This window comes from Ruegeria sp. CF5, assembly GCF_056537325.1.
The window spans coordinates 224,588-282,258 of sequence record NZ_JBQFRI010000005.1 but is presented as its reverse complement, the minus strand read 5'-3'; the positions used below and the strand labels follow the sequence as shown (position 1 = coordinate 282,258).

Genomic DNA, 57,671 nt, shown 5'->3' with positions numbered 1-57,671 from the left:
GATGGTGACCGCTTTTGGGATCGGGATCGATTTCACGGGTGCCTTGCTGCTGATACCTGCCATCGAAAACGCGTTCGATGCGGACATCACCAGTACTCAGTGGGTCCTGAACATCTATGCGCTGTTCTTTGCGATGACGATGGTCGCTGGCGGGCGGCTTGGCGACATGTACGGCCACCGCAGGGTTCTGATGATCGGGCTTTTGATCTTTCTGACAGCCTCGGTGATCTGTCTTGTTTCGCCCAGTCTGGACGTACTGATTGCCGCGCGTGCCTTGCAAGGGATCGGGGCGGGGTGCGTCTGGCCCTGTACTTTGGCTTTCGGAGCCACCAAAGTGGCAAAGCCGGAACATCGCGCATTGGTGATGGGGTTGATCCTGGCCGGTGTCACCAGCGGCAATGTCTTTGGCCCGATGATCAGCGGCGCGGTCGTCAATCTTGGCGACTGGCGGCTGTTTTTTGTGGCCAACGTCATTTTCTCGGTCGTGTCGATGGTGACCGTGCGGCTGCTGATGGCTCGGGAAAAAGACCACAAAAAAGGCGAACATATCGACTTTGCGGGTATGGCCGTTCTGTCACTGGCCGTTCTGTGCCTGCTATACGGGTTGGATGTCGGTGCCGACTGGGGTTGGACGTCACTGCCGCTGATGGCGCTGTTCGGCGTTAGCGCAGCGTTGTTTGTCCTGTTTCCAAAGGTCGAGAAACGCGTGGCCGAGCCGCTGATACTGCCGCAGATGATGCAGAATCGTGAGTTCAGGATCACTCTGGCGCTGAACGCCGTGAACGTGCCGGCCGCCTACATCGCGCTATTGTATTTCCCGCAATACATGCAGAAATCTCTGGGCTGGTCGACCTTTGAGTCGGCCCTTGGGCTGGCGCCCCTGACCTTGCTGCTGGCGGTCGGGTCCATTCTTTCCGGCACGCTTTATAACGACTTCGGTCCAAAACGGTTGTTGTTCTGGGGGTATATCATAGCGACCGTCGGTTCTCTGAGCGTGGTTCTGATGCCCAGTTCGCTGGGGTATTTCCAGATCCTGCCCGGCATGGCTTTGATCGGGCTTGGTGCAACGCTGACAGTCGGGCCTTCGGGGACCGCCGCGGTCTGTGCGGTCAAGCCTGAACGCGCCGGACTAGTGGGCGGGCTGAGCTTTATGGTTCACCTTGTTTACGGCGCGATCGCGGTCGCTGTGGCAACGGCAATCATGTATATGGTCAGCCTGATAAGCCTGCGCGATGAACTTGCAGCCGAAAACATCAATCTGTCTGATGCCGAACAACGGGCGATCAATGGCGGAACCCTAGCGACAAAATCGGCGCAGGCGGTTCTGGAAAAGCTTGGACCGCAGGAAACCGAAAAAATCCGCAGCGCCATCAACGCCGCCTTCGACAGCGGCATGAACATGGCCTTTGTGTTTGCAACGATTTCAGTTGGAATCGGAGTGATCTTTTCGTTGATGCTTGACGAAGAAAAGCTTCACAAAGTCGAGGCGTAGAAGGGGCCGCCAGATAGACGGCCCCACTTCATTTTATTGCGAGCGTGCCGGGGCCGCAGGGTTGAAGGCCGACAATCCCTTGAGGATATCAATCGCATAGGCCAACTGATAATCCTGCTCACGCAGTTCTGCAGTGGCTTCGGCTTTGGCGCGATCTTCCTCGATCTGGCGAATTTCATCTTCGCTCAGGCTGTCGTTGTTCAGACGGCCACGCAGGTCCGCCTCGGAACGGCTGCGGGCGTTTGATTCTTCCTCTTCCTCGGTTTCAGGCTGACGGCGCGGTTGTTCGACAACGATGTCGGGGCTGACGCCAAGCGCCTGAATCGAGCGCCCCGACGGCGTGTAATACCGCGACGTGGTCAGTCGCATGGCGCCGTCTCCGCGCAGGGGCATAACCGTCTGAACGGACCCTTTGCCAAAGCTCTTGGTGCCGACAACGATGGCCCGATGATGGTCCTGCAACGCACCAGCAACAATTTCCGAAGCCGAGGCAGACCCGCCATTGATCAAGACGACAATTGGTTTGCCGTTGGCCAGATCACCGTCGGTTGCGTTGAACCGCTCGCCGTCTTCGGGGTTGCGGCCACGGGTCGACACGATCTCACCCTCGTCAAGAAACGCATCCGAGACCTTGATCGCCTGAGTCAGCAAGCCGCCCGGATTGTTGCGCAGGTCCAGAACGACGCCGTTTACCTTGTCGATGCCACCGGCCTCTTCGATCTGCTTTTCCAGACCTTCCTTGAGGTTCGGGTAGGTCTGATCGTTGAAGGTTGTCACGCGCAGCACCACGCTGGTGCCTTCCGTACGCGCCCGGACGGCCGTCAGTTTGATCGTGTCACGGATGATGGTGACGTCGAACGGGTCCTGTTCGCCTTCACGAACCACGGTGATGATGATTTCCGACCCAACCGGCCCGCGCATCAGGTCAACCGCCTTGTCTAGTGTGAGACCCAGAATGCTCTCGCCATCCACGTGGGTAATGAAATCTCCGGCTTCGATACCCGCCTCGTCCGCAGGAGTGTCGTCAATGGGTGAGACGACCTTTACAAAGCCGTCTTCCTGAGTGACCTCGATGCCCAGTCCTCCGAACTCGCCGCGTGTCTGCACACGCATCTGTTCCGCGTCATCCGGCGACAGATAGCTTGAGTGCGGATCAAGTGATGTCAGCATGCCGTCAATCGCAGCTTCGATCAGTTCATCCGACTCGACCTCTTCCACGTATTGCGCGCGGATGCGTTCGAAGATGTCGCCGAACAGATCCAGCTGCTCATACACGGTAGCCTTGCTTTCCGCCTCTTGCGCCAGCAAAGGACCGGCAATCTGAGTGGTGGCGATTATGCCCGCCACGGTTCCGGCCAGACCGGCCATCACAAATTTCTTCATGCTCGTCTATCCATCCTTGTCCGTTCGGAACCAAGTTTCCGGGTCCGCAGGGCTGTTGCCCTCTCTCACCTCTATATAGAGCGTTTCTGACCGGTTTGTTCCAGTGCCATCACCGCTTGTTGACAGAATTGCGCCGATTTCCGGAGTCTCACCCGCCATCAGGCCCACAGGGCTGCCTTTTGGGATAACCTGTCCCGGCTCGCCAAAGACTTCGCTCAGCCCGGAAAAAATGAACAGCAGATCGGGCTGTGGTTCAAGAATGACGACATTGCCAAGATCAAGCAGCGGACCGCGATAGCGTATGGTTGCGGCGGTTGGCGATACCACCAGCGAACGGGGCCGGACACCCAGCACCAGCCCAGGGCGGGTCACGCCGGCCGCGTCGGTGCCGCCAAAGCGATGCAGCAGAACGCCCTGAACAGGCAGGTCGATCTGCCCTCGCAAACTGGAGATATCGGCGTTGGTTTCGGCGATGTCAGTGCCGGAAATTTCGGACAGACCGCTGGCAAAGCCGTCCAGAGTTTCGGTGGACGAGATCAGAATAGCCGTGCGAACCGGGTCTTCCACGAACCGCTGCGGCAAATCCGTCCGGTCGGCGATGGCCTTGCTCAGTTCGGATCGTGCCGTTTGTACACCAGTCAGCCCTTCGGTCAGTGTATTCGCCGCACTTTGCTGAAGCTGCCGCAGCGTCTGGACCTCTTGCAGATCATCGGCAAGCGCCTGCGTCCGCGCATTGAGACCCGGCGTGACCTCGGCCAGCATCATGCCGGTACGCGCCGCGCCCAGTGGGCCCGACGGATGCAGCATCAGAACCGGCGGCGCGGTGGTTTCGATGGTTTGCAGAACGCCCAACAACTGTGAGATGTCTGTTTCCCGGGCCCTCAATTCCGCGGTCAGCTCGGCTTCGCGCGTTGCCGCCTTGCGCAACCCTTCGCGCATCGCGGCCAATCCGGCCTCATAGGCCTGAACGGTTGCAGTCAGGGCGCGTACCCGGTCCCGAGCGCCTTCGGCCTCGGTCAGGGAAACCGAGGCCTCCTCGAGCATTTGTGCCGCATCCAGTGCGGCCTGCGTGACATCGGCCTTGGCGGCGGCAGGCGCCAACCACAAAAGCGCAGCAGCAAAAGTCGCGCGCAGCTTCATCCCAACAGGCTCTGACCGGTCATTTCCGGTGGCTGAGGCAGGTCCATGAGGTCCAGAATGGTAGGCGCCAGATCTGACAACCGCCCATCCCGCAGGCTTGCACCCTGAGGGCCGCCAACCAATGCGACCGGTACCGGATTCAGCGTATGCGCGGTATGCGGGCCACCGGTTTCGGGGTCGATCATCATCTCGCAATTGCCGTGATCGGCGGTGACTATCATGGCCCCGCCCGCTGCCTTCAATGCAGAAACCACCTGTGTCAGACCCTGATCAACGGCTTCACAGGCCTTGATCGCCGCATCCAGATCACCCGTATGGCCAACCATATCGGGATTGGCATAGTTGGTTACGATCAGGTCATATCCGTCCTCAATCGCTTTGACGAATTTGTCGGTTACCTGCGCCGCCGACATTTCCGGTTGCAGGTCATAGGTCGCAACCTTGGGCGATTTCGGCATATATCGGTCTTCGCCTTCTTCGGGCTCTTCCTTGCCGCCGTTCAGAAAGAACGTCACATGCGGGTATTTTTCGGTCTCGGCAAGCCGGAACTGGTGTCGACCCTGTTTCGCGACCCAGGCACCCAGCGTGTTGACGATCTCGCGCTTCGGAAAGACGGTTGTCATATAGGCATTGTGTCCGGCTGAATATTCCACCATCCCAAGCAGCGCTGCCAGCCTTGGGCGCGGACCGGTGTCAAATTCCGAAAAATCCGGCTCGCCTATGGCGCGCAGAATCTCGCGGGCACGGTCGGCGCGAAAGTTCAGGCAGAACAGGCCATCACCGTCCTTCATACCGTCGTAACCGGCCAGAACGGTCGGGGCGATGAATTCATCGGTTTCCGACTGGTTATAGGCGTGGTCCACGGCCGAATGCGCTGTGCTGACCTTGCGGCCCTCACCCTTGACCATCGCTTCATAGGCTTCGCCCACACGTTCCCATCGGTTGTCCCGATCCATGGCGAAATACCGTCCGATGACGGAAACGACACGGGCACCTTCCGGCAAGCGTTCCTCAAGCTCGGCAAAATAGCTGTAGGCAGATTTCGGCGCCACGTCCCGCCCATCTGTGATTGCATGTAGCGCAACGGGTATTCCGGCCTGCGTGATGGCCTTTGCTGCAGCGACGATGTGATCGATATGGCCGTGTACACCGCCGTCAGAAACCAGCCCCATCAGATGAGCTGTGCCGCCCGATTCTTTGACCCTGTCGATAAAGTCCACAAGCGTGTTGTTGTCGAAAAACGATCCGTCCTCGATCGCCAGATCGATCTGACCCAGATCCATCGCAACCACGCGACCCGCGCCGATATTGGTGTGGCCGACCTCGGAATTTCCCATTTGCCCGGTCGGCAGGCCCACATCCGGCCCATGCGTGATCAGCCGTGCATGTGGGCCGTTTGCCATGATGGCGTCAAAGGTCGGTGTATTTGCCAATAATGGTGCATTGGCTTTGGTCGCATCCGACAATCCCCAGCCATCGAGAATGCACAGGACAACGGGCTTGGGGGCGGTCATATTCTTACTCCGGAAACTGCTCTGAGCAGACTTCTACCCCTTGCCCGCCCGGGGGTGAACCGCCTTTAGCGCAACCACTTGCCAAAATTGCCAGAACGTCTGGAATCGGTTTGGTATTCGGACTTATCGCGACCTGAAGCTCAAATCTGCTGTTATGCGGCATCCGGCGTCAGCAGATGCCTGAGCAATGCCACCGGATGCGCCTTGAGGCTGAGGCGCGTGGCAACATAATCCTCGACGACCTGCTCGCCCAGAGACATCTGCGGCAGGTAGGCCGCAGGCTCGTCCAGCGCTTCGCCTTCCAGATCCTGCGCAAAAAGTGGCAGGGGTCTGGCTGTGGCAATCGCCTTGGCCTGCCACAATGCCTCGCGCCGGGTCAGGCCGCAGGTGGCAAAGGCATCCGCCTCGGCCAAACGCTCAATCACTGCCGGACCAAGACCGGCGCGGCGCCAGATATCGTCGACCTGCATATATCCATTGCCCCGTGCGGCGGTCAGCCATTCGGCATCCTCTGCGCGCAGGCCCTTGATCTGCCGGAACCCCAGACGCAGGGCCAGACCACCGCGCCCGTCAGGCTCCATCACGTTGTCCCAATAGCTGGCGTTGATGCAGACCGGGCGGATCTGCACCCCATGTTCGCGCGCATCGCGCACGATCTGGGCCGGGGCATAGAACCCCATCGGCTGTGAATTCAGCAGCGCGCAGGCGAAGATGCCCGGATGGTGGCATTTGATCCAGGCCGAGGCATAGACCAGCAGCGCAAAGCTGGCGGCGTGACTTTCGGGGAAGCCATAAGACCCGAAGCCTTCGATCTGCGAAAAACAGCGTTCGGCAAAGTCGTTGTCATAGCCGTTGCGCTTCATGCCGCGCAGGAACAGGGCGCGGAACTCGCTGACATTGCCGTGCTTCTTGAAGGTTGCCAGCGAGCGACGCAGCCGGTCGGCCTGTTCGGCGGTAAAGCCCGCGCCGACAATGGCGATCTGCATCGCCTGTTCCTGAAACAGCGGCACACCCATGGTTTTGCCCAGCACCTCGCCCAATGCGTCCGAGGGGAAAACAACCGGTTCTTCGCCATTCCGTCGCCGGATATAAGGGTGCACCATGTCCCCCTGAATGGGGCCGGGGCGGATGATGGCGACCTCGATCACCAGATCGTAGAATTTGCGCGGCCTCATGCGGGGCAGGAAATTCATTTGCGCCCGTGATTCCACCTGAAACACGCCAATACTGTCGGCCTTGCACAGCATGTCATAAACCTGCGGGTCCTCGGGCGGCAGGGTGGCCAACGTATATTGGGTCTGGTGGTGCTGGCCGATCAGATCGAACGCCTTGCGGATACAGGTCAGCATCCCGAGGCTGAGGACATCGACCTTGAGGATGCCAAGCGAGTCGATGTCGTCCTTGTCCCAGCAAATGACTGTGCGGCCCTCCATGGTGGCGTTTTCGATGGGGACCAGCTCGTCCAACCGCCCTTCGGTGATGATGAAACCGCCCACATGCTGAGACAGGTGGCGGGGGAAGCCGTCGATCTCATAGACCAGTGTCAGAGTCTGTTTCAGGCGGCGATCTTCGGGATCGAGGCCAATTTCGCGCATCCGTTCGGCCTCAAGCCCGGCAGCCGAGAAAAAGCCCCAGAGTTGGGAGGACAGCGCCGAGATGGTATCTTCGGTCAGGCCCATGGCGCGGCCGACCTCGCGGATGGCACGCTTGCCGCGGTAATGCACGACCGTCGCGCAGAGGCCCGCGCGTTCCCGCCCATAGCGGTCGTAGATGTGCTGGATCACCTCTTCGCGGCGTTCATGTTCGAAGTCGACATCGATATCGGGTGGCTCATCGCGCGCCTCGGAGACAAAGCGTTCAAAGACCATGGTGCCCATCTCGGGGCTGACTTCGGTGATGCCGAGGCAGAAGCAGACCACCGAATTGGCCGCCGACCCGCGCCCCTGACACAGGATGCCGCGCGAGCGGGCGAAATGAACGATGTCGCGGACGGTCAGAAAATAGGGTTCATATTTCAGCTTGCCGATCAGGGCGAGCTCATGCGCCAGCATCTTTTTTGCCTTTTCCGACGCGCCCGCCGGATAACGCCATTTCAACCCTTCATGGGCCAGGCGCTGCAGGCGCTGGGTCGGGGTTTCCTGCTCATTGCCCTCGCTGGGGTATTCATAACGCAACTCGTCGAGCGAGAATGTAAGCTGTTCGCTGAGCGCGTGGGCGCGGGCAACGGCGCCTTCGTGACCTTTGAAGATACGTAGCATTTCACCCTCGGACCGCAGGCGCTGTTCACCATTGGCCAGCGCCTCGCGGCCCAGTTCATCCACCTTGCGGCGCAGGCGGATGGCGGTCAGCACATCACCCAGCTTGCGGCGGGCACCGTGATGCATCAGCGGCGTCGCGCTGGCGAGGGTGGGGATGTTCAGCTGTTTTGATTCCGTCTCTAACAAAGGGAAATATGTGGTATCGGCGCCATCATACCGGGGGTGCATCAACAGATGCATCCGCCCGGCAAAGCGGCGCGTCAGTTGTTGCGCCTGTGTCCGCCATGCGACCGCGCCGCCCGGAGACCGGGCCGCCTGTGGCCAGAGCAGCAGGTGGAGACCGTCGGAAAACTCCATCAGGTCCGACAGGTGCAGGATGCAATCGCCTTTCTCGGCGCGCAGGCGACCCGTGGACAGGATGCGGCACAGGTTGGCCCAGCCCTGCCGGTTCAGGGGCAGGGCGGTGACGGTGGGCGCGTCGGTGAAAATCAGCCGCGCCGCCGGGATCAGGCGGGGCACCGCGTGGACCGGGTACGAGAGTGGTTTCGGGATGTGATCGGGGCAGGGTGGGCCGATGGTGGTATTCTGCGCCTCCCACTCCAGCCGCTCGCGGACCTTGCGGGCAATCTCGCGCCCTTGGGTATGGGCGCGGACGATTCCGGCGACCGAGTTGTCATCGGCAATCGCAATAGCGGGGAGGCCCAGGGTAACGGCACGCTCCATATACTCCTCGGGGTGCGAGGCCCCGGTGAGGAAGGTGAAATTCGACGTGATCGACAGTTCGGCATACATGGCGATTCCATATTATATTCACGTTTTGTTCTTTTTCGAGTCCTTTACGCCATTGCGCATGAAACGGGTCGCCTGAATGTGGGGTGGCGGGCATGTTCAGGGCAAAACAGGAGACCCGAGATGTTCAAGATCACTGCCTTATCCACCGAAGATGTACGTGCCCTTCAGGCCGGTGGCCCGGACGCCTATGGCGCAACGCCGGAACGTGCTGTCTCAAAAGGGGCAGGTAACCCTTGCCGCCACTGTCTGCAGAACATTCCCGAGGGTGACGAGATGCTGATATTGGCACATCGGCCCTTTTTAGAGACACATCCGTACGCCGAAACCGGTCCGATCTTTCTGTGTGCCGCGCCGTGTGAGCGGTATGAGGGCGAAGCATTGCCCGAGATTCTGACCTCATCCCCGGATTATCTGATTAAGGGATACGGACCGGATGATCGGATCGTCTATGGCACTGGTGCGATCACGCCCACTGATCGGATTGAAGCAAAGGTCAGCGACATCTTTGCTCGTGCTGACGTGAGCTATATCCACGTCCGTTCATCCCGGAACAATTGCTACCAGGCGAGAATCGACCGGGCCTAAAGCCTGACCCTGTGCATGCCCCGGCGCGGCTGATCCTGATCGTCTGCCGGGGTGTCCGCCTGTGTCGAGGTGAGGGCCAGAAAAATGTCCTCCAGATCCGCTTCTTCGGTGCGGACGTCGCGGATGCGGATGCCCGCCTGACGGACAGATTCCAGAACCTGCTCGGCGCTGGTCTGTGCGCTGCGATACCGCAGGATCAGATTGCCATCTTCGTTCAGCGTGGCCTCGACACCCTCAGCCACGGGCAGATCCGATACGGGGCTGTCCGGGATTATCACCATGGTCCGGCTATCCATGCGGCTCAGCAGGTTGGCGGTGCTGTCCTGCGCGATCTTTTCACCCTGATTGATGATGGCGATCTCGTCGCACATCTCTTGCGCTTCTTCCAGATAATGGGTGGTCAGGATGATGGTCATTCCCTGTTCGTTCAGCTTGCGGACGTTGGTCCAGAGCATCTGGCGCAGTTCGATATCGACGCCAGCTGTGGGTTCGTCCAGAACCAGAACTTTCGGATGATGTACCAGTGCCTTGGCCAGCAGCAATCGCCGCCGCATTCCGCCGGACAGGGTGCGGGCATAGGCATCGGCCTTGTCGCTGAGGCCCACCAGTTCAAGTATTTCATCACTGCGCCGCGCGGATTTCGGAACGCCGTAAAGCCCGGCCTGAACCTCCAACGCGCCGCGGGGTGTGAAGAACGGATCAAGGTTCAGCTCCTGCGGCATCACACCAATAGCTGCCCGCGACCGGCGTGGGTTCCGATCCTGATCAAATCCCCAGATCGCCACATTGCCCGATGTTTTGACAACCAGCCCCGCCAGAATGTTGATGAGTGTCGATTTACCTGCGCCGTTCGGCCCCAACAGTCCAAAAACAGAACCGCGCGGTACGGTCAGATCGATCCCTTTGAGCGCATGTTTTTCAGGTTGACCCTTGCTACCGCGATAGGTCTTGTTCAGCCCTTTGATCCTGATCGCCGCATCGGTCATTTGTTGCCCTTGCCCCCGGTTTGCTCATCGCTCATAAACGCATCTAATACACGCCCGCCGGGCCGACAACTCAGGAAGGATCGCCAGCGATGACTATCGAAGCGCCGGAAACCAGGATCGTCGAAAACAGCCGCATTGCCTGTGACGGCGGAGAAGGTGCATTGGGTCATCCGCGTGTCTGGTTGCAGATCCCCGAGGACGAAGGCTGGGTCGAGTGCCCGTATTGTGACTGCAAATACGTTCTGGCCGGGCGTCAGGCGGACGCCTAGCATAGTTGCCGGAAGGCTCCGCAAGGCAGGTGCCGTCGGAATTTCCGTATTTTGAATGAGAAGAAGAAACCGGTTGCTGATAAATGGCGGCTGGCAGGCGCGGGCGCGTCATGGCACAACTGTGCAGGCGCAAACGGAGTGAGGTTTTCATGTCGCAGAATTTCGGAAAAGGATGCCATCTGCATCTGATCGACGGTTCGGCCTTTATCTTTCGCGCCTATCACGCCTTGCCGCCTTTGACGCGAAAGTCGGACGGGTTGCCGATCGGGGCCGTGTCTGGCTTTTGCAACATGCTGCAGAAATACGTCGAGGACAATTCCGGGCCGGACGCGCCGACGCATGTGGCGGTGATCTTTGACAAGGGTTCGCACACGTTCCGCAACGATCTTTACGATCAGTACAAGGCCAATCGCGAGGCGATGCCTGAAGACTTGCGCCCGCAGATGCCGCTGACCCGCGAGGCGACCAAAGCCTTTAACATCGCCTGCAAAGAGCTGGAAGGGTATGAGGCCGATGACATCATCGCAACGCTGGCGGTTCAGGCGCGGGATGCAGGCGGCCGTGTGACCATCGTCAGCTCTGACAAGGACCTGATGCAGCTGGTCGGTGACGGCGTGGAAATGCTGGACGCGATGAAGAACAAGCGTATCGACCGGGATGGCGTGTTCGAAAAGTTCGGTGTGGGTCCGGAACGTGTTGTCGACGTGCAGGCGCTGGCCGGGGACAGCGTCGATAACGTGCCGGGTGCGCCGGGGATCGGGATCAAGACGGCGGCCTTGCTGATCAACGAATATGGCGATCTGGAAACCCTGCTGGACCGGGCTGAGGAAATCAAACAGCCCAAACGCCGCCAGACCCTGATCGAAAAGCGCGACCAGATCGAGCTGTCGAAAAAGCTGGTGCAATTGGATGAGCAAACGCCGCTGGACTTCACACTGGATGATCTTGAGGTGAAAGACCCCGAGCCAGACACCTTGATGAGTTTTTTGGCCGAGATGGAGTTCCGCACCCTGACCAAGCGGATGGCTGATAAACTCGGCGTTGAGTCGCCAGTTATCCCTGAAGCGCCCGCCGCTGTTGTCGAGCCCGAGGCTGATGCGATCCCGTTCGACGCGTCCAAATATGAATGCGTGCGGGATGCGGCTGCGCTGCAGAAATGGATCGATCAGGCTTATGAGCGTGGCTGGGTCGCAGTGGACACCGAAACCACCGGTTTGAACGAAATGATCGCCGAGTTGGTTGGTATTTCACTATGTGTCGAGCCGGGTGAGGCCTGCTATATACCGCTGATTCATCGTCAGAGTGCAACTGAGGACCTGTTCGGTTCGGATGCGCTGGCCGAGGGGCAGATGCCTCTGGATGAGGCTTTGACACTGCTGAAACCAATGTTCGAAGACCCGTCGATCCTGAAGATCGGGCAGAACATGAAGTACGATGCCAAGATTTTTGCGCGGTACGGGGTGAATGTCGCGCCCATCGATGACACGATGCTGATGTCTTATGCGATGCACGGGGGTGAGCACGGGCATGGCATGGATACCCTGTCCGAGCGCTATCTGAGCCATACACCTATCCCGATCAAACCGCTGCTGGGATCCGGCAAATCTGCTATCACCTTTGACAAGGTGCCGATTGATGAGGCGACCGCCTATGCTGCCGAGGACGCGGATATCACCCTACGGCTGTGGAAGCTGTTCAAACCGCAGCTGCATAAGGTTCAGGTGACGACTGTTTATGAGACGCTCGAACGTCCGCTGGTACCGGTGCTGGCCGAGATGGAGATGCACGGCATCAAGGTCGACCGCGATGTGCTAAGCCGCATGTCCAACGCATTCGCGCAAAAAATGGCCGGGTTAGAGGCTGATATTCACGAACTGGCCGGTGAGAACTTCAATGTTGGCTCGCCCGCGCAGCTGGGTGAGATCCTTTTCGACAAGATGGGTCTGGAAGGCGGCAAGAAGGGCAAGACCGGCAAGTATTCGACCGGGGCGGATATTCTTGAGGACCTGGCGACCGAGCATGAACTGCCACGTCGGGTGCTGGACTGGCGGCAGTTGTCCAAGCTGAAATCGACTTATACGGATGCGCTTCAGACGCATATCAATCCGGATACGGGCCGGGTGCATACGTCTTATTCGATCACCGGCGCCAACACGGGGCGTCTGGCCTCGACCGACCCGAACCTGCAAAATATTCCGGTCCGCACCGAGGAAGGGCGGCGCATCCGCGAGGCGTTTATTGCCGAGCCGGGAAATGTGATGCTCAGCCTCGATTACAGCCAGATCGAGCTGCGGATTCTGGCCCATATTGCCGATATTCCGGCTCTGAAGCAGGCGTTTTCCGATGGGTTGGACATTCACGCGATGACCGCGTCCGAGATGTTTGATGTGCCGCTGGACGAAATGACGCCGGATATTCGCCGTCAGGCCAAGGCGATCAATTTTGGTGTGATCTACGGAATTTCGGGTTTTGGTCTGGCACGCAACCTGCGTATTCCGCGGGCCGAGGCCCAGGGGTTCATCGACCGCTATTTCGAACGGTTCCCGGGTATTCGGCGTTACATGGACGACACCATCGCCTTTGCGAAAGAGCACGGTTATGTGCAGACCCTGTTCGGGCGGAAAATCCACACGCCTGAGATCAATGCCAAGGGGCCCCATGCCGGGTTTGCGCGCAGGGCCGCAATCAACGCGCCGATTCAGGGCACTGCGGCGGATGTGATCCGGCGCGCAATGGTGCGGATGCCGGATGCGATCAACGGCCAACCTGCCAAGATGCTGCTGCAGGTGCATGACGAACTGTTGTTCGAGGTTGCCGAAGGGGCTGTGAATCAGACCATAGAAATTGCGCGGGATGTCATGGAAGGCGCTGCTGATCCGGCTGTAAAACTGGATGTGAAGCTTGTTGTTGATGCAGGGCGGGGTGCCAACTGGGCCGAGGCCCATTGACGGGCGCGCCGCTCATCAGGCCCGGTGGGCCATCTTTGCGGCAGGTCAGGCCTCGGGCCTGACCAGTCGCGCAACCAGACGGCGGACCACCGGGCTTGCGATAAGGATGACGGTAAAGGCGATGGGCCAGCAGAACGCCCACGACGCCATCCAGTCGCCAAGTGTGCTTGGCCCGAACCCGATGGCCTTGAGCGTTGCGATACCGGTCACAATGCAGGACATCATCCCGGACATGATGAATCCGAACAGGGCAGGAGCAAAGCGGGCGGGGATCATTCAGGTCTTCCTTAGCATGTTGGATGTCATATGCGATATTCGAGATGTGAAATCCAGTGCCAATCGGTCACCATCGCATCCATTCCAGCGACTCGGCTGTTTGGGGTGTCGATGGGGAGTATTCCGCGCTGATCCATCCGGAATAGCCGCTGGCGTCGATGGCTTCAAAGAGGGCGGGAAAGTCTGTCGGGTCTTGTCCGGGTTCGGATCGGTGAGGTGCTGAACCAATCTGGACATGAAAGACCCGGGCGCAAAAGCGTTCCCAGATGGCATGGGCGTCTCCGTGGATCATCCGGGCATGAAAACTGTCGTATTGCAGGCCAACATTCGGGCGGTTCACCTGATCCAGAACCTCTGCCGCCAGATCATAATCGTTTAGGAAGTAGTCGGGCTGAGATATCGGGTTAAGCGGTTCGATGGTGAACCGTTGCTGCGGAGCCGTATCCGCAGCCCATTGCAGGTTTTGCACAAAAGTGTCCCGCGCATCCTGCCCGGTTTGATAACCTGACATCAGGTGAATCAGATCCGGGCGCAGAACCTCGGCATAGCGCAACACCCGCCGGATATCGGATTGAAATCGCTCCTCGCCACCCGGAACCGCCGCATAGCCCGGTGTGCCACCTGCATAGTTCGGAGGTGGCGCGTTGATCAGTACCAGGTCCAGCCCGCTGGCTATCAGGGCGCGGTGCGTTTCCTTGGCGACAACGTCATACGGAAACAGAATCTCTACCGCTTCAAAACCCGCATCTGCCGACGCCTGAAATCGGTCCTGATATGGCAACTCCTGAAACAGCAGGGAAATATTGGCGGCAAAGCGGGGCATCTGCGAACTTTCTGTGACTGCGCGAACAATAAACAGCCGGGGATTGCTGCGAAAGGGACTGAAAACGACAGGTTGTCGAAAACCGGCCAGATCAACACCCGGAAACACGCGACGCTGGCAACATGTGGCGAATCATTTCCGTGTCGCTGCAACTACTTGAGGAAAAGCACCTATGGCCATGAGCCCGGAACCCGTCGGCGGGGGCGCTATTTCTGCGCCTTACGGGCGGCCCGCTGTCAGATCCGGCAACGCGTTGGCGGTTGCTTCGATGCTGACTTGGGCCGTGGGGTTTCCGGCGGTCGAAGTTCTGTTGCAAAGCTGGCCACCCTTGGCGCTGAACGTGGCACGGCTTGCCCTGGCTGCCTGTGTCATGTTTCCGATCTGGTTCCTGATTGACGGCCCGGCCCGCATACTGAACGCCCGGTGGCGGCACGCGGTTTTGGTTGGTGGCGTCGGAATGGGTGTAGGCACCGTTCTGCTGCTGCTGGCGCAGAAACTGACCGATCCGGTTACCGTGGCGATCATACTCTCATGCGCCCCACTGATAGCAACCATTCTTGAGCAGGTATCGGGCACCCGCCGGATGACACGGAATTTTGCCTTTGGATTACTGGCTTCGGTCGTTGGCGGTTTGATCGCGACCAACGCCATTGCCCCTGCCCAGCTGGGTCTGGGGGCGGTTTGCGCGGTATTGTCGACCTGTTGCTTTTGCTGGTCCAGCCTCGCCACAGCCCGGGATTTCCCCGACCTCAGCCAGATGGGCCGGACGACGATCACGATGCTTGGTGGTTTGGTGGTTGCAGGGCTGTTGCTGTTTGGTGCGGGGAAAATAGGAATGACCATTCGCCCGGCCAAGTCCTTTGACCTGCATCAGGCAGGGATGCTGGCGATCTATGCGCTGGTTGCTGTGGGCCTCAGTCAGATGCTGTTCATCTCGTCCATCGGGAAACTCGGCGTGGCGGTCGCATCCTTTCATATGAACATCGCGCCATTTTATGTGATGGTGATCATGGTCATGCTGGGGGATGAGTGGAGCTGGACCCGCGCGCTGGGCGCGGGAATTGTCGCCTTGGGTGTTGTGCTGGCGCAGGACAGCAGGCCCGAGCAAACCGCCTAGATGGCGTCGAGTTCACCCGATGGCATGAACGGAAAAAACTGTTCCGACGACCAGACACCAAACCAGCCTTCGTGATGTGTGCCGATTTCCACCAGACGATAGAAACTCTTTCTGTCGATGCGCGCTTCCAAGTCACTGCGGATCAATACGTAGGGGGACGGCTCAGCTGTTTCGGTATCGATGACAATTCGAATGGGGTGTTCCGGCCCTGCAATGGCCGTGTCACCGACATGTGTTGTGAAAGTAATGATTTGAGCCGAACCCTCGCCGGAAATGTCGAAATCGACGGCAACAAAGGGCGCGTCTTCGACGGTGATTCCCACCTTTTCAACCGGCGTAACAAGAAAGTACTTGCCGTTTTCTTTCTTAAGAATGGATGAAAACAGCCGAACCAGTTCGAACCGGTTGATGGGCGACCCCATATAGTACCAAGTGCCATCTTTGGCGATCCGCATGTCCAGATCGCCACAAAACGGAGGATTCCACAGGTGAACGGGCGGCAAACCCTTGGATTTGGCGGCTTTTACCGAGGTCACAAGACCGTCGGGCGAAGGTGTCACAGGATTTTGTCCGCTCATTGCTTTTGCCATTTCCTCTCAACGCGATACACTTCAATCATACATGTGCACGGAAGGGAAAGTCATGACCGAACCCGCCGACCTCGTTGCAGAGATCGAAGCGCTGGAAGAAAAGCTGCAACAGGCCAAAACTTCGATTACCAGCAGGTTTATCGGGCAGGAGCGGGTCGTTGATCTGACCCTGACCGCGCTGCTGTGCGGCGGGCACGCCCTGTTGATCGGATTGCCCGGTCTTGGCAAGACCCGGCTGGTCGAAACGCTGTCGACGGTAATGGGGCTTCACGGCAATCGCATCCAGTTCACACCTGACCTGATGCCTGCCGATATTCTGGGGTCCGAGGTTCTGGATACGGCTGAGGATGGCAGCCGTCATTTCCGCTTTATCCCCGGCCCGATCTTTTGTGAGCTGCTTATGGCGGATGAAATCAACCGCGCCAGCCCGCGAACGCAGTCGGCGTTGTTGCAGGCGATGCAGGAACGCACGGTGACGGTCGCGGGCGAGGATCGCTCGCTCGGGGTGCCGTTTCACGTTCTGGCCACCCAGAACCCGATCGAGCAGGAAGGGACATATCCCCTGCCCGAGGCGCAGCTTGACCGCTTTCTGGTGCAGATTGACGTGGATTACCCAGACCGGCAGACCGAACGGGATATTCTGATCGCCACGACCGGGGTCGAGGAAGAACAGGCCAATCAGATTTTCACCAAACAAGAATTGCTGGCCGCTCAGGTTCTGCTGCGTCGGATGCCGGTGGGTGAATCGGTGGTCGAACTCATTCTGGATCTGGTACGCGCCTTCCGCCCGGAAGAGGCCGGCGTGTCCGAGCGTGTTGCGGAAACGGTTGCCTGGGGTCCCGGACCCCGCGCGGCGCAGGCGCTGATGATGACGGTGCGCGCGCGGGCGATGCTGCAGGGGCGTCTGGCCCCGAATGCCGAGGATGTTCTGGATATGGCACGGCCGGTACTTAGCCACAGGATGGCGCTAAACTTTGCCGCGCGGGCGCGCGGCGACAGTCTGGCCGATCTCATCGAAACCACCGCTGCCGGGTTTGTCCGGAACGAGGCTGCGGCGTGAATGCCGCGCTGACCCTTCGCGAAAGATCCGAGGCCGAGGCGTCACGGCTGCCGCCCCTTTTGGCGCGGGCCGAACATCTGGCCGGAACAGTCCTGTTGGGTGATCATGGCCGCCGCCGTGCCGGGCTGGGCGATGATTTCTGGCAATACCGCCCGGCGCAGATCGGTGACAGCAAGCGGATGATCGACCATCGCCGTTCGGCGCGTGGGGATCAGCAGTATGTGCGTGAGCGCGAATGGCAGATCGCACAATCCGTAATGCTGTGGGTCGATCAGGGGGCCTCGATGCGGTTCTCGTCGGCAAAGACCTTGCCGACCAAGGCAGATCGTGCGCGCCTGCTGGGCCTTGCCACAGGCATCTTGTTGGTCCGTGGCGGCGAACGGGTTGGGCTGACCGGAACCACTCTGCCACCCCGTCGCGGCAATGCGCAGGTCATCCGGCTTGCCGAAGCCTGGTCCGAAGATGCAAGTGCGGATTATTCCCCGCCCGAGCATCGCGCGATGATTCCCCATGCGCGTGCCGTTTTTGTTTCGGATTTTCTGGGGGATATTCAGGAAGTTGAGCTGGCGTTGACCAAAGCCGCTGACAGGGGTGTCAAAGGGGTTTTGCTGCAGGTCCTCGACCCCGAAGAAGAAACCTTTCCCTACAGAGGACGAACCATTTTCGAAAGCGTCGGCGGTTCGCTGCGGCATGAGACGCTGAAGGCCGGTGATTTGCAGGATCGTTATCTGGAACGTCTGGCCAGCCGAAAAGATGCCCTGATGCAATTGTGCCGCGCAACTGGCTGGCAGTTGGGGCTTCACCACACAGGCGAAAGCGCGCAGGCGGCGTTGTTGTGGCTTTACCGCGCGCTAGATGGGGGCGCGCGATGACGGTGCTGGCGGGCATCGGGTTTTCCGCCCCGTGGATTTTGCTGGGGCTGCTCGCCTTGCCCGTTCTCTGGCTGATTCTGCGCGCAGTGCCTCCGGCGCCTATTCGCAGGCTGTTCCCGGCTGTCACCCTGCTTTTGGGTCTAAAAGATGATGAGAGCGTGTCTGACAGGACCCCGTGGTGGCTGCTGCTGCTTCGGATGCTGGCGGTTGCGGCGATCATCATCGGCCTTGCCGGTCCGGTACTGAATCCTTCGCGGGATCAGGTGGGTTCCGGCCCGCTTTTGCTGGTGCTTGATGCAAGCTGGGCCGGAGCGCCGGATTGGTATTCGACGATCAATCAGATTGACGCGCAACTGACCGAGGCGGGACGCGCCGAACGCCCCGTGGCGATCCTGCGGTTAAGCGAACCCGAGGCTGCGGTTTTTCAGTCCGCAGAAGCCTGGCGAAGCCGTTTGCCGGGGCTGGTTCCCGCACCATGGCAACCGGGTGAGGCGCAGATCGCACAGGCGGCGGACATTATCAAAGGCATCGAGGGCGGGTTCGATACGCATTGGTTCAGTGACGCGCTGGACTATGCCGGTCAGGACAGAATTCTGTCGGAACTGCAGCCTCGTGGAAACGTGACGGTGTTTCAGTCACCCGACCCGGTGGTCGCGCTATTGCCCGCCGGGTTCGAGGACGGGGCCGTGCAACTGACCGTTTTGCGTTCCGGGGCCGAATCTGCCGATACTCTCACTCTGCTTGCGCTGGGGCCGGATCCTGCCGGTACCATGCGGACGCTGGACTTTGCCGAGGCCGAGTTCGCTGCAGGTGAGGCGACGTCTCAGGTGGCGCTAGCCTTGCCATCCGAATTGCGCGCGCGGGTTTCGCGCTTTGAGATACAGAACCGGCGCTCGGCCGGGGCGGTTGCACTGACCGATGACAGCCTCAGACGCCGGGAAATCGCCTTGATCGGAAGCAGCCGCAACCGCGAGGGGCTGGAGCTGCTCTCGCCCCTGCACTACCTGAAGCAGGTTGCCGTACCCACGGCAGATTTCGTTGACGGATCGTTGGCCGAGGTTCTGCCCGCTAACCCGGATGTCATTGCGCTGGCTGACGTTGTCATTCTGTCCGAATTCGAGGAATCCGAGCTTGCCAAATGGGTTGAAAAGGGCGGTCTGTTGCTGCGTTTCGCAGGTCCTCGCATGGCGGCAAGTGATCTGGGCCGTTCGGAAGAGAATATTCTGCTTCCCGTCCGCCTGCGGGGCGGGGGCAGATCGGTTGGCGGCGCCATGAGCTGGGGTGAGGCAAAGGGTCTGGCACCCTTCCCCGAGCATTCTCCGTTCTTTGGGCTGAATATTCCCGAGGATGTGACGGTCAGTACGCAGGTCATGGCGCAACCCGATCCCAACCTTGCGGATCGGGCGATTGCCTCGCTCAGCGATGGCACGCCGCTGGTGACGCGCAAGTCCCTTGGGTTGGGGCAGGTTGTTCTGTTCCACGTTACGGCGGATGCTGAATGGTCGAGCCTGCCGTTGTCAGGGCTATTCGTTGAAATGTTGGACCGTCTTGCCGTGGCTTCGGCTGCCAAAGAGCAGCAAAAGGCACAGTTGCAGGGAACCGTTTGGGTGCCCTCTCAGATCATGGATGGGTTTGGCGGGTTGTCCGACGCAGGTAATCTGGCCGGTGTGGACGGATCAACACTGGTTGAGGGTAACATCGGCCCCGGTCTGCGCCCCGGAATTTACGAAAACGAAGGCCAGAAGTTGGCCGTCAACGTCATGCAGGGCCGGGACGCTCTGCTAGCGGCATCCTGGCCGTCTGACGTGCCGGTAAAGGGGCAGGAAACAAACCGCGAGGTTCCGGTGGGAGGCGTTTTGCTGAGCATTGCACTGATATTGCTGTTTGTGGACATTCTGGCCTCGCTTGTCCTGTCGGGACGATTGGGTGCCGTACGGGCGGCGGCAATGGTGCTGGGCGCGGCAATGATGGCGCCGCATGCGCAGGCACAGAATGCAGCGGACGCTGATTTCGCAATCCGGTCAACGCAGGAGCTGGTTCTGGCCCACGTTCTGACCGGCAACCGTCAGGTGGATGATGTGGCCTTGGCGGGGCTGAAGGGGTTGTCGGATACGCTGTTCTACCGCACGTCCGTTGAGCCAGCGGACCCGGTTGGCATTGATCTTGAGCGGGATGAACTTGCGTTCTTTCCTCTGCTTTACTGGCCCGTGACGCCGGATCAGCCGCAACCATCGGACGAGGCCTATGCAAGGCTGAACACCTATCTGCGGTCCGGCGGGATGATTCTGTTTGATACGCGGGACGCAGATATTGCCAGCTATGGAGTGGCCAGCCCGAATGGCCGCAAGCTGCAGTCTCTGGCCGCGTCGCTGGACATTCCTCCGTTGGAACCTGTCCCCAGTGACCACGTTTTGACCCGCGCATTTTACCTGTTGCAGGACTTTCCTGGACGGCACGCCGGTAACGAGGTCTGGGTCGAGGCGGCGCCACTTGATGCCGAACAGATCGAAGGGATGCCGTTTCGCAATCTGAACGACGGCGTGACGCCGGTAGTGATCGGCGGCAACGACTGGGCCGGAGCGTGGGCCGTGGACAGGAACGGTCAGTCGCTATTGCCGGTCGGGCGCGGCTATGCCGGTGAGCGGCAGCGCGAGCTGGCCCACCGATTTGGAGTCAATCTGGTGATGCATGTGCTGACGGGGAACTATAAATCCGATCAGGTCCACGTGCCCGCCCTGCTGGACAGGTTGGGACAATGACCGGAACCGTCATCTTTGATCCGCTGATCGCTTGGCCGCTGCTTTTCATCGTAGCGGCGATCGCTGTTGCCGGGATTGTACTGGCACTGTGGCGGGGATTGTCCGGTTGGGCGTTGCGCGGTCTGGCGGCAGTGGTCGTGATCGCTGCGCTGGCCGGACCTGTTTATCAAGTCGAGGATCGGGCGGCGCTGACCGACATCGTGCTGATGATCGAAGACGAAAGTTCCAGTCAGACTTTGTCGGATCGGGCGGCGCAGACTGTGACAGCCGCCGAAGAGCTGGCCGGTGTCATCGAGGCACGCGATAACACCGAATTGCGCCGTATCAGAGTTGGTGACGACGAGGGGGATGAAGGCACAAGAATCATGTCCGCCCTGACCGAAGCGCTGGCCGAAGAGCCGCGCGCGCGTGTCGCCGGTGTCATTGTCGTATCCGACGGGCTGGTGCATGACGTCGATCTGGCCCCGAACCTGCCCGCGCCGATGCATCTGCTGCTCACCGGGCGGTCCGAGGACTGGGACCGCAGGCTGATCGTCCGTAACGCACCGGCCTTTGCAATCATCGACGAGCCGGTAACCCTGACCCTGCGGGTCGAGGACAGCGGTGCCGCACCGGCCAACGCAGTCACCGCGCCGCTGGAGATTTCCGTGGATGGCGGTGAACCGGAACGCTTCACCATTCCCATCGGACAGGATGTGGAGCTGCCGGTCGCGCTGCCGCATGGCGGCCGCAATGTGATCCAGTTCTCGGTGCCGGTTGCCGATGGCGAGCTGACCGACCGCAACAATTCAGCATTGGTACAGATGAATGGCGTGCGGGACCGGTTGCGGGTTCTGCTTGTCTCTGGCGAGCCGCATCCCGGCGGTCGGACCTGGCGGAATCTGCTGAAGTCGGACAGTTCAGTGGATCTGGTGCATTTCACCATTCTTCGCCCACCTGAAAAACAGGACGGCGTGCCGGTGGACGAACTGTCCCTGATCGCCTTTCCGACGCGCGAGCTGTTTCTGGAAAAGATCGACGATTTTGATCTGATCATTTTCGACCGCTACAAGCGGCGTGGCATTCTGCCGGCGATCTATCTGGACAATGTCACGAACTACATCAATGACGGCGGCGCGGTCCTGATCAATTCCGGACCCGATTTTGCCACTGCCGACAGTATCTTCCGCTCGCCGCTGGCGCCGATTTTGCCAGCGCAGCCGACGGCGCGGGTGATTGAAGAACGTTTTGTCCCCGAGGTTACGGAACTGGGTCAGCGTCATCCCGTTACAGCTGATCTGGGCAACCCGGACGAGTGGGGGGCGTGGCTGCGCCAGATCGATGTCAACCACCGTTCGGGCGAGGTGTTGATGACCGGAGTGGATGAAAGGCCCTTGCTGGTCCTGGACCGGGTGGGCGACGGGCGCGTGGCGATGCTGGCCTCGGATCACGCATGGTTGTGGAGCCGCGGTTTCGAAGGGGGCGGGCCGCAGCTTGAGCTTTTGCGCCGTCTGGCACATTGGATGATGAAAGAGCCCGAACTGGAGGAAGAGGCGCTGTGGGCCGAGGCGAACGGTCAGTCCATCCGGATCATCCGCCAGACCCTGAGCGACGAAGCCAGCGCCGTCACCGTAACCCGGCCAAACGGTGAAACAACGGAAGTTGAGCTTGCCGAGGTTTCGCCTGGCCGGTTCGAAGCCCAATATTATGGCCCTGAAATTGGGCTTTATCGCCTGAGCGATAGCGAACGCGAAGCGGTGATTGGTCTTGGACCCGCCTCTCCGAAAGAGTTCGAGAATACGATTGCGACCGGCGACATTCTGAAACCAGTACTGGCCGGAATGCGCGGTGGCGTGATCCGGTTGGAGGACGGCGTGCCGGTGATACGTAACGTCCGCGAAGGCAGGCCCGCTGCGGGTCGCGGCTGGATCGGTCTGACACCGCGCGGAGCTTATGAAACGCGCGATATCACCCAGGCCGGATTGCTGCCGCCCTGGCTGGTCCTGTTGCTGGCAAGTGGTTTCCTTGTGGCCGGGTGGCTGCGGGAAGGGCGGCGCTGAACAAGCGGGTCATTCAAACGTGACGGTTACAGTCGGATCACCGGGCAGACCGGAATAGGTAACTGACGCTCCGCCTTTGCCCTTGCCCGGCGGGAACAGCGGCCCGAATGACCCGACCGAGACGAGATCACCGGGTTTGAATTCGACGCCCTTGGACAACAGCCACAATACTGCGTTGGCCGGGTGTCCCAGAACCGCCCGTCCCGGCGCTTGTGCCAGAACCTCACCATCGGCTGCACGCAGTGTTACCTGCATGTCGGCTAGTGCGGTGGTTATCGCGGGCGGGTCGGTGACCGGAATTTCCTGCCCAATGACACCCAGCTTTGGCGCGACGCCGATTGCGGTCAACGTTACCGGCGTGATCGGCTCATCCTCGGCCAGGATCAGATCGGGAAGCTCGATGAAAGGCCGGATGGCTGCGATATTTGCCATCACCTCTTCGGGCGTGGTTGCCTGATTGATGGCCGCGTCACCCACCACCAGTATCAGGTCGGCTTCGAAAACCGGTCGGGCACCCCAATCCGAGGGGATTTCGGCTCCGTCCTTGTGCATCATGTCCCGAAACAGCACGCCCTGAACCGGTTCACTTGCACCAAACCTTTCCTGTGCCGGTTTGCTTGTCAGACCAGCTTTGTAACCGATCACCGGCCCTAGATGCGGCTCTAACGCTTGGATAGTCAGGGCTTGTGTACACAACGCGTCGTTCATGTCGCCATCGGCGATCAGGGCGGATGTCGGAGTATTGGACAGATAGTCCGATACAAACCCCTGAATTTCAGCTTCTGACGCGCAGTCGGCCAGCGCGCTGCCGGCCAGACATGACATCAAAACGAATATCGAGCTCCGCATGACTTCCTCCCTAATCAATCTGGATGGAGACCCGGTCGGATCGTCCGCGGGCATCGACAATCACCAGCGATGCGTAGCCCCGCCCCGGGTTGGGAATGTCGAATTCCCGCTGGCGCTGATCCGTTGTGACCGGCCTTCCATCCGCCAGTACCGCAAATGGCCCCGTGCCGCCCCGCAGCTTGATCGTAAGCGGTGTGCCGTTGGCGGCCAGACGGGCGCCATCCGGGGGAAATACCAGCTGCGGCGCATTGTCAGCCGGGGCAAACGCGGCTTTGCGCGGGCGAAATCGTTGAAGTGGCGGCGGCAGGTCCGCCGCACCTACGATCAGGGCGGCGGCAGGTGGTGCGCCAAGCGGGTCAAAATCGGGTTTCAGGTGACCGAAGGCATGAAACAGCAACGGCGCGGCCAGATCGCCGCCAAATGCACCAGGGACCGGTGTGCCATCGGCCCTGCCCAACCACACGCCGATAACATGTCGCCCGTCATATCCGATTGCCCAGGCATCGCGATGCCCATAGGAAGTGCCCGTCTTGTAAGCCAGAACACCGGCAGGGGCGCCTGACGGCGGGGCCAGTCCCGATAGAATGTCACCAACTTGCCACGCAGCGACATTGGACAGAATTCGGGCGGTTTCGGCTTTGGGTTCAAGCAGACCATGGCGCAGAACCGGACCTGTTCCACCGGCTGCAATGCCCGCATAAAGCTGCACAAGATCCCGAAGGCTGATACCTATTCCGCCCAAAGAGATGGCGAGCCCGGGGCGTCCCCCGGTCAATTGCGGTCGAGCTCCGGCGCGGTTCATCGCAGCCATGACGCGGGCTGGCCCAAGCTCGTGCGTCAGTCTTACCACTGGAATGTTGAGTGACATCTGCAACGCATCACGAACCCTGACGTCACCACGAAAAACGCCGTCGAAGTTGCGTGGCGCGTAGCGGCCGAACATAACCGGGCTATCGCTGATCAGGGTTTCGGGATGCGCCAGCCCCTGATCGAATGCCAGACCATATATCAACGGCTTGAGGGTTGAGCCGGGCGACCGCAAGGCCATCGTCATATCGACAAAACCCTGCCGTTCATCTTCGTATCCGGCAGAGCCGACTGAGGCGAGGATATCTCCGCTCTGGTGGTCGGCTACGATCAGGGCACCCGAAACACGCGATCCCGCCAACCTCGCGGCTTGCGAGACAAGAGGTTCCAGACGGGCCTGCAATTCGGCATCCAATGTCAGGTCGTGAACCGATGCTTCCGGCGTCAGTTTTGTTATCCGATCCGTCAGATGTGGGGCCAGACGGGGAAACGGGCGCATCTTTCCAGGAACCGGTTCGGCCAACGCTGCCGATGCCTGCGCTTCGGTCAGGATACCTTGTAGTTGCACACGTTGCAGGACGCGATCCCGCGCATTGCGCGCTGCATCCGCGTGACGGTCCGGGCGCCGTGCTTCGGGTGACTGAGGTAGGGCAACAAGCAAGGCCGATTGCGCGGGCGTAAGGCGGCGAGGCTCTTTCCCGAACCATGACCGCGTGGCCGCGCGGATACCTTCAAGGTTTCCGCCATAGGGCGCATGGGTGAGATACAGCGCGAGAATTTCGTCTTTGCTCAGGCGTCGCTCAAGCGCATATGCGACTCTGATCTGGCGTAGTTTGCCTTTCCAGCGCCCGGTCGATCCATCCTCCAGCAGCCGCGCGGCCTGCATGGTCAGGGTCGAGCCACCTGAAACGGTGCGCCCGTTCAGGATTGCCTGCCCAAAAGCACGGACAAGGGCAATCGGGTCCACGCCGGAATGCGACCAGAACCGTTTGTCCTCGTACCGGACAAGCATGTCGACAAAGCCGCGATCCACATGGCCGGGCGTCAGCCGCCAGATGCCATCAGCGACTGGGTAGGCGCGCAACAGTGCCCCGTTGCGGTCGCGTATTTCGGTCGAGGTTTCGGTCAAAACCGGGGGCAGTATGGTGGCGTCGATCCAGCGATCACCTGCGTCGCGCAAGGACGCGGCGCAAAAAAGCCCGAAGGCAAGGCCAAGGAACAGATGGCCGGGTTTAGGCATCGACCCATCCCTCCCACAGGTCTGGATACCGGGTAACGAAACCGGACTCGTGCACCCTCAACTCAGCCGAGAAGGCTGGCGACACATACTGAACATGGTCAGGGCCAAGGCTGGTGTAGGTCTGCTCCAAGGGCCCGATTGTAGCGAAATCCGGCTTTAGCCACGCCGCGCAAACATGAGCAGATTGATCGACTTTCAATGGCAGGCGTCGCAGGGGCAAAAGGTTGGTCGACGGGGTAAAGCTCAGGTCCAGATCGACGCAATCGGCGGTCCCCTCCTGCAAATCGCCGTTCAGATACCAGCCGTCTTCGGCGCGATGCAGCCGCAGAGACAGTTCATGACCGTCAACCTCGCCGCCGATATCTGCCGAAAGACTGGCCCAGTCTGGATCGCAGCGAATATCATAAGTCAGGCTGGCATCGGCCTTCCCATCATGCCAGATCGCCTGGCCGACCAGCATCCAGCCATTATCCAGACGTGACAGCGTGCAACGATCCGTTCCCTCCTTATCCAGCCGCCGCCAGTGCGCTGTTGCGATGGCTGTCCGGCCGGTCATCGGACAATCACCCGCCCGGTATCCGTCCGGGCGCGGTTTTGCGGGCGATACATATCCTCGACCGACGCCGCCGGGTGGTGGAAGTTGCCCGGAGTGACCGCACGGGCGACATAGGCAAGGGTCACGGTCCTGCGCTCCCGTATATCCACTGCAGCAAGAAACCGGTCGGTTCGGAATTCGGCATGGGTGGCTTCGGACAAATCAAGCCAATCGAGCGTGCGTACATCGCCCGAGCGCAACAGGCTGGGATTGTCTATCTCAACCCCGGCAGGCAGTGGATCATCCACCATCAACCGTGCACCACCGCTTTCAAAGGGCGTTACGGTGAGCACCGTGACAAATCGTTCCCCTACGGTAAAATCCCGGCGATCCAGCGGTTCGCCTTCCATCGAGTAATACTGCCGGTCAATGGCGTAACCGGTTCCGCCCGCGTCCGGGGCAACTTCGGGTACACCGGTGACCGTCAGGGTAATATCGGTGCTACGATTGCTGGCGCTGGTGATATTCAGTTCTTTGTTCGCGTCACTTTCCAACACCTGCACAAACGGCCCCTCGACCCCAGCACCATTCACGCGCAGCCCCGACTGTTCAGGCGTCGCGATCAGCGAATGTGCGGCCAGCAGGGACCACGCAGCTTCCTGCGTTGAGAGATAATCGCGCGGTGTACTGATCCGCTGCACCAGAGCGTCGCGATCTACTACGGCGCTGCCTGCATCGGTAGCCAGTGCAAGCACCCCGGCTGCATCGCGCAGAGAGGTTCCGTAGTCCGCGCGCCAGATTGATGTCTGTTGTGAGTTATCCGCGCCAATCATCCGGGCGGCTCGGGCGAACATCGCGTCTGCCCGCGTCTGATCTCCATAAAAGGCCAACGCCGCACCAAGCTGGGCCGCTGCAAGCGGAGAGTCAAAGGCCCCTCCTTTGACGTCGGCATAGTAGCGCAGATCGCCCATCGACGCGGCACCTTCGCGCGCCAACACCATCAGGGCATAAGCAATGTCCCGTCCTCCGGTGTCAAAATCCGGGGCATAGTTGATATGATTGCGCAGATTGTCCATCGCCTGTGCAAAAGCCCCGTCCGGAACCGCGTGACCCTGCGCCCGTGCCCGCGATAGGAAATCGCTGACATAGGCATCCAGCCAGAAATCCCCGCTTTCGGCCCGCCACAGCCCAAACGCACCGTTCGGGGCTTGCCGCGCCAGAATGCTCCGGATCGAGTCACTGACCCTTTTGTCGGCGGCTGATCCTTCGCCAAGGCCCCAGCTTTGCGCAACCGAGGACAAATACAGCAGCGGCAAGGCCTTGCTCGTGATCTGTTCGGTGCAGCCATAGGGATAACGGTCCAGCCTGTCCAACAGTCCCGGCGCGTCGAGCTTGGCCAGCGGACCCGCGGACAGAATTGCCCTGGCCGATCCGGACCGGAAACCGTCAAACACATCGGATGAGAACAGAAAGCTGTCGCCCGAACCCAGCGAAAACCGTCGTGTCAGAGCCACAACTGGATCGTTTGACCGGACCGGGAGGCGCAGAGATTGCTTCAGCTCCTGCCCGTCCGGCGTTTTCAACGCGACGGTGATTTCTGGGTCGCCCAGCATGTTGGCGCGTACGGGAACCTCGTATGTAATTTTGCCGCCGGCATTCAGCGTAAACGATGTCGGAACCTCGCCCAGTGTCAGCGTGTCCGGCGCTGTCAGGTTCAGGCCCATGCCGCCGGTTGGCCCGTCGGCATGGACGATCTCAAGCAACATCCGGCTTTCATCACCAGGTGCAAGAAACCGGGGCAGACTGGCCGTGACGACAACCGGATCGCGCACGATCATTTCAGCCTCGGCCTGACCAAGTGCTGATTTTGACCAAGCGACAACCATCAGCCGCACAGTGCCGTTAAAAGCAGGTAGTGGGATATCGACGATGGCCTCTCCGTCTTCATCAACCTGAACCGGCCCGCTGAACACGGCCATCAGATCCTGCGTTGGCGGGGGTGACTGCATCCGCATGCCGTTGTCGTTGTCCCCGCCCGAACGCACGATACCCAATGCGCCGTTCATTCCGTCGATCAGACGGCCATAAACGTCCCGCAATTCGACCCCTAGTCTGCGCTGCCCAAAATAGTGGCCGGTCGGGTCCGGGCTTTCGAACCCGGTCAGACTCAGGATGCCGACGTCAACAGCCGCAAGGGTCAGCCATACCTGTTCCCCTTCTTTGGCATCTTGGACTCTGATACGGGCCTTTTTGGTTTGTCTTGGTTTGCTGACTTCGGGCACGTCAATGGCCACAGACAGTTTGCGCCCGACCGGCTCGACCGAGGCATGAGAAAGGCCCAGTGCCCGCGATGGGTTCTGGCCTGCGGACACATCCATCGGGCGGATTACAGTCGCGGCGACATATGCGCCCGCGCCCCATTCACCCGTGACATTCAGCGGTATGACGGTTTCGCCCTCGGGGACTTCGACCATCCGGCGTTCGATCAACCTGTTGGACATCACGTCAATCTGAGCCACCCCGGCCATGCGCGGCACGATCCGCAATTGCGCGGTGTCACCGGGACGATAGCTGTCCCGGTCCAACGACATTTCCAGCCGGTCGGGCGTGGTTGATGCATCCGCCGACCGGTACCAGCCTGCGTAGAAGTCCACTGCGGCTTCGGCGTAGTCGCCATCAATGCGCTGCACCACCAGTTCATACCGGCCCCAGTCAACCGGTTGGCCTAGGGTCAGCGGGTCGGGTCCCAACTGCAATTCTCCGGTGGCGACACGCGACCGCCGGGTTGTGGGTTCCCAATTCCAGTTACCGTGAAGCTGATACCATTGATACCGCGTTTCCAGCCGGTTCAGCGTCCAACGAACCTGCATTGGCGCTGGGGTCATCTCGGGGGATAGGGCGATGATCTGAAACTGGGCTTCGGACCCTTCACTGACGACATCCTCGAACATCGGTTTGATCCCGATTACGGGCGCCGAGGGAAGGACCGGTGCCGCTATCTGACGTTCGACCGGACGGCCGGACCCGTCGGCCAGACGTACAGTTACCGTAGCCTCCACCGGTTTGCCATCAGTCTCTAATTGAGGGATTTCGACCGGTATCGTCGCGCGACCCTGTGCATCCGTGCGGTCACCACCGAAATGGGTGCTTTGGGTGGAAAGGGGGCTGTCATATCGGCCAAATCGATATCCGTCATATCCCGAAACCGTCTCGGCAGGCCGTACGATCACTTGCCCGTCAATCGTCAGATCCGAGCCGGGGGCGCCAAACAGATATTTCGCCTCGATCCGCAGGGGCGGGGTATCTCCGGCCCTTAGCGGCGCGTCCGGCAGCGCCAGATCAAAGTCGATACGTTCAGGCAGGAAGTCTTCGACCAGAACGGTTTGCCGGGCCAGATCGTCACCTTTGGGGTCCGATCTCAGTTCGATCTGCCAGGACCCGCGCGGAACATCCGCCGCCACCGGCAGGGCAAAGACGTGGCCTCCGGCGACACCGCCATCCGATACCGACCGACGGTACTCAACGCCATCAGGGCGGCGCAGAATGGCAGTCAGCGGCAGATTTTCGATGGCGCCGGCCTGATCATCGCGCGACAGCGCCGTCACATAGATTGTCTCTCCGGCGCGATAGGCTCCGCGATCTGTCGTCATGAATACGTCCACAGGCCCCGCGGGCGCACGGCCCTCGACGCCGCGATCCGATAAATCGAAGGCAGGATCGGTCAGCGACAGAAAGTTGAAATCCACCTCTCCGTCCGCCGCCAGTATCATGGCTGGCGCGCTGGCCCCTTTGCCTCGGGCCAGTCCGGGATCAAACCGGGCGTACCCTTCGGCATCAGCCTGTGTCTTGCCGATGACGGCATTGGCGCGGGACACAAGCGAAACCTCCACCCCGGGGCGTGGCGCCGCATCAGCCAGACCGCGCACCGTGACGTGCAATCCGTCTGTACCGGAAACCGAACTGATCCCCAGATCGGACAGAACAAACCACTGCGTCGCACCGGGGTTGTCATAGGGATCGGCGCCGGGAACGCGCGCGGTCAGGGCGTAAATACCAGCGGGCTGTCCCGAAATGGCGTCAGCCATCGGCAGGCGCGTGGTCATGTCCCGGTTCAACTCCGAGGTAACTTCGGCGGTTCCCGACCAAACATCCTGAGCTATTTCGTCCGAGAATGTCCGTTCCTGCCAGTTACTGAGGGGGCGGCCAAAGAAATCCTCTTGCACGGCGCGCAGCAGATTACGGTCGCTGATGCGGCGCAATGTCAGATCCAGGGTCGTGACATTGACCGATTCCACCGGCAATGCCGCATCCGCTGCTTTTGGCAGGACATAGGCCCGCCCCGGAAACCGGACCGACGGGGCGCGGTCGCGGACATAGTGGGTCAGTTCAACATCTTTGATCAGGGCTTCGCCTGATGCGGCGGGCAGGCCCTGCCGGAAGGTGACACGATACCTTTTCCCGTGTTCGACACCATCAACGCAAAGTTGATTTTCGTCAGCCTGCACCACCAGCTGCGGGTCAGGCAGGCGCACGAATGGCTCATAGTCTACGCCCGCTTTGACAAGCGGCTCGGAAAATTCGGCGCAAATGCGGGGGACCGATGCGTCACTTTCAACGGTGCTGTCGACAAGGCGAAAACCGTATTTGCCGATGGCCCGTTCCAGAGCGGCCAGAACATCCGGCCGCTGCTGAAGCTCTGACGCAAGGCGCAGCGTTGAAACCATGTCGCGCCCGCGCTCGTTTTCCTCTAGCGCATCTGCAAGCATCATCAGCGCGCTGACCTGAGCGCCTGCAGAGTCTGACCGCAGATAACCGTTAATTGCCGCACTCAGCGCCCGCGCCCGCAGCGCGCGCTTTCGGGTCCAGTCGTTGGTCTGAATGCTCAGCAGCAACCGGGCGTATTCGGTCCAGAGGTCGGGCCTGTCATCAAGCGATACAGCGGCGCCGGTCCATCGCATGGCCTGATCGGGGGTCGAGGCGGCTTGTGCCGCCCCAAGAATTGCATCCAAATCCAGTCCGCCCGCCAGATGACGCAGCCCCAGATCCCGGGCCTGTTGATAGGTCTGTTTCAGATCGGCGGGTTTCAGAAAATCCAGATTCGCAGCTCGGGTGTTCGAACGCTCCAGTGTCCGGGCATCTGTCACGATCTTTTGCGCGGATATCGCCCCTTCATAAGGTTCCTGCCGATTCACTCCGCTTTTGGGAAAACACGCATTCGACCGGGTGTTAAAGGTAAATGCCGCACAGTTACGGTTGGCCGAGCAGGCTCGGATGCAGGATTTCAGATCCGTATCAAATAGAGCATCCAGATCTGACCCGTAAAAATCGGCATCCCGCGTGCCGACATAGCGGAACTCCGGAACCGCCGATTGCGCGTGAACGGCGGCTATCGGGAAAAAAAGCGATATAATCAAAGGTATTGCGGAAAATACGAAGCGACGCATCACGACCTCCTGTTTGATGAAAGGGTCGCATGAGGCCGCTTTACAATGCAACGGCTTAAACTCTTTTTCATCGTCTCGGCGGATGCTGCGGAAGAACCGCCCGGAGACCCAGATCATGAGCCTTGCCGATAAACTTGCCCAGGAACGGCGCGCGCGTTTGGCCGCCGAAAGACTGCTGGAACAGAAACAGGCCGAACTGTCTGCCGCAAACCGCAAGCTTGGCCGCCACGCGATTGCCCTGACCCGACAGATCGGCGAAACGCAGGCCGAGGTGGCGACAGTTCGGGATGAAAACGAAAAGGTCAAATCGGACCTGACAGTGGCCAACGCCAAGATCGAGGTGGCAGAGCGTCGTCTTTGGCACTCCATCCAGACCATCCATGACGGGTTCGCGTTCTTCGATGGTGAAAACACACTGATTGGCGCGAATGCAGCCTACCTGAGCGTGTTCGAAGGGCTAAGTGAGGTCGCACCGGGTGTCTCATACCTGCGCCTGCTCGAAATCATGACGGACGAAGGGATTGTGGATACGGGGTCGGAACCGGGTGCCGACTGGCGCGCCAGAATGCAGAAACGCTGGGGCCGGTCAAACCCTGAGCCGATCGTGATCCAGTTGTGGAATGGCCAGTATATCCGACTGATAGATCAGCGGGGGCAGGGGGGCGATGTCGTCAGTCTAGCGTTGAACATCACGGCTTCGGTCCGGCATGAGGCTGAATTGCAAGGTGCGCGGGACCGAGCCGAGGCGGCCAATCGCGCGAAATCCGCCTTTCTTGCCAATATGAGCCACGAAATCAGGACGCCCATGAATGGCATTGTCGGGATGAGTGAGTTGTTGATCGAAACGCCACTGGATGAAGAACAGCGGCTGTACGTCAACATGATCCGGAATTCGGGTGAGGCGCTGCTGGTCATCATCAACGACGTTCTGGACTATTCCAAGATCGAGGCGGACAAGCTGCTGCTGCACACCGAAGATTTCGATCTGGAACGCTGCATTCACGAGGTGGCGATGCTGTTGCAGCCCTGCGTGCGGGACAAGGGGCTGACGTTGCTTGTCGATTATGATCTGTTTCTGCCCACGTTATTTGTCGGCGACCCGGGGCGGATACGACAAGTACTGACCAACCTTGTGGGAAATGCGGTGAAATTCACCGCTGAAGGGCATGTGCTTATCCGGGTTACGGGCGTGCCGCATCAGGACAGCCAAACCTGCGACATTCATGTAGCAATCGAAGATACAGGTATCGGAATCGCGCCGGACAAGATCGACCACATCTTTGGCGAATTCAATCAGGTCGAAGGCGAGCGCAACCGCCAGTTCGAAGGCACGGGGCTGGGGTTGGCGATCTCAAAGCGGTTGATTTCGATGATGGGGGGATCGGTGTGGGTGGAAAGCGAAGAAAGGCGCGGTTCCTGTTTTGGCTTTCGTGTCACGCTGCCGACCACGGATGGGCCACAGCCCGCACCCCCCGACCTTGCGGACAGGTTGCAGCACGTGATGGTGGTGGACGATCTGGCCGTCAACCGGGCGATCCTGATGAAACAGCTGGGGCGGCTGGGTTCCCGGGTGACGGTGTGCGAGACCGGGACCGATGCGTTGGAACGGCTTGATGGCTCGGTCGATCTGATCCTTTGCGACCACGACCTGCCGGATATGGATGGGCTGGAACTGGCCCTATCCCTGCGCGAAAAGGGGTGGCAGGACGTGCCCGTTGTATTGATGTCCGCCAATCCGGGGTTGGTGCAGGCCGATCCTGCGCGCGCGCTTATTCAGGGTGTGCTGCAAAAACCGCTTCCCCGGGCCGAGCTGTTTTCACGGCTGATCGCACTTGGTGATCCGGTTTTTGTGGACAGGGATACCGAACAGAATAGCTTGCCTGATACGGGTAAATCCGGCGCAACGCAGGGCGGACAAAGGCGCATGCGCGTTCTGGCGGCCGAAGACAACCGCACCAATCAACTGATCCTGAAAAAGATGACCAAAGACCTGAACATTGATCTGCAATTCGCCGCAAACGGGGTAGAGGCGGTTAAGGCCTGTTCAGACTTTGCCCCCGATCTGATCTTTATGGATATTTCCATGCCACAGATGGACGGAAAACAGGCAACGGCCGAAATTCGGGCGGCAGAGGTCGGAACAGACCGGCACGTGCCGATCATTGCTCTGACCGCTCATGCGATGGCGGGGGATGATCAGGGGATACTGGCCGCAGGGCTTGATCACTATCTGACAAAGCCACTGCACAAACAGCTGATCCATCAGGCGATCCGCACACACTGCCCTGCGGGTGTGTTCCCTGTTGTTGATGAGGATGAGCCGGCGCTGTAGTTTCGCCACATGTCAGATCAAAAAGGGTTTCGGCCTCGCGCGCTGGGCGAGATTGCCATTCGCTGCGCCGATATGGGCGCGATGGTGGAGTTTTATGAGAATGTGATCGGGTTGGAGCGTCTGACCGGCGATCACAACAGCGCCATCACCTTTTTTCGCATCGCCGAAGGGTTCGGCGGGCATACGCAGGTGCTGGCCCTGTTTCACTACATGGCTGCGCCGCGCCCCGGCCTGCACCCAACCGGCACGGAACGGCCCGCGATGGGGGCAGGGTCGTCGCTGCACCACATTGCGCTGTCCCTGCCGTTTGCCGAGCAGGAGGCCGTGATGCGCTGGTATGACAAACTTGGCCAGCCCTATCGCATCGAACAATTCGGCTGGATCGGATGGCGCGGTATTTTCACCGAAGATCCCGAGGGCAACACGGTCGAGTTGGTCGCCCATGACCCTTCGATGCTGGATCAGGCCTGATAGGGGCGCAGGAAAACGGGCTTATCCTTTTCCGACAGGTCCGGGCGATATTCATAGCCGCCGGTGTCGAAATCCAGCAACCCGTTGGGATCGGTCAATCGGTGCTGAATGATATAGCGGGCCATGGCACCGCGTGCCTTCTTTGCGAAAAAACTAACGATCTTGGGGGTGCCGCCTTTGTCTTCCATGAAGACCGGGGTGATCACCCGCAGTTTCAGCGCTTTAGGGTCTACTGCGCCGAAATATTCCTGACTGGCACAGTTCACCAAAACACCCGATCCAATCGCTTCGCCCTGCGCGTTCAGGGTCTTGCTCAGCTGGTCGCGCCAGTATTCATACAGGTTTTTTCCGCGCCGGGTCTTCAGCTTGCTGCCCATCTCAAGACGATAGGCCTGAATGGCGTCCAGCGGGCGCAGCACACCGTATAGCCCGGACAGAATGCGCAAGTGGTCCTGCGCCCATGCCATTTCATCGCTATCCAGCGAAGCAGCCTCAAGCCCCTGATAGGTGTCACCGGCAAAGGCCAGTGCGGCAGGGCGGGTCACATCTGCCGCAGGAGTATCGGCAAAGGCGCGGTATCGGTCCCGGTTCAGTCGGGCCAGATCATCGCTGAGGTCCATCAGTTTCTTCAGATCGCCCAGCGTCAAGTTGCGGGCGGTTTTTGACAGGCGGATTGCATCATCCTGAAAGTCCGGCTGCGTGACCTCGACGTCCCGCTCTGCCCAGTCCAGCCGCTTGGCCGGGGAAATCACTACCAGCATATCCGTCCTCGTTCCTTGCCTGATTGGCCGTATCTAGCCCGCATCCCGCAGCACGTCCAGAAACGCGGCACCAAACCTTTCGTGACGCCGGTCGCCCAGCACCTGTTCTATCCCGCGCGAATCTTCAGGCCGCAATTGTGCGATCCTGGCCAGTTGTGAGGCGGAACAGGTCAGCGGCTTGTCGATGCCATCGGGCCCGCGCGACAGCTGCGTCTGCACCTCAAGCAGGCGGTCATAGATACCGCCCTGATCGCGCCCGGCCAGTTTACGGCGGGCAGGGTGCAATTCTTCGATGGCGCCGGTCAGAACCTCAAGGAATGTCGTGCCATAGCGTTCCAGTTTTTTCGCACCAACTCCGCCGATCCGGGCCATATCATCCAAGGTGCCGGGGCGGCTTTCCGCCATCTCGATCAAGGTGCGGTCGGGAAAGATGACATAAGCCGGAACACGCGCGGCCTCGGCCAGAGCGCGGCGTTTGGCCTTGAGCGCGGACAGTAGAGGCGCGTCCTCTTCCGACACCATCATCTTGACCACGGGCCGCCGCGTGGCCTTGCGGATCGTATCCTTGCGCAGGTCGATCTGTGCCTCACCTTTCAGGATCGGCTTGGCCGCTTCGGTCATGCGCAGTGCGCCGTGGCGTTCGGGATCGGGGCGGACCAGATCATGGCCCATCATCTGACGGAAAATCGCCTGCCATTGCGGGCGCGACCAGTCTTTGCCGATGCCATAGGTTGACAAGTTGTCATGGCGACGCGCGCGGATCTTGTCGGTCTCGTTGCCCAAAAGGATGTCGATCAGATGACCCGTGCCGAACCATTCTTCCGTACGCAGGATCGCGGACAGGGCCATGCGAACCGGCGTGGTGCCGTCGAATACCTCAGGCGGGGTATCGCACAGATCGCATTTCCCGCAGGGTTCGATCTGTTCTCCGAAGTAGCCCAACAGAGTCTGGCGGCGGCATACCAACGCCTCGGCCAGACCCAGCAGGGCGTTCAGCCGGGCGTGATCGGCCATGCGCCGTTCAGGCGGGGCGAGCCCTTCGTCGATTTGCGATCGTCGCAGGCGGATATCGTCGGGACCGAACAGGGTTAATGTCTCGGCAGGGCCGCCATCGCGGCCAGCGCGACCAATTTCCTGATAGTAGGCCTCGATGGATTTGGGCAGGTCCGCATGGGCGACCCAGCGGATATCGGGTTTGTCGATGCCCATGCCGAATGCGACGGTGGCGACCACGATCAGCCCATCCTCACGAGCAAAACGGGTTTCAACGATGCGGCGATCCTCGGCCTCCATCCCGCCGTGATAGTGGCAGGCGGTGTGGCCTTCGGCGCGCAGGGCTTGGGCCAATACCTCAGTCTTGTTACGGGTGCCGCAATAGACAATGCCGGACTGGCCCTTCCGCGCCTCGGCAAAATCGAGGATTTGTTTGCGCGGACCGTCTTTGGCGGCAAAAGCGAGATGTATGTTGGGGCGGTCAAAGCCACGCAGAAATTTGCGTGGTGCGGTGCCGTCGAACAGTTTCTCGACAATCTCGTCCTGCGTTTCCGCGTCCGCCGTGGCGGTGAACGCGGCCAGAGGCACGTCCAGCGCGCGCCGCAGTTCTCCGATCCGCAGGTAATCGGGGCGGAAATCGTGGCCCCACTGGCTGACGCAATGGGCCTCGTCCACCGCGATCAGGCTGACATTGATCCGCCGCAGCATGCCCAGGGCCGATCCGGCAGCCAGCCGTTCAGGCGCCATGTAAAGCAGTTTCAGCCGCCCAGCCTCCAACGCCTCCCACACTGCATCGGTTTCTTCGGGGGTGTTGCCCGAGGTCAGCGCGCCGGCCTCGACGCCCGCCTCCTGCAAGCCGCGAACCTGATCGCGCATCAGGGCGATCAGAGGGGAAATAACCACCGTCACCCCGTCGCGCAGAAGGGCAGGCAGTTGATAGCACAGGGATTTACCGCCACCAGTCGGCATGATGGCCAGCACGTTTTCACCCAGCGTGACGGCATCGACAATCTCTTCCTGACCGGGGCGGAAGTCGTCGAATCCAAAGACATCTCGCAGCAGCGGTGCGGCGTCGAACATGTGCGGGGTGGCCCTGTTTTAAGGTTTATCTGCTCTTATGACAGGACAATCACATACTAAGATTCGGTGAACAAGAGGTCAGTAGAAATAGACCGCATTGTTGATCAGCACGATCCGCAGCGCATAGACACCGATCAACACCACCAGCGGCGTCAGGTCCAGACCGCCCATTGCGGGCAGGATACGGCGGATGGGGCCATAAAGCGGTTCCAGAATGCGGTTCAGGCCATACCATATCTGTGCCACGAATTGCTGATGCAGGTTCAGTACCTGAAAGCTGATCAGCCAGCTCATGATCACGTGGGCCAGAATGAAGAACCAGACGATATCCAGGATCAGCAGCAGGATTTGGATCAGCGACAGCATGGGAACTCCGTTTTCACATTGGCTGAGACCTAAGCGCCGAAGGGGCAAAGGGCAAGCCCGTGCAGCATCGAAGCCAACAGAATGCTTGCGAAAATGCCCAAAGGTCCGTCTTATGGCACAAAAGAACGCAAGGGGCAGTCATGGCAGAGATTTCCAGGCGCAGGCGCATATGGGGATGGTGGTTTTTCGATTGGGCCAGCCAGCCCTTTCACACCCTTCTGGTGACATTTGTGTTCGGCCCCTATTTTGCGGGGGTTGCGGCAGGGTACTTTACAGGGACCGGTATGGATGCCCAATCCGCCGCCGCGCACGCACAGAGCGTCTGGGCGCGTTGCCTGACCATAACAGGGCTAATCATCGCGTTCGGTGCGCCTCTGCTGGGGGCCATGGCGGACGTGACTGGCCGCCGCATTCCGTGGGTATTTGCGTTTTCCGTGATGTATGCGGTGGGGTCTGCGGCCTTGTGGTACACGATGCCGGACGGATCGAACATGTGGCTGATGTTGTCCGCCTTCGGTCTCGGCTTTGTCGGTGCGGAATACGCGTTGATCTTCATCAACTCGCAGCTGCCCGATCTGGGGGATGAGAATGAGGTTGGCGAAATCTCGGGCTCGGGTTTTGCTTTTGGATATTTTGGCGGTCTGTTGTCTCTTGCGATCATGCTTGCGTTGTTTGTCGAGCAGCCGAACGGCAAGACCCTGATCGGGATGGACCCGTTGTTTGGTCTGGATGCCGCTGCGCGCGAAGGTACGCGCTTTGTCGGCCCCTTCACCGCCGGGTGGTTCGTCCTGTTCATGGTGCCCTATTTCCTGTGGGTTCGCGACGACGAGGTAACGAACAAAAAGGGCAGCGTGGGTGAGGCTCTGCGGCTTTTGGGCAAATCGGTCTCGGCGTTGCGCCATCGGGGCAGCCTGGCGGCCTATCTGGGTTCGTCCATGTTCTACCGCGATGCGCTGAACGGGCTTTATAGCTTTGGCGGCATCTATGCCCGTCTGGTGCTGGAATGGGATCTCATCAAGATCGGTGTCTTTGGGATCGTCAGCGTGCTGGCCTCGGCCATCTTTGCCTGGATCGGCGGGAAGATGGATAAGAAATATGGCCCTAAACCGGTCATTCTGGTTGCGATCTGGGTGCTTATTCTGGTGTGCACGACGGTGGTTTCGATGGATCGTACGCAGATATTCGGCATCGGCCTGCCCGAGGGGTCAAACCTGCCCGATCTGACCTTCTTTGGCTGCGGAGTTCTGATCGGCGGCATGGGCGGCATTCTGCAATCGGCCAGCCGCTCGATGATGGTGCGTCATACCGATCCGAAAACACCTGTAGAAAGCTTTGGTCTTTATGGCCTGTCTGGCCGCGCGACCGCATTCGCAGCACCGCTTTTGATCGACATTGCAACAGTTGCCACGGGCAGTGCACGTTTGGGGGTGTCTCCAATCGTCCTGTTGTTTATTCTGGGCCTGTTCCTGATGCGCTGGGTCAGACCGGAAGGGGACCAGACCGGATGATTTTATTACGTTTTTTGACTATCGCCGCCGTTTTGTTTCTGGGGAGTGCGGTAAGCGCCGAGCCCCTTGCGAAACAGTTATTCGGGGCGCAGAAGGAAAGCTCCCGGCAGAAACCCGCCGCTTTCGGCAGCTATTCCCGTGGTTGTGCCGCCGGGTCTGTGCAGTTGCCTGAAACCGGCCCCACATGGCAGGCCATGCGCCTGTCGCGCAATCGCAACTGGGGACACCCACAGGCGATCGATTATGTTCAGGACCTCAGCGGCTTTGCCGCAAAACAACCGGGGTGGAGTGGTCTTTATATCGGCGATATCAGCCAGCCACGTGGCGGGCCGATGACTTCGGGGCACCGCAGCCATCAACTGGGCCTGGACATCGATATCTGGATGCTACCGGCAGACAATCTGCGCCTGTCTCGTAAATCGCGCGAGAATATCTCGTCGGTATCTCTGCGCCGCTCCAATGGGGCTTATGTAAACGGCAACTGGTCGTCGCAGCACCACGCCATCCTGCGCGAAGCGGCCAAAGACAAACGGGTCGCGCGTATCTTTGTATTCCCCGGTGCCAAGGTTCAGATGTGCAACGATGAAAAAGGCAACCGGGCTTATCTGCGCAAGATCAGACCGTGGTGGGGGCATCACTATCATTTCCATGTCCGATTGAAGTGCCCCAAAGGATCGCGCGGCTGCGTCAATCAGGACCCGCCGCCCAAAGGCGATGGCTGTGCCGAGGCGCAGCAATGGGTCCGCAACATCCTGAACCCGCCGCCGCCTGATCCAAACGCACCACCGCCCAAAAAGCGTCGCGAGTATGTAATGGCAGATTTGCCCAATCAATGCGTTTCAGTGCTGCAATCCAATTGATCCCAGCGCTGTTTCTGGCCGCTGCCGCAAGCGCGGTTGAGGTCAGGACAGCCACGCATCTGGACAGCTATACTTGGCAACACGACGCCGACTGGTTTGGCGGGTTTTCCGCCCTGACGCTTTCAGATGACGGGCAAAGCATGGTCATTCTGAGCGACCGGGCAAAGCTTGCGACGGCACGAATAATTCGCTCGGGCGGCAAAATTCGAGAGGTCAGAATAGATAACGTCTGGCCCGTCCGATCCAGCCGAAACCGTATCCTGCCGGGATGGACCGGGGATTCCGAAGGGCTTGCCGCCGGTGACAACGGCGATTTCTACATCTCGTTCGAAGGCATACACAGGGTGGCGCACTATGCCCAGCCTGACGCGCGGGCCCGGGTTCTGCCACGCCCCCCGGTGTTCAGGACTTTTGAGGACAACGGATCGTTCGAAGCGCTGGCAATCGACGGGCAGGGCAGGCTGTATACCCTGACCGAAAAAAGTAGAACGGCAGACGGCCACATTCCCGTCTATCGCTGGGACGGTTCGGCATGGTCCATGCCTTTCACTCTCCCACAGCGGGGCAGGTTTCGTCCGGTCGCGTCCGATTTCGGCCCGGACGGCCGGTTCTATGTGCTCGAGCGCGCGGTTTCCCTGTTTGGTTTCAGATCGCGATTGCGTCGGTGGCAGGTGGACGAGGATGATGTCTTTGCCGAAGAGATCCTGTTTGAAACCTCGGCCCGTACCCATGACAATCTTGAAGGTCTGTCTGTTTGGCGCGATGGCCAGAACAGGATTAGGGCGACGATGGTATCTGATGATAATTTCCTGTTCCTGCAACGAACGGAGCTTGTGGAATACGCTTTACCTGACTGACTTGCCAAATGCGTTTTGACCCGCTAGAAGCGCGGCTTGCCTTGGGCGATGCCCTTGGCCAAGTCGCCGCTACCTTGTCAAAACGGGCATCAAAACATGCAACGCGCTTACATTCCCGGCATTATTGCCATGGCCGCCATTGTCGTGGCCTCGAACATACTGGTTCAGTTCCTGATCCTTGATGGCCTCCTGACATGGGGCGCCTTTACCTATCCTCTGGCTTTCCTCGTTACGGATATCATGAACCGCGTTTATGGCGTGGGTCCGGCCCGCAAGGTCGTGTTTGCCGGTTTCGTGACCGGCATCGTCTGTTCGCTGATCGGCAGCCAGATCATGCTGCAGGGCGATGGTTTCACCTATGCCGCCGTGCCACTGCGGATCGCAGTCGCATCGGGCACCGCTTTCCTGATCGCGCAACTGACGGATGTGACCGTCTTTAATTCACTGCGGGGTGGTCGCTGGTGGCGGGCGCCGCTGGTCTCGACCCTTGTGGGATCAGCTCTGGACACTGCGCTGTTCTTCACCATCGCGTTCTCGGCCTCGGTTACCTTCTTTGGCGCCAACGCGGACGCCGCAATCAACTGGGCGTGGGAGCCCGTGCCCTTCATGCTGACCGGCCCGATGGCGCCGCTCTGGGTCACACTGGCCTTTGCCGACTGGCTGGTAAAGCTGTCGCTGGCCCTGATCGCGCTTGTCCCGTTCCGGGTCATCGTGTCCTGGCTGGACCCAAGAACAAGCACTGCCTGAATACATGGGGCCACCTGAAGAGGTGGCCCTTTTTGTTTGCCCCGACCGCCTGTAAGGTCGCGCCATGTTGCGCGTGAGCGAAGATATCATTCTGCAGGACTGGGAAATGACCGAGAGCTTTGTGCGTGCGTCCGGTCCCGGCGGGCAGAACGTGAACAAGGTTTCGACCGCGGTCGAATTGCGGTTTGAGGCCGCACGCTCTCCGTCTCTTCCCGATCCGGTCAAGGCGCGCCTAAAACGCCTGGCAGGCCGCCGCTGGACCAAAGACGGCGCGATCGTCATTCAGTGTGACGAAACCCGATCGCAATCCCGCAACCGCGATATTGCACGTACCCGACTGGCCGAACTGATTGCCCGCGCCCTGATCAAACCCAAGCGTCGCATTGCAACCAAACCCACTTACGGCTCGGTCAAGCGCCGCCTCGCCACCAAAAAGGCCCGCTCGGATGTAAAGGCGCTGCGCGGCAAGGTGTCCGAAGAATAATCTGGTATCTTTTCGACACGTTGCTACTCTGCCTGCCGAAGTGTCAGGAGAGGGCAACATCATGAGGCTGGAGGGAAAAACCGCGATTGTGACCGGCGGTGCGTCCGGGTTTGGCGCGGGGATCGTTGCAAAGTTCATTGCTGAAGGCGCGCGGGTTATGATCGCCGATATCAATGGCGAAGCGGCCGAGGTCATGGCAAGCCAGCAGGGTCCGAACGCCTTGGCCTATCGCGTGGACATTGCCGATGGCGCGTCTGTCGGGACGATGGCGAACGCCGCCCTGACGACCTTTGGGCAGGTCGACATTCTTGTTAACAATGCGGGCGTGACCCATTTACCGACACCGCTGGAAGACGTGAGCGAAGACGAATTCGACCGGGTCTTCAACGTGAACATGAAATCCGTCTATCTGACAGCGCGTGCGCTTGTCCCACATATGAAAGAACAGGGCAGTGGCGCCATTCTGAACGTCGCCTCGACCGCCGGATTGTCCCCCCGCCCGAACCTCAACTGGTACAATGCTTCAAAGGGCTGGATGATCACAGCGACCAAGACGATGGCGGTTGAGCTGGCCCCTTCCGGCATTCGCGCCAATGCGATTTGTCCGGTGGCAGGGGAAACCCCCCTGCTCAAGTCATTTCTGGGCGAAGACACGCCCGAGATGCGCGCCAAATTTCTGTCCACGATTCCCATTGGCCGGTTTTCGACACCACAGGACATGGGCAATGCCGCCTGCTTTCTGTGCTCGGACGAGGCAAGCATGATCACAGGTGTCGCGATGGAGGTTGACGGGGGCCGCTGCATCTGACCCGCCTGAAACGCCTGCGCCAGAGACTGAGTTCCCCAGCCTGAAAATGAGGTCAGAATGAATCCAGGACCCAGAAACCTGATTACCGATATCCCCGGCCTCAGGGTCGGCAACGCGCAGGATGACAGGCTGAAATCCGGTGCGACGGTTCTGACTGCGGACGATCCGTTCACCGCATCCGTTCATGTCATGGGGGGCGCGCCGGGAACTCGTGAAACGGATCTGCTGGCGCCGGACAAATCTGTGGCAAAAATTGACGCGCTGGTCCTGTCCGGCGGATCTGCCTATGGGCTTGATGCCTGCTCAGGCGTATCGGATGCCTTGCGCGCGCAGGGCCGCGGGTATCGCGTGGCGGATGCCGTCATTCCGATTGTACCCGGAGCGATCATTTTCGATCTGCTGAACGGCGGTGAAAAGGACTGGCAGGAAAACCCCTATCGCTCACTGGGCCGGAAGGCGTTCGAGGCCGCTGCGCCTGAATTTGATCTTGGAACCACCGGTGCCGGAACCGGGGCGCTGACCGCCATGCTGAAGGGTGGATTGGGATCGGCGTCAATTGTGCTGGATTCGGGCATCACGGTCGGCGCACTGGTTGCCGCAAATCCCATGGGAACGGTCACGACGCCGGGTGATCGTCATTTCTGGGCTGCTAGTTTCGAGATTGGTGATGAGTTCGGCGGTCTGGGCCCTGACCCTTCTTCAGGTCTGGGACGCGGATTTGACAGCCGCAAAATGCTGACCATGAAGGCGCTGGCACAGGAGCGCGCGAACACTACAATCGCCGTCGTTGCAACAGATGCGGCTCTGACAAAGGCGGAATGCCAGCGCATGGCCATTGCCGCCCATGACGGCGTGGCGCGGGCCATTGTTCCCGCGCATTCTCCGGGGGACGGGGATCTTGTCTTCAGCGTCAGCACCGGTGCCCGTCCTTTGCAGGAGGCAGAGCAGGGTCTGACTGCGATTGGTCACGCCGCCGCCTTATGCCTGAGTCGGGCGATCGCGCGGGCGATTTTTCTGGCGACCCCGCACGACAATGACCTTTTGCCCTGCTGGTCCGAGTTTCAAGATCACGATTAGTCACATCTGGTGGAATTCAGTGCGGCACGTTGCCCTCGCGTGGCAATCTGCGCGTTGACACTTCGGGTATGGAGCGCTCCATTCTAATCAGCCAAATCTTATCGGAGCATGAGCTATGAAATGGATTACCGCTACAGCGCTTGTCGGCCTTATGGCCGTTCCCGCCTTTGCTGAAGGTGATGCCGAGAAGGGAAAAAAGACCTTCAACAAATGCAAATCGTGCCACATGATCGAGGCCCCGGACGGCGAGGCCATCGTCAAAGGTGGCAAGACCGGGCCGAACCTTTACGGCATCGCGGGGCGCACAGCGGGCACGCTTGAAGGTTTCAAATATGGCGAAAGCATCGTCGAAGCCGGGGAAAACGGTCTGGTCTGGGACGAGGCGAGCTTTGTCGAATATTCTCAGGACCCAAAGGCATTCCTGAAATCCTATCTGGACAGCACGTCCGCCAAATCCAAGATGACCTTCAAACTCAAAAGCGGTGGCGAAGACGTTTATGCCTATATCATGAGCGTTTCGGCTGAATAAGCCCTGACAAACCAGAGTTGAGAATGCGCAAAAGGCCGCAGCCCCTGCGGCCTTTCGTGCGCTTGATCAGCAGGCGGTTCGACGTCACCTTGGTGCCGATAGTGGCCCGTCCGGCCACCCCAAAGCCCGTGTAGCATGCCGGACCGGCACAGCGGCAGCAGGAGACGTCAAATGGGAATACTGATCCCGGCCTGGGTCGATGGCGAACTGGCCCCGGTTGACAAGCTGGAGGCGCACGAACAGGGCCTCAAGCACAAGGCGGTGTCGGTCTTTGTTGTACGCGGAACCGAAATCCTGATGCAGCGCCGCGCCCTTGGAAAATACCACACGCCGGGCTTGTGGGCGAACACATGTTGTACCCATCCGGATTGGGATGAAAACTCTTCGGTCTGTGCCGTGCGCCGACTGCGCGAGGAACTCGGGATTACCGGGCTTTACCCCGAATACCGCCATCGGCTGGAATATCACGCCGATGTCGGCAATGGCATGGTCGAGAACGAAGTGGTCGATGTATTTCTTGCCCACGCGCGCGGTCCGCTGAAAATCGAGCCTAATCCGGACGAAGTGATGGAAATCCGGTGGGTCGATTATCACGACCTGCTGGCCGAGGTTCGTCGCCACCCCGAGCGCTTTACGCCCTGGTTAAAGATTTATCTGCACAATCATGCGGACACGATTTTTGGCCCGGATCTGATCATCTCGGCCAAAAGCTGAACCTTGCAGTTACGCGTTTTGCCTGCTTCTGTGTCCGCAACGGGAGGGGTTGCGGATGACAGTATTGATTGCAGGCGGTGGTATCGCGGGGCTGAGCCTTGGTCTGACATTGCATCAGATCGGTGTTCCGTTCCGGATATTTGAGGCCGCCCGGGAAATCCGCCCCATGGGTGTCGGTATCAACCTGCAACCCAACTCGGTTCGAGAACTTTTTGATCTGGGCCTTGGTGACGCGCTTGAGAATATTGCAGTGCGCACCCGGCAATACGGCTTTTATTCCAAACTGGGAAAAACCATCTGGGAAGAACCGCGCGGTCTTTGGGCTGGCTACGCCTGGCCGCAATATTCAGTGCATCGCGGCGCATTGCAGATGATGCTCTACCACACATTGCTCGAGCGGGCCGGACAGGACAGCGTTCTGCCCGGCAAACGCGCGGTGGGCTATGAGACCGACGATAATGCGACGCTGTTGCTGGAGGATGGGACGCGCGCTGAAGGGGTGATTCTGATTGGTGCAGACGGCATCCATTCGGCGTTACGGGCACAGATGTATCCCGACGAAGGCGAGCCGATCTGGAATGGCAGGGTGCTGTGGCGTGCAACCACGCGCGCGCCTGAGTATTTCGGCGGGGCCGCCATGGTGATGGTCGGGCATGACACGCTGCGGCTGGTGGCATATCCGATCTCGCAATCGGACAGTGACGGGCAGGCGACAATTAACTGGATTGCCGAAAAGCGGTTTCCGCTGGATGCCACATGGAAGAAAGAAGACTGGAACCGTGCCGCCAATATCGACGACTTTCTATCGGATTTTCAGGATTGGCGATTTGACTGGATCGACATTCCTGCCCTGATCCGCGGCGCTGAGGTGGTGTACGAATACCCTATGGTGGATCGCGATCCGCTGCCGCGATGGACAGATGGCCGGGTAACGTTGATGGGTGATGCGGCGCACCCGACCTATCCTGTCGGGTCCAATGGCGCCAGTCAGGCAATTGTCGACGCACGCCTGCTTGGTGCCAGAATGTTGGAACATGGCGTATCCCCAGAGGCGTTGTGCGCCTATGAGGCCGAGGTCCGGCCACTTACAACCGCCGTTGGAAACGCCAACAGGGCAGGCGGTGGGCCGGATGGCGTCTTGCAAAGGGTCGAAGACCTTTGTGGTGGCGATTTTGAGGATATCGATCAGGTGATCCCGCGCGCTGAATTGGCAGCGCATGCCGAGAAATACAAGACGATCGCCGGTTTCTCGATTGCCGAACTGAACGCCAGACCTGGCACGATTCCGGCGGGTGCACGTATTTGATCGGGCGCCATTTCCAAAGCCGACTTGCAAGGGGCGCATAAGCCGCATAAATCAACGCGTCATGGCCAAGCAGAAGACAGATCCGAACTACAAGGTGATTGCCGACAACCGGCGTGCCCGCTTCGATTACGCGATCGAGGACGATATCGAGTGCGGCGTCGTGCTGGTCGGGTCCGAGGTCAAGGCTCTGCGCGCGGGCGGCTCGAACATTGCTGACAGCTATGCAGCCGTCGAAGACGGAGAGTTGTGGCTGGTGAACAGCTATATCCCGCCCTACGAACAGGCCAAGGTCTTCAAACACGAAGAACGCCGCCGCCGCAAACTGTTGGTGTCGCGCAAGCAGATGTCGGACCTGTGGAACGCAACGCAGCGCAAGGGCATGACGCTGGTGCCTTTGGTGCTGTATTTCAACCACAAGGGTCTGGCAAAGGTGAAGATCGGCATCGCCAAGGGTAAGAAAACCCATGACAAGCGCGAGACTCAGGCCAAGCGTGACTGGTCACGGCAAAAGCAGAGGCTTTTGAAAGATCACAGCTGACGTCGTGTCAGGCCCTATTTCTGAACGGATGCGCGCTTGATCTGAAACGCCTCAACCGCTTTGGCAGTCTCGGGCCGAATATTTTCCACACCTTCATATGGCATGCCAAAGGCGGGTGGTTGGTCCGGGTATTTTTCCTTGCGGGCCAGATGGCGGCCAAGGATGCGGACAAACTCCTGTCCGCCCCAGGCGCCCACTTCGGTTGAAACCGGATACTTCTCGTGCGTGTCGCGGTAGATATCATAAAACTCGGCCAGAATGGGGCTTTCGCCGGGTGCCGGCAGGTTCAGGCGCAGCTTGTCCTTTACGATCGCCTTGGGCTTGTCCACCGAATAGATGATCACACTGTCACGGCGGCCTTTGGTTTCATCCTCGAACAGGATCGAGGCCGACTGATCCACACCATCCACCAGACGATCGGTCGGGATATGGCTTTCGGCCCCGGCAAAGCGCGACAGCGTTGTATAGAGGTCAGAGACATGAATGATGTTGTTGATCATCGAATCCGCCTCGATCATGCCGGGCCAGCGAATAAAGGCATCGACGCGGACGCCGCCTTCGGTCGTATCTCCCTTGCCGCCCTTGTAGATCATCGGTGAAAAACCGGATTGCGGGGCATACTTGGTGAAATGGCCGTTGTCGCCCATCACGATGACAACCGTGTTTTCGGTCAATCCCAGTGCATCAATTTCTGCAAACAGATCGCCCAGCCACCCATCCAGCTGTTGCATCTTGTCGACATACAGACCCCCGTTGGGGCTTTGCGGTCCATCGCGCCCGGTTCGGGTATTATCCAGCGGGATCATGGGCCAGTATTGCAGGAAAAATGGCTCTGACCCGTCCGCCATCCGCCTCAGTTCGTCCAGCGTCTTGTCCTGAAACGCCTGATTCATCTCGTCATATTTTGCCGAGTTCCAGCGCTCGCCAGCCTCCATCCGAATTTCGCGGACAGGTCCGCCAGCCTCGCCTTCGATGACGGTCATCATCGCCGATGCGTCTGGCCTGAACAGATCGTCCAGAGTGTAAATCGGGTCGAAATCCGCGATTCCGACCGAGACCTGCTCGCGGATTGCGTCGTCATGAAAGATCGTCAGCTGACCCTGCTGGTGAATCGCGTGCTGGGCATAGTCGAATCCCTGATTCATCGCCCAGCTTTCGGCGATGTCACCCATGTGCCATTTCCCTACATGGCTGGTTGCATAGCCTGCCTGTTTCAGCACCTCGGCCAGCGTGACCTCATTTCCAGGCAGGCCGAACCCGGCGATGTCGACCGTGGTGTCGCCCATGCCCATGCGAACAGGCAACCGGCCGGTCATTTGCGCAACACGCGTCGGTGTGCATGAGGGTTCGGTATACATGCGTACCATACGCATTGCCTGATCGGAAAACGCGTTGATATTCGGCGTCTCATATCCGCGAACGGCGTTCAGCTCGGGGATTCCCATATCGCCGAATCCCATATCGTCAATCAGCACGCTGATGATATTCGGGGGTTTGCCCGCGTTTGCTGCGCGAAATTCCTCGAGCACTGCGTTCACCGCCGCATCATCCTGCGCCCACTGGTCCGCGTGCTGTGCCTCAAGGATGTAGTATTCGGAATCGTGCACGATATCCGTGCCCTGCGCCGCAGCCGTGGTTGCTGCGGTTCCCAATGCAAAAACCAAACAAAGACTCTTCACAATACTCCCCCTTGCTTGTCAGGCGGCTTTGACCTGATCGGAAACACGATTGATATCGGTATGCGGAAAAAACTCGACCCAGACATGCCAGAACATGCCCGGCTTCAGCACCTCGACACGCTCCAGCTTGCCAGCCGGGGTATTGCCGAAGAAATCAATCTCGGTGATCGGAGCGCCGGTGGTGTTATACCAGACCCCCAGACTATCGTAGCGGGGATGCCAGGCCACAACGACATGCTGACCGCCGACCTGAGCGTTGATGATGTTGCCGTGTTCGACAACGAAGTCGTCGGTCCAGCACACGGCATCGTCACCGATATTGACGCCCCAGACATAGGTCTTGTTATCCAGTCGCTCATCGGAATGGCTCATGTTGTCCATGACTGGCGCCGCTTCGCGATGCTGTTTGCCGATCGATGCCGAGAACAGCATTTCAAGCGCACTGTCGAACAGGAACAAGACCGGGTTGCCGGGCAGCTTGTTAAGAAACACCTTTCCATCGGGATAGGCCTTTTGAAAGCCCCGGAATGTCATCCGGAATGTGGGCCATGGTTTCATCGCCTGCGACGGCTTCAGCGGGCAGACCGCGCCAGATTCCGTTTGAGAACTGTCAGCTTCACGAAACCCATAAATCTGCTGGATCGGCTCGCCCGTCTTGTTGTCGCGCAGGATCAGGTTGTTACCGTGCTGGGCCAGTACCTCCAGGTCCAGCGGCTGGCCTTCGATCTCGGGTGTATAACCGATGCCCAGATTGGCCATCGCGCAAAAGGTCATTATCACATTCCGGCCACCCAGACCTTCGTCATTCCCGGCCAGATGCGGCCGCATGATCTGCGCATCCGGATGCGCGCGCGCGACACCATCGTTTTCGATGACCAGAACGGGGCTCGTGGGGCTGACGAATTCGCGGGCCTCGTCAATGCTGTAATAGTTGGCGGTGGATTTCTGATTTCGCAGACCGATATGCACCCAGACATACGGGAAACCGATCAGAACCAGACCCAAAAGCAGGGCAATCCAGTAAATCCATCCGGGTCCTGCCCCAAATGCAAAATGCATCAGGGTCATCAGGACCAGCCCGCCGACGGCCGCTGCCAGCAGCTGATACTCATTCCGGATAAAGCGCACCATATTCTCGCGCCTGACCTTGAGGACCATTTGGCTGACGTCGCCCAGGTCCCGAAAATAGATGAATCCAATCCCCAACGAAACAACCAGGCTGAGGTAAAAGATTATGTTTGCAAACATAAAACCCCTCCACGATTCCCGCCCATGTTATTCCGGGCGGGGCGTTACGCAAAGCCTGCACGCATTCAGATGAGTTATTTTAATGTTGGCACCAAGGGTCCGAGAGCTGGTTCCTTTCAGAGCCAACCCACAAAGGCAGCGGTGTCTCAGAGATCTCGCGACGCCTTCGCCTGATCAGGCTTTGGCAACTTCGAAATTGTCGATCAGCCTCACGCCGTCCGCCCACGCGGCGACGAACAGTCGGGCCGGACGGGATGCGTGGGTCAGTGGTTCAAGCGATTCGGCGCAGCGCAGCTCGACATATTCGACCTGCGAAAACCCGGCCGACAGCAAATCCACCTTTGCCTGATTTTCCAGCGCGTCAAAGGGATGTCCCTGAGACAAAGATTCGCTCAGCCGTCGCATGATGGTGCTTTTTTGCGCAGCGATATCCAGCCCTTCGGGTGACAGGCGCAGATTGCGCGACGACATGGCAAGACCCGAAGCTTCGCGCACGGTGGGGCAGCCTATGACCTCAATAGGAATGTCCAGATCGCGGGCCATGCGGCGAACGACCATCAGTTGCTGAAAGTCCTTTTCACCGAAATAGGCTCTGTCTGCCTGCGTCTGCAGGAACAGTTTGGCAACCACAGTGGCCACTCCGTCAAAGTGGCCGGGGCGGAACTCGCCCTCCATCACATCCGTCAGACCGGCAACCGCCACCGTTGTGGCAAAGCCGGTGGGATAAATCTGATCCGGGTCCGGAACATAGATTGCGTCAACACCATAGGGGACCAGTTTGGCGGCATCTTCATTCTCGGTGCGCGGGTACTTGGCCAGATCTTCGGGATTGTTGAACTGCTTGGGGTTCACGAAAATGGTCACGATGACCCTGTCACATCCGGCTTTGGCGGCCTCGACCAGTGACAAATGGCCCTGATGCAGCGCGCCCATGGTCGGCACAATGCCTATTTCCTCGCCGTTGCGTTTCCACTCACTTACCTGCGCACGCAGGTCGGTGAGGCGGCGCAGGATCATGGCGGTCATGACTTTGGTCCCTTCTGCGGCACTTGATCCGCAAAGACATGCTCGTCTGCAGGAAACGAGCGCGCGCGCACCTCGGCGGCGTATTCGGCGATTGCTGCTTCGGCCTTCGGACCGAGATCTGCATAACGTTTGACGAACTTCGGTTTGAATGCGGTGAAAAAACCCAGCATGTCATCGACCACCAGTATCTGCCCGTCGCAGCCCGCAGATGCGCCGATGCCAATGGTCGGAACAGGTATTTCAGCTGTAATTCTGTCGGCCAATCCCTGCGGAATCTTCTCTAACACGACGGAAAACGCGCCCGCATCGGCGACGGCGCGGGCATCCGCCAGTACCGCCTCGGCCTGCTCATCGCGGCCCTGAACCTTGTAGCCACCCAGCGTATTGATCGATTGCGGCGTCAGCCCGATGTGGGCCATCACCGGGATGCCGCGTTTCACGAGAAACCGGATCGTCTCGGCCATCTCGACCCCGCCTTCCAGCTTGACGGCGCCCGCGCCGGTTTCGGCCATCAGCCTGGCGGCGTTTCTGAACGCCTGCGCCGCGTCGTGTTCATAGCTGGAAAAGGGCATGTCGATGACCATCATCGCGCTTTCCAGACCACGTGCCACGGCCTGCCCGTGCAGGATCATCATTTCCATGGTCACGCCAAGGGTCGAGGTCAGCCCGTGCAGCACCATACCCACACTGTCGCCCACCAGAACGAAATCACAATGGGCGTCCATCAGCCTTGCCATTGGTGTTGTGTAGGCGGTCAGGCTGACCAGAGGATCGCCCCCTTTTCGGGCGCGAATATCCTCGGCGTTCGGGGCTTTCTTGCGGGCGGTGGCGCTCATGCTCACTCCTGCGGCGTTCATATTGCAGTGCGGCATAGCAGAGAGTGCGCCTGCAGAGAAACCCCGGTTGCGCGAACATTCCCTTGATTGACCCAAAGTTTGCAGGAACACTGTGGTGGTATTGGTCGCCCTACGAAAAGGGCCAACCGGTTATTCAGGGGAGAAAAATTTATGGGACAGCCGCTCTTTCGCACCTTCGCTTCGGCCTTGGCGGTCGGTGCAAGCCTGTTGGCTACACAGGCACTGGCAAAGTCGGACATCACGATCGCCATGCAGCTCGAGCCGCCGCATCTGGACCCGACCAGCGCCGCCGCGCAGGCGATTGATTCGGTCGTTTATACCAACGTCTTCGAAGGACTGACCCGTTTCATGGGCGATGGATCGATCGTACCGGGGCTGGCGGAAAGCTGGGAAATTTCGGACGACGGCAAGGTCTATACCTTCAAACTGCATGACGGGGTGACCTTTCATGACGGTTCGGCCATGGATGCCGAGGACGTCAAATTCAGTCTGGACCGTGCCCGCGCCGAAGACAGCGCCAATGCGCAAAAAGCGCTGTTTGACGGAATCGAAAGTGTCGAGGTCATGGACCCGCTGACGGTCAAGGTGACGCTGAGTGAGCCGAACGGGAATTTCCTGTTCAACATGGCATGGGGTGATGCCGTGATCGTTGCGTCGGAAAGCATCGAAGACATCAAAACCAACCCGGTCGGAACCGGTGCATACAAGTTCGGCGAATGGGTTCAGGGCGACAAGATCGTGCTGGAGCGCAATCCGGATTATTGGGGGGAACAGCCTGCGCTGGAGCAGGCAACGTTCAAGTTCATCTCGGACCCGACCGCAGCCTTTGCCGCAGTCATGGCCGAAGATGTTGACGTGTTCTCAGGCTTCCCGGCACCCGAGAACCTGCCGCAATTCGAGGCAGACCCAAGGTTTCAGGTTCTGGTCGGATCGACCGAGGGTGAAACGATCCTGTCCACCAACAACAAGCAGCCGCCGTTTGATGACGTCCGCGTGCGGCAGGCGATTGCCCATGCCATCGACCGTCAGGCCATCATCGACGGGGCTATGTTTGGGTATGGTACGCCCATCGGCACTCATTTTGCGCCCCATCATCCGGCCTATGTCGATTTGACCGGAAATTCGGCCCATGACCCGGAAAAGGCCAAGGCGCTGCTGGCAGAAGCCGGGTTTTCGGATGGGTTTGAAACCACCCTGCACCTGCCGCCGCCATCCTACGCGCGCCGCGGGGGCGAGATCATTGCCGCACAACTGGCCGAGGTCGGCATCAAGGCCGAAATCATCAATGTCGAATGGGCGCAATGGCTTGAAAGTGTATTCAAGGGCAAGGATTTTGGCCTGACTATCGTCAGCCATACCGAACCGATGGATATCGGCATTTACGCACGGCCGGATTACTATTTTCAGTACAACAATCCCGAGTTCCAGCAACTGATGGAAACGCTGAACTCCACGACCGATCCTGCGGAACGGGACAAACTGCTGGGTGACGCGCAGCAGATCATCGCCGAGGATTTCGTCAATGGTTACCTGTTCCAGCTGGCTGCGCTGAGTGTTGCCAAAGCGGGCGTTCAGGGGTTGTGGGTAAACGCTCCGACGGCAGCCAACGACCTTACGGCTATCACCTGGTCTGAATAACGACCCTTTCCGGGGCCTCATCCTGAGGCCCCTAATTCTTTATTAACTATGTGGATTTTTCGTTTCATAAATTCGGCGGCTTTGCATCTGACGGCATTGGTAACTGCGCTGGTGCTATCCGGGGCATCCCTTGATGCGCAGGAACTGTTCAGCGGCCAGTTGGGCGATCTGGTGGGAACGCCCGAAAACCCTCTGGAAGTTGGCGTTGGAATCAAGATCGACCAGATCACCAGCGTTGATCAGAAGGCTGAAAACTATGGCGCAGTTGTTGTCTTGCGGTTCGAATGGATTGACCCGGCGCTGGCCTTTGATCCCGAGGTGCTGGGGCGGGATATCCGGGTCCTTGATCCGTCGACACTGCTCAAACAAGCTGCTGAAATAGGCACTATTGTTCCGGCTTTTGTCATTCACAACCAGCAATCCAATCGCTGGATTCACGAAGCCGCCGCCGCACTGCGCCATGACGGGCGGGTTCTGTACGTGGAAAAATCGTCTCTGACCCTTCAGGCGCCCCACTTTAATTTCCTCAAATACCCGTTCGATACGCAGGAATTCCACTTTGAGGTGGTGTCTGTGTTTCCGTCGGACTTTGTGACCTATTTCCCCATGGACGAATTTTCCGGCCTCGGCGACCTGCTGGGCGAAGAGGAATGGATACTCGATAACGCCCGAATTCTCCAATCCACTGTCACGGGTTTCTCAGGGCGCGACAGCGATCAGGTTGAACTGGTCTTCGAAGGCAAACGGCATCTGACCTATTACGTGATCCGGGTATTCCTGCCGATGCTGGTCCTGATCACGGTTGGCTGGGCACTGTTCTTTCTGGATGAATATCGCAGGCGGATCGAGATTGCGGGCGGCAACCTGCTGGTATTTGTCGCCTTCAACTGGGCGATTTCAGCCGATCTGCCAAAGCTGGGGTACCTGACGTTTCTGGACTTCATCCTACAATGCATGTTCGTGATGACCGGGGCGATCATTGTTTTCAATGTTGCCCTGCGGAAAATCAAAACAACCGGTCGCGAAGCATTGGCCAGAAAACTCGACAACTACGCGATCAAGTGGATCTACCCTTTGGGATATGCAGCAATCGTCGGTTACGCGGTTTTTGCCTATTTGCTGGTGCCTTAGGTGCTGGACCCGGACCCGAACCACCCCTAACGTGGCGCTGATGCTTCGTTATGCGCTCAAACGGCTGTTTTCGCTGGCCCTTAGTCTGGCTGTGGCTTCGATCGTCATCTTCGCGGTGATCGAGGTGGCACCGGGTGATCCTGCTTCTTTCATGCTGGGTGTCAATGCGCAGCCCGACACGCTGGCAGCACTCAGGGCCGAGCTTGGACTGGATGTCCCCAAAACCCAGCGGTACTTCGATTGGATCGGCGGGATGCTGAGCGGAGATTTCGGTACCTCCTACACCTATCGTACACCGGTTTCAGGCATGATTGCGGACAGGTTGTGGGTCTCATTACCTTTGGCGCTTTATGCACTGGCCCTGTCCACGCTGATCGCCTTTCCGGCAGGAATTTATGCTGCCGCGCGTCGGGGCAAACCCGGCGATCTGGCTGTCATGGGGACCACACAGTTGGGGATTGCGGTGCCGAATTTCTGGTTCGCCATGATGCTGGTGCTGATTTTCGCCATTAATCTGCGTTGGTTCAATGCCGGTGGTTTTGCTGGCTGGGACAAAGGGCTGTGGGCTGGGCTGCATTCGCTGACACTGCCCGCAATCGCCCTTGCGCTACCGCAAGCAGCCATTCTAGCGCGCGTCATGCGCTCGGCCCTGCTGGATATTCTGGGCGAGGATTTCATGCGCACTGCACGCGCCAAAGGTCTCAGCCGCCGTCAGGCGCTGTGGCGGCATGGGGTGCGCAATGCGCTGATCCCGGTGCTGACGATCATCGGGTTGCAGTTTTCATTCCTGCTGGCCGGGTCGATCATCATCGAACAGGTCTTCTATCTTCCGGGTCTGGGAAGGCTGGTCTTTCAATCCATTTCCTCCCGAGACCTCATCGTGGTGGAATCTGTTGTCATGCTGCTGGTCTTTGCGGTTATCACCGTGAACTTCGTGGTGGACCTGGCCTATGCCGCCGTTGACCCCAGACTAAGGAGCAGGACATGAGCCGAAACCTGATCCTTGGCGCGATATTGTCTTCGCTCGTGCTACTGGCTGCGCTGATCTCGTTTGTCTGGACGCCTTACGACTACGCGGCGCTGGATATCCCGGCCAAGCTGCAACCCCCCAATGCGCAGCACTGGTTCGGTACGGATCATTTCGGGCGCGACATATTCTCGATGATCATGGTCGGCGCGCGCACCTCGATCGCGGTGGCGCTGGTGGCGGTGGGCATCGGCATGGCGCTGGGCGTGCCCCTTGGCCTGACAGCAGCAGCGCGCAAAGGGTCCTGGTTGGATGAGCTGATCATGCGCGGCAACGATCTGGTCTTTGCGTTCCCGTCGCTCGTCATCGCCATCCTGATCACGGCCGTCTTCGGGGCCGGGGCAATCAACGCCATCATCGCCATCGGTATCTTCAATATCCCCGTCTTTGCGCGCATCACGCGCGGGGCAGCCCTGTCGCTGTGGGAGCGGGAGTTCATCTTTGCCGCCCGCGTTGCTGGCAAGGGCGCGGCGCGCATTTCTGCCGAGCACATTCTGCCCAACGTGGCCAACCTGTTGATCGTGCAGGGCACCATTCAATTTTCGCTGGGTATCCTGGCCGAGGCGGGCCTGTCCTATGTCGGTCTGGGCGCGCAGCCGCCTACGCCCAGCTGGGGCCGGATGCTGGCCGATGCACAGACAATGGTCAGTATTGCCCCGCATTTGGCTCTGATTCCGGGGCTGGCAATCATACTGACGGTGCTGGGCCTGAACCTGATGGGCGACGGCCTGCGCGATTGGCTGGACCCACGGATCAGGGTGGCGCGCGCATGACCCTGTTGCAGATAGAAAACCTGTCGCTGTCGATCAACACGACCGAAATCCTGCGGGACGTCAGCCTGTCCATAGCGCCGGGCGAGATTGTTGCGGTCACCGGCGAAAGCGGCTCGGGCAAGTCGATGACGGCGCTGGCGATCATGCAATTGCTGCCTAGCGGGGCACAGAGCAGCGGGTCGGTTCTGCTTGAGGGGCAGGAGCTGTTGAATGGTTCCGAAGATGACATGTGCCGCCTGCGCGGTGCCTCGATCGGAATGGTGTTTCAGGAGCCGATGACCGCGCTCAACCCGGTCAAGACGATTGGCGATCAGGTGATGGAGACCATCCTGATCCACAAGGCGATGCCACCGGACAAGGCGCGGGATCGTGCGCAAGAGGTGCTGATCCGGGTAGGCCTGCCCCCTGACAGGTTTCCCCTGTCCCGCTATCCGCATGAACTGTCCGGCGGCCAGCGGCAGCGAGTGGTGATCGCGATGGCCATCGCTCTTCGCCCGAAGCTGCTGATCGCGGATGAGCCAACGACAGCGCTGGACGTGACGACTCAGGCGCAGATACTGGACCTGCTCAAGGGGCTCGTCATTGAATATGGTATGGGCCTGCTGATGATCACGCATGATCTGGCAGTGGTTGCCGACATGGCCGACCGGATCGTCGTGATGCGCCACGGTCAGGTGGTCGAGGCCGGGGAAACCGGCCACCTGTTGCGCAACATGCAGCATCCCTACACCCGCATGTTGTTCGAGGCTTCGGATCATCAGGTCGCCTTGCCTGATCCGCCCGAACCCAACCCCCTGCTGGTAGTGTCGGACGTTGTGCGCGACTATCGCCTGCCGCGAAAACGTCTGTTTGAATCCCCGGGGCATCATCGTGCTGTCGATCACGTCAGCTTTGCGCTGAACAAGGGTGAGCGGTTGGGGCTGGTGGGTGAGTCCGGGTGCGGGAAATCGACTCTGACACGGGCCATTTTGGGGCTGGAGGAGGTTCAGTCGGGGGAAATCCTGCTGGACGGTCAGCCGGTTTTCACCGGCCACAAACCCAATCTGGCGGTGCGCCGCAAAATGCAGGTGGTGTTTCAGGACC

46 protein-coding genes (2 of these 46 running past the window's edge) are annotated in these 57,671 nt (G+C 59.6%); 27 read left to right on the top strand and 19 right to left on the bottom strand.

What is annotated here, in order from left to right:
* Positions 1 to 1,492: the 3' portion of an MFS transporter gene (locus tag ACR0NW_RS14350; RefSeq protein WP_480450904.1), read on the top strand. It extends 35 nt beyond the left edge of the window; only the last 1,492 of its 1,527 coding nucleotides appear in the window; its start codon lies off the left edge, out of view; the stop codon is at positions 1,490 to 1,492.
* A 33-nt stretch (positions 1,493 to 1,525) separates the two neighbouring features.
* Here the strand turns inward: ACR0NW_RS14350 and ACR0NW_RS14345 are convergent, their stop codons facing one another.
* From ACR0NW_RS14345 to ACR0NW_RS14330, 4 genes are all read right to left on the bottom strand, one after another.
* The gene (locus tag ACR0NW_RS14345; RefSeq protein ID WP_170653538.1) at positions 1,526 to 2,875 is read right to left on the bottom strand and encodes a S41 family peptidase; all 1,350 of its coding nucleotides are present in this window, start codon (positions 2,873 to 2,875) and stop codon (positions 1,526 to 1,528) included.
* Between the two features lie 6 nt (positions 2,876 to 2,881).
* On the bottom strand, positions 2,882 to 4,015 hold the full coding sequence (locus tag ACR0NW_RS14340; protein WP_480450902.1) for a murein hydrolase activator EnvC family protein: 1,134 nt from the start codon (positions 4,013 to 4,015) through the stop codon (positions 2,882 to 2,884).
* The gene (gene gpmI, locus ACR0NW_RS14335) at positions 4,012 to 5,529 is read right to left on the bottom strand and encodes a 2,3-bisphosphoglycerate-independent phosphoglycerate mutase (protein WP_480450901.1); all 1,518 of its coding nucleotides are present in this window, start codon (positions 5,527 to 5,529) and stop codon (positions 4,012 to 4,014) included. Before gpmI ends, ACR0NW_RS14340 begins: the two co-directional genes overlap by 4 nt.
* A 152-nt stretch (positions 5,530 to 5,681) precedes the next feature.
* Positions 5,682 to 8,579, bottom strand: a complete 2,898-nt coding sequence (locus tag ACR0NW_RS14330; protein ID WP_480450899.1) for an error-prone DNA polymerase — start codon at positions 8,577 to 8,579, stop codon at positions 5,682 to 5,684.
* Positions 8,580 to 8,699: 120 nt separating this feature from the next.
* Here ACR0NW_RS14330 and ACR0NW_RS14325 point away from each other — a divergent pair, with 120 nt between their 5' ends.
* Positions 8,700 to 9,164 carry a DUF1203 domain-containing protein gene (locus ACR0NW_RS14325; RefSeq protein ID WP_480450898.1) on the top strand — a complete coding sequence of 155 codons (465 nt, stop codon included), beginning with the start codon at positions 8,700 to 8,702 and terminating at the stop codon, positions 9,162 to 9,164.
* Here ACR0NW_RS14325 and ACR0NW_RS14320 read toward each other — a convergent pair.
* Complete coding sequence (locus ACR0NW_RS14320) at positions 9,161 to 10,150, bottom strand: ABC transporter ATP-binding protein (protein ID WP_480450896.1); 990 nt, start codon at positions 10,148 to 10,150, stop codon at positions 9,161 to 9,163. The genes ACR0NW_RS14325 and ACR0NW_RS14320 overlap by 4 nt on opposite strands.
* 89 nt (positions 10,151 to 10,239) lie before the next feature.
* Between ACR0NW_RS14320 and ACR0NW_RS14315 the strand changes: the two genes are divergently transcribed.
* Both ACR0NW_RS14315 and polA read left to right on the top strand, forming a co-directional pair.
* Entirely contained in the window at positions 10,240 to 10,419 is a 180-nt protein-coding gene (locus ACR0NW_RS14315) for a zinc-finger domain-containing protein (RefSeq protein WP_480450894.1), read from the top strand.
* 149 nt (positions 10,420 to 10,568) lie between these two features.
* Positions 10,569 to 13,367 carry a DNA polymerase I gene (polA, locus tag ACR0NW_RS14310; protein WP_480450892.1) on the top strand — a complete coding sequence of 933 codons (2,799 nt, stop codon included), beginning with the start codon at positions 10,569 to 10,571 and terminating at the stop codon, positions 13,365 to 13,367.
* A 45-nt stretch (positions 13,368 to 13,412) separates the two neighbouring features.
* Here polA and ACR0NW_RS14305 read toward each other — a convergent pair whose 3' ends face one another.
* Together ACR0NW_RS14305 and ACR0NW_RS14300 are read right to left on the bottom strand one after the other, a co-directional pair.
* The gene (locus ACR0NW_RS14305) at positions 13,413 to 13,643 is read right to left on the bottom strand and encodes a DUF2798 domain-containing protein (RefSeq protein WP_170653555.1); all 231 of its coding nucleotides are present in this window, start codon (positions 13,641 to 13,643) and stop codon (positions 13,413 to 13,415) included.
* A gap of 67 nt (positions 13,644 to 13,710) precedes the next feature.
* The gene (locus ACR0NW_RS14300; protein WP_480450891.1) at positions 13,711 to 14,466 is read right to left on the bottom strand and encodes a hydroxypyruvate isomerase family protein; all 756 of its coding nucleotides are present in this window, start codon (positions 14,464 to 14,466) and stop codon (positions 13,711 to 13,713) included.
* Between the two features lie 172 nt (positions 14,467 to 14,638).
* On the opposite strand from ACR0NW_RS14300, the gene ACR0NW_RS14295 reads away from it, so the two are divergent.
* Entirely contained in the window at positions 14,639 to 15,583 is a 945-nt protein-coding gene (locus ACR0NW_RS14295) for a DMT family transporter (protein WP_480450889.1), read from the top strand.
* On the opposite strand, the gene ACR0NW_RS14290 is transcribed toward ACR0NW_RS14295, so the two are convergent.
* Positions 15,580 to 16,161: a DUF1285 domain-containing protein gene (locus ACR0NW_RS14290; protein ID WP_480450887.1), complete on the bottom strand. Its 582-nt coding sequence runs from the start codon at positions 16,159 to 16,161 to the stop codon at positions 15,580 to 15,582. The genes ACR0NW_RS14295 and ACR0NW_RS14290 overlap by 4 nt on opposite strands.
* Positions 16,162 to 16,225: 64 nt before the next feature.
* On the opposite strand from ACR0NW_RS14290, the gene ACR0NW_RS14285 reads away from it, so the two are divergent.
* The 4 genes from ACR0NW_RS14285 to ACR0NW_RS14270 are packed head-to-tail and all read left to right on the top strand — an operon-like array spanning position 16,226 to position 22,903.
* Positions 16,226 to 17,233, top strand: a complete 1,008-nt coding sequence (locus ACR0NW_RS14285; RefSeq protein ID WP_480450886.1) for an AAA family ATPase — start codon at positions 16,226 to 16,228, stop codon at positions 17,231 to 17,233.
* Positions 17,230 to 18,105: a DUF58 domain-containing protein gene (locus ACR0NW_RS14280; protein ID WP_480450884.1), complete on the top strand. Its 876-nt coding sequence runs from the start codon at positions 17,230 to 17,232 to the stop codon at positions 18,103 to 18,105. The genes ACR0NW_RS14285 and ACR0NW_RS14280 overlap by 4 nt, the downstream gene beginning before the upstream one ends.
* Positions 18,102 to 20,864, top strand: a complete 2,763-nt coding sequence (locus ACR0NW_RS14275; protein WP_480450883.1) for a DUF4159 domain-containing protein — start codon at positions 18,102 to 18,104, stop codon at positions 20,862 to 20,864. Before ACR0NW_RS14280 ends, ACR0NW_RS14275 begins: the two co-directional genes overlap by 4 nt.
* Positions 20,861 to 22,903: a hypothetical protein gene (locus ACR0NW_RS14270; RefSeq protein ID WP_480450881.1), complete on the top strand. Its 2,043-nt coding sequence runs from the start codon at positions 20,861 to 20,863 to the stop codon at positions 22,901 to 22,903. Before ACR0NW_RS14275 ends, ACR0NW_RS14270 begins: the two co-directional genes overlap by 4 nt.
* Before the next feature lie 9 nt (positions 22,904 to 22,912).
* Here ACR0NW_RS14270 and ACR0NW_RS14265 read toward each other — a convergent pair whose 3' ends face one another.
* Genes ACR0NW_RS14265 through ACR0NW_RS14250 form a run of 4 tightly spaced genes read right to left on the bottom strand, consistent with a single transcriptional unit; the run spans position 22,913 to position 31,778 of the window.
* Entirely contained in the window at positions 22,913 to 23,752 is an 840-nt protein-coding gene (locus ACR0NW_RS14265) for a 2-keto-4-pentenoate hydratase (protein ID WP_480450880.1), read from the bottom strand.
* 10 nt (positions 23,753 to 23,762) lie between these two features.
* Positions 23,763 to 25,799, bottom strand: coding sequence for a penicillin-binding protein 1C (gene pbpC, locus ACR0NW_RS14260; protein WP_480450878.1), 2,037 nt, complete (start codon positions 25,797 to 25,799; stop codon positions 23,763 to 23,765).
* Positions 25,792 to 26,355 carry a putative glycolipid-binding domain-containing protein gene (locus ACR0NW_RS14255; protein WP_480450876.1) on the bottom strand — a complete coding sequence of 188 codons (564 nt, stop codon included), beginning with the start codon at positions 26,353 to 26,355 and terminating at the stop codon, positions 25,792 to 25,794. Before ACR0NW_RS14255 ends, pbpC begins: the two co-directional genes overlap by 8 nt.
* A complete protein-coding gene (locus ACR0NW_RS14250; protein WP_480450874.1) occupies positions 26,352 to 31,778 on the bottom strand; it encodes an alpha-2-macroglobulin family protein in 5,427 nt (1,808 codons plus the stop codon). The genes ACR0NW_RS14255 and ACR0NW_RS14250 overlap by 4 nt, the downstream gene beginning before the upstream one ends.
* A gap of 115 nt (positions 31,779 to 31,893) precedes the next feature.
* Between ACR0NW_RS14250 and ACR0NW_RS14245 the strand changes: the two genes are divergently transcribed.
* Together ACR0NW_RS14245 and ACR0NW_RS14240 are read left to right on the top strand one after the other, a co-directional pair.
* Positions 31,894 to 34,110 (top strand): response regulator, encoded by a 2,217-nt coding sequence (locus ACR0NW_RS14245; protein ID WP_480450872.1) that lies wholly within the window; start codon positions 31,894 to 31,896, stop codon positions 34,108 to 34,110.
* 9 nt (positions 34,111 to 34,119) lie between these two features.
* The gene (locus ACR0NW_RS14240; RefSeq protein WP_480450870.1) at positions 34,120 to 34,581 is read left to right on the top strand and encodes a VOC family protein; all 462 of its coding nucleotides are present in this window, start codon (positions 34,120 to 34,122) and stop codon (positions 34,579 to 34,581) included.
* Here ACR0NW_RS14240 and yaaA read toward each other — a convergent pair.
* The 3 genes from yaaA to ACR0NW_RS14225 form a co-directional block, all read right to left on the bottom strand.
* Positions 34,572 to 35,342, bottom strand: a complete 771-nt coding sequence (gene yaaA / locus ACR0NW_RS14235; protein ID WP_480450869.1) for a peroxide stress protein YaaA — start codon at positions 35,340 to 35,342, stop codon at positions 34,572 to 34,574. The genes ACR0NW_RS14240 and yaaA overlap by 10 nt on opposite strands.
* 33 nt (positions 35,343 to 35,375) lie before the next feature.
* Positions 35,376 to 37,415 (bottom strand): DNA helicase RecQ, encoded by a 2,040-nt coding sequence (recQ, locus tag ACR0NW_RS14230; protein ID WP_480450867.1) that lies wholly within the window; start codon positions 37,413 to 37,415, stop codon positions 35,376 to 35,378.
* A 78-nt stretch (positions 37,416 to 37,493) separates the two neighbouring features.
* Complete coding sequence (locus ACR0NW_RS14225) at positions 37,494 to 37,781, bottom strand: YggT family protein (RefSeq protein WP_170653592.1); 288 nt, start codon at positions 37,779 to 37,781, stop codon at positions 37,494 to 37,496.
* Positions 37,782 to 37,921: 140 nt separating this feature from the next.
* Here ACR0NW_RS14225 and ACR0NW_RS14220 point away from each other — a divergent pair, with 140 nt between their 5' ends.
* From ACR0NW_RS14220 to smpB, 11 genes are all read left to right on the top strand, one after another.
* Complete coding sequence (locus ACR0NW_RS14220) at positions 37,922 to 39,289, top strand: MFS transporter (protein WP_480450866.1); 1,368 nt, start codon at positions 37,922 to 37,924, stop codon at positions 39,287 to 39,289.
* Entirely contained in the window at positions 39,286 to 40,149 is an 864-nt protein-coding gene (gene mepA, locus ACR0NW_RS14215; RefSeq protein ID WP_480450864.1) for a penicillin-insensitive murein endopeptidase, read from the top strand. Before ACR0NW_RS14220 ends, mepA begins: the two co-directional genes overlap by 4 nt.
* Entirely contained in the window at positions 40,122 to 41,006 is an 885-nt protein-coding gene (locus ACR0NW_RS14210; protein WP_480450863.1) for an esterase-like activity of phytase family protein, read from the top strand. The genes mepA and ACR0NW_RS14210 overlap by 28 nt, the downstream gene beginning before the upstream one ends.
* Positions 41,007 to 41,102: 96 nt before the next feature.
* Positions 41,103 to 41,753: a queuosine precursor transporter gene (locus ACR0NW_RS14205; protein WP_170653600.1), complete on the top strand. Its 651-nt coding sequence runs from the start codon at positions 41,103 to 41,105 to the stop codon at positions 41,751 to 41,753.
* Positions 41,754 to 41,817: 64 nt separating this feature from the next.
* Entirely contained in the window at positions 41,818 to 42,237 is a 420-nt protein-coding gene (arfB, locus tag ACR0NW_RS14200) for an alternative ribosome rescue aminoacyl-tRNA hydrolase ArfB (RefSeq protein ID WP_480450860.1), read from the top strand.
* Between the two features lie 61 nt (positions 42,238 to 42,298).
* Positions 42,299 to 43,045, top strand: coding sequence for an SDR family oxidoreductase (locus ACR0NW_RS14195; RefSeq protein WP_480450859.1), 747 nt, complete (start codon positions 42,299 to 42,301; stop codon positions 43,043 to 43,045).
* 57 nt (positions 43,046 to 43,102) lie between these two features.
* Positions 43,103 to 44,122, top strand: coding sequence for a P1 family peptidase (locus ACR0NW_RS14190; RefSeq protein ID WP_480450857.1), 1,020 nt, complete (start codon positions 43,103 to 43,105; stop codon positions 44,120 to 44,122).
* 115 nt (positions 44,123 to 44,237) lie between these two features.
* Positions 44,238 to 44,651: a c-type cytochrome gene (locus ACR0NW_RS14185; protein ID WP_480450855.1), complete on the top strand. Its 414-nt coding sequence runs from the start codon at positions 44,238 to 44,240 to the stop codon at positions 44,649 to 44,651.
* A 171-nt stretch (positions 44,652 to 44,822) separates the two neighbouring features.
* Positions 44,823 to 45,365 (top strand): isopentenyl-diphosphate Delta-isomerase, encoded by a 543-nt coding sequence (idi, locus tag ACR0NW_RS14180; protein ID WP_170653609.1) that lies wholly within the window; start codon positions 44,823 to 44,825, stop codon positions 45,363 to 45,365.
* Positions 45,366 to 45,420: 55 nt separating this feature from the next.
* Positions 45,421 to 46,671 carry a flavin-dependent oxidoreductase gene (locus tag ACR0NW_RS14175; RefSeq protein WP_480450853.1) on the top strand — a complete coding sequence of 417 codons (1,251 nt, stop codon included), beginning with the start codon at positions 45,421 to 45,423 and terminating at the stop codon, positions 46,669 to 46,671.
* Positions 46,672 to 46,732: 61 nt separating this feature from the next.
* On the top strand, positions 46,733 to 47,209 hold the full coding sequence (smpB, locus tag ACR0NW_RS14170) for an SsrA-binding protein SmpB (RefSeq protein ID WP_480450851.1): 477 nt from the start codon (positions 46,733 to 46,735) through the stop codon (positions 47,207 to 47,209).
* Positions 47,210 to 47,223: 14 nt separating this feature from the next.
* Here smpB and ACR0NW_RS14165 read toward each other — a convergent pair whose 3' ends face one another.
* The 4 genes from ACR0NW_RS14165 to panB all read right to left on the bottom strand — a co-directional run bounded on the left by ACR0NW_RS14165 (position 47,224) and on the right by panB (position 51,998).
* Entirely contained in the window at positions 47,224 to 48,888 is a 1,665-nt protein-coding gene (locus ACR0NW_RS14165; RefSeq protein WP_480450850.1) for a sulfatase-like hydrolase/transferase, read from the bottom strand.
* 18 nt (positions 48,889 to 48,906) lie between these two features.
* Positions 48,907 to 50,136, bottom strand: a complete 1,230-nt coding sequence (locus ACR0NW_RS14160) for a DUF3179 domain-containing (seleno)protein (protein ID WP_480450848.1) — start codon at positions 50,134 to 50,136, stop codon at positions 48,907 to 48,909.
* Positions 50,137 to 50,310: 174 nt separating this feature from the next.
* Complete coding sequence (panC, locus tag ACR0NW_RS14155; protein ID WP_480450847.1) at positions 50,311 to 51,162, bottom strand: pantoate--beta-alanine ligase; 852 nt, start codon at positions 51,160 to 51,162, stop codon at positions 50,311 to 50,313.
* Positions 51,159 to 51,998 (bottom strand): 3-methyl-2-oxobutanoate hydroxymethyltransferase, encoded by an 840-nt coding sequence (gene panB / locus ACR0NW_RS14150; protein ID WP_480450845.1) that lies wholly within the window; start codon positions 51,996 to 51,998, stop codon positions 51,159 to 51,161. Before panB ends, panC begins: the two co-directional genes overlap by 4 nt.
* A gap of 171 nt (positions 51,999 to 52,169) precedes the next feature.
* Between panB and ACR0NW_RS14145 the strand changes: the two genes are divergently transcribed.
* The 5 genes from ACR0NW_RS14145 to ACR0NW_RS14125 all read left to right on the top strand — a co-directional run.
* Positions 52,170 to 53,657, top strand: coding sequence for an ABC transporter substrate-binding protein (locus tag ACR0NW_RS14145; protein WP_480450843.1), 1,488 nt, complete (start codon positions 52,170 to 52,172; stop codon positions 53,655 to 53,657).
* A gap of 96 nt (positions 53,658 to 53,753) precedes the next feature.
* Positions 53,754 to 54,788, top strand: coding sequence for a ligand-gated ion channel (locus ACR0NW_RS14140; protein WP_480791878.1), 1,035 nt, complete (start codon positions 53,754 to 53,756; stop codon positions 54,786 to 54,788).
* A 40-nt stretch (positions 54,789 to 54,828) separates the two neighbouring features.
* Positions 54,829 to 55,776: an ABC transporter permease gene (locus tag ACR0NW_RS14135; protein WP_170653624.1), complete on the top strand. Its 948-nt coding sequence runs from the start codon at positions 54,829 to 54,831 to the stop codon at positions 55,774 to 55,776.
* The gene (locus tag ACR0NW_RS14130) at positions 55,773 to 56,588 is read left to right on the top strand and encodes an ABC transporter permease (RefSeq protein WP_480450840.1); all 816 of its coding nucleotides are present in this window, start codon (positions 55,773 to 55,775) and stop codon (positions 56,586 to 56,588) included. Before ACR0NW_RS14135 ends, ACR0NW_RS14130 begins: the two co-directional genes overlap by 4 nt.
* Positions 56,585 to 57,671 carry the 5' portion of an ABC transporter ATP-binding protein gene (locus tag ACR0NW_RS14125; RefSeq protein ID WP_480450838.1) on the top strand. It continues 512 nt past the right edge of the window, so only the first 1,087 of its 1,599 coding nucleotides appear in the window; it begins with the start codon at positions 56,585 to 56,587; its stop codon lies off the right edge, out of view. The genes ACR0NW_RS14130 and ACR0NW_RS14125 overlap by 4 nt, the downstream gene beginning before the upstream one ends.

Excerpts from the sequence above, each read along its gene's own strand:
- ACR0NW_RS14130 (WP_480450840.1), top strand. The coding sequence starts at position 55,773 with ATGAGCCGAAACCTGATCCTTGGCGCGATATTGTCTTCGCTCGTGCTA.
- ACR0NW_RS14290 (WP_480450887.1), bottom strand. The coding sequence starts at position 16,161 with ATGAGCGGACAAAATCCTGTGACACCTTCGCCCGACGGTCTTGTGACC.
- ACR0NW_RS14240 (WP_480450870.1), top strand. The coding sequence starts at position 34,120 with ATGTCAGATCAAAAAGGGTTTCGGCCTCGCGCGCTGGGCGAGATTGCC.
- smpB (WP_480450851.1), top strand. The coding sequence starts at position 46,733 with ATGGCCAAGCAGAAGACAGATCCGAACTACAAGGTGATTGCCGACAAC.
- panC (WP_480450847.1), bottom strand. The coding sequence starts at position 51,162 with ATGACCGCCATGATCCTGCGCCGCCTCACCGACCTGCGTGCGCAGGTA.
- ACR0NW_RS14305 (WP_170653555.1), bottom strand. The coding sequence starts at position 13,643 with ATGATCCCCGCCCGCTTTGCTCCTGCCCTGTTCGGATTCATCATGTCC.
- ACR0NW_RS14295 (WP_480450889.1), top strand. The coding sequence starts at position 14,639 with ATGGCCATGAGCCCGGAACCCGTCGGCGGGGGCGCTATTTCTGCGCCT.
- ACR0NW_RS14340 (WP_480450902.1), bottom strand. The coding sequence starts at position 4,015 with ATGAAGCTGCGCGCGACTTTTGCTGCTGCGCTTTTGTGGTTGGCGCCT.
- ACR0NW_RS14255 (WP_480450876.1), bottom strand. The coding sequence starts at position 26,355 with ATGACCGGCCGGACAGCCATCGCAACAGCGCACTGGCGGCGGCTGGAT.
- idi (WP_170653609.1), top strand. The coding sequence starts at position 44,823 with ATGGGAATACTGATCCCGGCCTGGGTCGATGGCGAACTGGCCCCGGTT.
- ACR0NW_RS14160 (WP_480450848.1), bottom strand. The coding sequence starts at position 50,136 with ATGTTTGCAAACATAATCTTTTACCTCAGCCTGGTTGTTTCGTTGGGG.
- ACR0NW_RS14185 (WP_480450855.1), top strand. The coding sequence starts at position 44,238 with ATGAAATGGATTACCGCTACAGCGCTTGTCGGCCTTATGGCCGTTCCC.
- ACR0NW_RS14205 (WP_170653600.1), top strand. The coding sequence starts at position 41,103 with ATGCAACGCGCTTACATTCCCGGCATTATTGCCATGGCCGCCATTGTC.
- ACR0NW_RS14195 (WP_480450859.1), top strand. The coding sequence starts at position 42,299 with ATGAGGCTGGAGGGAAAAACCGCGATTGTGACCGGCGGTGCGTCCGGG.
- ACR0NW_RS14345 (WP_170653538.1), bottom strand. The coding sequence starts at position 2,875 with ATGAAGAAATTTGTGATGGCCGGTCTGGCCGGAACCGTGGCGGGCATA.
- ACR0NW_RS14135 (WP_170653624.1), top strand. The coding sequence starts at position 54,829 with ATGCTTCGTTATGCGCTCAAACGGCTGTTTTCGCTGGCCCTTAGTCTG.
- recQ (WP_480450867.1), bottom strand. The coding sequence starts at position 37,415 with ATGTTCGACGCCGCACCGCTGCTGCGAGATGTCTTTGGATTCGACGAC.
- ACR0NW_RS14210 (WP_480450863.1), top strand. The coding sequence starts at position 40,122 with ATGCGTTTCAGTGCTGCAATCCAATTGATCCCAGCGCTGTTTCTGGCC.
- panB (WP_480450845.1), bottom strand. The coding sequence starts at position 51,998 with ATGAGCGCCACCGCCCGCAAGAAAGCCCCGAACGCCGAGGATATTCGC.
- polA (WP_480450892.1), top strand. The coding sequence starts at position 10,569 with ATGTCGCAGAATTTCGGAAAAGGATGCCATCTGCATCTGATCGACGGT.
- ACR0NW_RS14190 (WP_480450857.1), top strand. The coding sequence starts at position 43,103 with ATGAATCCAGGACCCAGAAACCTGATTACCGATATCCCCGGCCTCAGG.
- ACR0NW_RS14315 (WP_480450894.1), top strand. The coding sequence starts at position 10,240 with ATGACTATCGAAGCGCCGGAAACCAGGATCGTCGAAAACAGCCGCATT.
- mepA (WP_480450864.1), top strand. The coding sequence starts at position 39,286 with ATGATTTTATTACGTTTTTTGACTATCGCCGCCGTTTTGTTTCTGGGG.
- ACR0NW_RS14265 (WP_480450880.1), bottom strand. The coding sequence starts at position 23,752 with ATGCGGAGCTCGATATTCGTTTTGATGTCATGTCTGGCCGGCAGCGCG.
- ACR0NW_RS14325 (WP_480450898.1), top strand. The coding sequence starts at position 8,700 with ATGTTCAAGATCACTGCCTTATCCACCGAAGATGTACGTGCCCTTCAG.
- ACR0NW_RS14320 (WP_480450896.1), bottom strand. The coding sequence starts at position 10,150 with ATGACCGATGCGGCGATCAGGATCAAAGGGCTGAACAAGACCTATCGC.
- ACR0NW_RS14270 (WP_480450881.1), top strand. The coding sequence starts at position 20,861 with ATGACCGGAACCGTCATCTTTGATCCGCTGATCGCTTGGCCGCTGCTT.
- ACR0NW_RS14275 (WP_480450883.1), top strand. The coding sequence starts at position 18,102 with ATGACGGTGCTGGCGGGCATCGGGTTTTCCGCCCCGTGGATTTTGCTG.
- ACR0NW_RS14300 (WP_480450891.1), bottom strand. The coding sequence starts at position 14,466 with ATGCCCCGCTTTGCCGCCAATATTTCCCTGCTGTTTCAGGAGTTGCCA.
- gpmI (WP_480450901.1), bottom strand. The coding sequence starts at position 5,529 with ATGACCGCCCCCAAGCCCGTTGTCCTGTGCATTCTCGATGGCTGGGGA.
- ACR0NW_RS14175 (WP_480450853.1), top strand. The coding sequence starts at position 45,421 with ATGACAGTATTGATTGCAGGCGGTGGTATCGCGGGGCTGAGCCTTGGT.
- ACR0NW_RS14285 (WP_480450886.1), top strand. The coding sequence starts at position 16,226 with ATGACCGAACCCGCCGACCTCGTTGCAGAGATCGAAGCGCTGGAAGAA.
- pbpC (WP_480450878.1), bottom strand. The coding sequence starts at position 25,799 with ATGCCTAAACCCGGCCATCTGTTCCTTGGCCTTGCCTTCGGGCTTTTT.
- ACR0NW_RS14145 (WP_480450843.1), top strand. The coding sequence starts at position 52,170 with ATGGGACAGCCGCTCTTTCGCACCTTCGCTTCGGCCTTGGCGGTCGGT.
- yaaA (WP_480450869.1), bottom strand. The coding sequence starts at position 35,342 with ATGCTGGTAGTGATTTCCCCGGCCAAGCGGCTGGACTGGGCAGAGCGG.
- arfB (WP_480450860.1), top strand. The coding sequence starts at position 41,818 with ATGTTGCGCGTGAGCGAAGATATCATTCTGCAGGACTGGGAAATGACC.
- ACR0NW_RS14245 (WP_480450872.1), top strand. The coding sequence starts at position 31,894 with ATGAGCCTTGCCGATAAACTTGCCCAGGAACGGCGCGCGCGTTTGGCC.
- ACR0NW_RS14330 (WP_480450899.1), bottom strand. The coding sequence starts at position 8,579 with ATGTATGCCGAACTGTCGATCACGTCGAATTTCACCTTCCTCACCGGG.
- ACR0NW_RS14220 (WP_480450866.1), top strand. The coding sequence starts at position 37,922 with ATGGCAGAGATTTCCAGGCGCAGGCGCATATGGGGATGGTGGTTTTTC.
- ACR0NW_RS14250 (WP_480450874.1), bottom strand. The coding sequence starts at position 31,778 with ATGCGTCGCTTCGTATTTTCCGCAATACCTTTGATTATATCGCTTTTT.
- ACR0NW_RS14225 (WP_170653592.1), bottom strand. The coding sequence starts at position 37,781 with ATGCTGTCGCTGATCCAAATCCTGCTGCTGATCCTGGATATCGTCTGG.